Source organism: Caballeronia eucalypticola (assembly GCF_047608185.1).
Taxonomy (GTDB): Bacteria; Pseudomonadota; Gammaproteobacteria; order Burkholderiales; family Burkholderiaceae; genus Caballeronia.
This window is the reverse complement of sequence record NZ_JBLKRU010000011.1, coordinates 112,781-167,050: the sequence shown is the minus strand read 5'-3', so window position 1 is coordinate 167,050 and position 54,270 is coordinate 112,781. Positions and strand designations below refer to the sequence as shown.

General features: G+C 59.1%; 61 protein-coding genes (2 of these 61 only partly in view). 22 read left to right on the top strand and 39 right to left on the bottom strand.

The features are described from left to right. Window positions 1-713, top strand: the 3' portion of a protein-coding gene (locus ACMX25_RS15590) for an NAD-dependent epimerase/dehydratase family protein (protein ID WP_414950873.1). 190 nt of this gene lie to the left of the window's left edge; only the last 713 of its 903 coding nucleotides appear in the window; the start codon falls outside the window, past its left edge; the stop codon is at window positions 711-713. 55 nt (window positions 714-768) lie between these two features. Here ACMX25_RS15590 and ACMX25_RS15585 read toward each other — a convergent pair whose 3' ends face one another. After that, on the bottom strand, window positions 769-1,863 hold the full coding sequence (locus ACMX25_RS15585) for a malate/lactate/ureidoglycolate dehydrogenase (protein WP_414950872.1): 1,095 nt from the start codon (window positions 1,861-1,863) through the stop codon (window positions 769-771). Between the two features lie 135 nt (window positions 1,864-1,998). Continuing rightward, window positions 1,999-3,462: a M20 family metallopeptidase gene (locus ACMX25_RS15580; protein WP_414950870.1), complete on the bottom strand. Its 1,464-nt coding sequence runs from the start codon at window positions 3,460-3,462 to the stop codon at window positions 1,999-2,001. Between the two features lie 268 nt (window positions 3,463-3,730). On the opposite strand from ACMX25_RS15580, the gene ACMX25_RS15575 reads away from it, so the two are divergent. Next, the gene (locus ACMX25_RS15575; RefSeq protein ID WP_414950869.1) at window positions 3,731-4,246 is read left to right on the top strand and encodes a DUF1993 domain-containing protein; all 516 of its coding nucleotides are present in this window, start codon (window positions 3,731-3,733) and stop codon (window positions 4,244-4,246) included. 26 nt (window positions 4,247-4,272) lie between these two features. On the opposite strand, the gene ACMX25_RS15570 is transcribed toward ACMX25_RS15575, so the two are convergent. Next, window positions 4,273-5,538, bottom strand: coding sequence for a virulence factor family protein (locus ACMX25_RS15570; protein ID WP_414950868.1), 1,266 nt, complete (start codon window positions 5,536-5,538; stop codon window positions 4,273-4,275). Next, window positions 5,535-8,129, bottom strand: a complete 2,595-nt coding sequence (gene mprF, locus ACMX25_RS15565) for a bifunctional lysylphosphatidylglycerol flippase/synthetase MprF (RefSeq protein ID WP_414950867.1) — start codon at window positions 8,127-8,129, stop codon at window positions 5,535-5,537. Before mprF ends, ACMX25_RS15570 begins: the two co-directional genes overlap by 4 nt. Window positions 8,130-8,499: 370 nt before the next feature. On the opposite strand from mprF, the gene ACMX25_RS15560 reads away from it, so the two are divergent. Beyond that, complete coding sequence (locus tag ACMX25_RS15560) at window positions 8,500-8,856, top strand: hypothetical protein (RefSeq protein WP_414950866.1); 357 nt, start codon at window positions 8,500-8,502, stop codon at window positions 8,854-8,856. Between the two features lie 16 nt (window positions 8,857-8,872). On the opposite strand, the gene ACMX25_RS15555 is transcribed toward ACMX25_RS15560, so the two are convergent. The 6 genes from ACMX25_RS15555 to ACMX25_RS15530 form a co-directional block, all read right to left on the bottom strand. Further along, window positions 8,873-9,418: a hypothetical protein gene (locus tag ACMX25_RS15555; protein ID WP_414950865.1), complete on the bottom strand. Its 546-nt coding sequence runs from the start codon at window positions 9,416-9,418 to the stop codon at window positions 8,873-8,875. Between the two features lie 255 nt (window positions 9,419-9,673). After that, a complete protein-coding gene (locus ACMX25_RS15550; protein ID WP_414950864.1) occupies window positions 9,674-9,979 on the bottom strand; it encodes a BrnA antitoxin family protein in 306 nt (101 codons plus the stop codon). 433 nt (window positions 9,980-10,412) lie between these two features. Further along, a complete protein-coding gene (locus tag ACMX25_RS15545; protein ID WP_414950862.1) occupies window positions 10,413-11,480 on the bottom strand; it encodes an ABC transporter ATP-binding protein in 1,068 nt (355 codons plus the stop codon). A 14-nt stretch (window positions 11,481-11,494) separates the two neighbouring features. After that, a complete protein-coding gene (locus tag ACMX25_RS15540; RefSeq protein WP_414950860.1) occupies window positions 11,495-12,328 on the bottom strand; it encodes an ABC transporter permease in 834 nt (277 codons plus the stop codon). Next, a complete protein-coding gene (locus ACMX25_RS15535; protein ID WP_231937196.1) occupies window positions 12,325-13,188 on the bottom strand; it encodes an ABC transporter permease in 864 nt (287 codons plus the stop codon). Before ACMX25_RS15535 ends, ACMX25_RS15540 begins: the two co-directional genes overlap by 4 nt. 215 nt (window positions 13,189-13,403) lie before the next feature. Beyond that, complete coding sequence (locus tag ACMX25_RS15530) at window positions 13,404-14,543, bottom strand: ABC transporter substrate-binding protein (protein ID WP_414950859.1); 1,140 nt, start codon at window positions 14,541-14,543, stop codon at window positions 13,404-13,406. A 518-nt stretch (window positions 14,544-15,061) separates the two neighbouring features. Between ACMX25_RS15530 and ACMX25_RS15525 the strand changes: the two genes are divergently transcribed. Beyond that, entirely contained in the window at window positions 15,062-15,832 is a 771-nt protein-coding gene (locus ACMX25_RS15525) for a DeoR/GlpR family DNA-binding transcription regulator (protein WP_277038182.1), read from the top strand. A gap of 18 nt (window positions 15,833-15,850) precedes the next feature. Here the strand turns inward: ACMX25_RS15525 and ACMX25_RS15520 are convergent, their stop codons facing one another. After that, entirely contained in the window at window positions 15,851-17,524 is a 1,674-nt protein-coding gene (locus tag ACMX25_RS15520) for a Na/Pi cotransporter family protein (protein ID WP_414950857.1), read from the bottom strand. A gap of 218 nt (window positions 17,525-17,742) precedes the next feature. Here ACMX25_RS15520 and ACMX25_RS15515 point away from each other — a divergent pair, with 218 nt between their 5' ends. The 4 genes from ACMX25_RS15515 to ACMX25_RS15500 all read left to right on the top strand — a co-directional run bounded on the left by ACMX25_RS15515 (window position 17,743) and on the right by ACMX25_RS15500 (window position 21,208). Continuing rightward, complete coding sequence (locus tag ACMX25_RS15515) at window positions 17,743-18,426, top strand: HAD family hydrolase (protein ID WP_414950856.1); 684 nt, start codon at window positions 17,743-17,745, stop codon at window positions 18,424-18,426. Between the two features lie 142 nt (window positions 18,427-18,568). After that, on the top strand, window positions 18,569-19,846 hold the full coding sequence (locus tag ACMX25_RS15510) for a NupC/NupG family nucleoside CNT transporter (RefSeq protein WP_414950855.1): 1,278 nt from the start codon (window positions 18,569-18,571) through the stop codon (window positions 19,844-19,846). Between the two features lie 10 nt (window positions 19,847-19,856). Next, window positions 19,857-20,246, top strand: a complete 390-nt coding sequence (locus ACMX25_RS15505; RefSeq protein ID WP_414950854.1) for a cytidine deaminase — start codon at window positions 19,857-19,859, stop codon at window positions 20,244-20,246. Continuing rightward, window positions 20,243-21,208 carry a nucleoside hydrolase gene (locus ACMX25_RS15500; protein ID WP_414950853.1) on the top strand — a complete coding sequence of 322 codons (966 nt, stop codon included), beginning with the start codon at window positions 20,243-20,245 and terminating at the stop codon, window positions 21,206-21,208. Before ACMX25_RS15505 ends, ACMX25_RS15500 begins: the two co-directional genes overlap by 4 nt. 2 nt (window positions 21,209-21,210) lie before the next feature. Here the strand turns inward: ACMX25_RS15500 and ACMX25_RS15495 are convergent, their stop codons facing one another. Together ACMX25_RS15495 and ACMX25_RS15490 are read right to left on the bottom strand one after the other, a co-directional pair. After that, window positions 21,211-21,885, bottom strand: coding sequence for an alpha/beta hydrolase (locus ACMX25_RS15495; protein ID WP_414950852.1), 675 nt, complete (start codon window positions 21,883-21,885; stop codon window positions 21,211-21,213). Window positions 21,886-21,906: 21 nt separating this feature from the next. Continuing rightward, window positions 21,907-22,296 carry an MAPEG family protein gene (locus ACMX25_RS15490; RefSeq protein ID WP_414950851.1) on the bottom strand — a complete coding sequence of 130 codons (390 nt, stop codon included), beginning with the start codon at window positions 22,294-22,296 and terminating at the stop codon, window positions 21,907-21,909. A gap of 87 nt (window positions 22,297-22,383) precedes the next feature. Between ACMX25_RS15490 and ACMX25_RS15485 the strand changes: the two genes are divergently transcribed. After that, the gene (locus tag ACMX25_RS15485) at window positions 22,384-22,782 is read left to right on the top strand and encodes a PPC domain-containing DNA-binding protein (RefSeq protein ID WP_414950850.1); all 399 of its coding nucleotides are present in this window, start codon (window positions 22,384-22,386) and stop codon (window positions 22,780-22,782) included. Here ACMX25_RS15485 and ACMX25_RS15480 read toward each other — a convergent pair. From ACMX25_RS15480 to ACMX25_RS15465, 4 genes are all read right to left on the bottom strand, one after another. Then, the gene (locus ACMX25_RS15480) at window positions 22,773-23,624 is read right to left on the bottom strand and encodes a phosphatase PAP2 family protein (RefSeq protein WP_414950849.1); all 852 of its coding nucleotides are present in this window, start codon (window positions 23,622-23,624) and stop codon (window positions 22,773-22,775) included. The genes ACMX25_RS15485 and ACMX25_RS15480 overlap by 10 nt on opposite strands. After that, window positions 23,621-24,466, bottom strand: a complete 846-nt coding sequence (locus ACMX25_RS15475) for a metallophosphoesterase family protein (RefSeq protein ID WP_414950848.1) — start codon at window positions 24,464-24,466, stop codon at window positions 23,621-23,623. Before ACMX25_RS15475 ends, ACMX25_RS15480 begins: the two co-directional genes overlap by 4 nt. After that, window positions 24,463-25,485, bottom strand: a complete 1,023-nt coding sequence (locus ACMX25_RS15470) for a diacylglycerol/lipid kinase family protein (protein ID WP_414950847.1) — start codon at window positions 25,483-25,485, stop codon at window positions 24,463-24,465. Before ACMX25_RS15470 ends, ACMX25_RS15475 begins: the two co-directional genes overlap by 4 nt. 267 nt (window positions 25,486-25,752) lie before the next feature. Next, complete coding sequence (locus ACMX25_RS15465; protein ID WP_299707986.1) at window positions 25,753-26,193, bottom strand: CBS domain-containing protein; 441 nt, start codon at window positions 26,191-26,193, stop codon at window positions 25,753-25,755. Window positions 26,194-26,560: 367 nt separating this feature from the next. Between ACMX25_RS15465 and ACMX25_RS15460 the strand changes: the two genes are divergently transcribed. Continuing rightward, complete coding sequence (locus ACMX25_RS15460) at window positions 26,561-27,523, top strand: chemotaxis protein (RefSeq protein WP_414950845.1); 963 nt, start codon at window positions 26,561-26,563, stop codon at window positions 27,521-27,523. Between the two features lie 182 nt (window positions 27,524-27,705). Here ACMX25_RS15460 and ACMX25_RS15455 read toward each other — a convergent pair whose 3' ends face one another. The 3 genes from ACMX25_RS15455 to ACMX25_RS15445 all read right to left on the bottom strand — a co-directional run bounded on the left by ACMX25_RS15455 (window position 27,706) and on the right by ACMX25_RS15445 (window position 29,245). Then, window positions 27,706-27,972 (bottom strand): hypothetical protein, encoded by a 267-nt coding sequence (locus ACMX25_RS15455; protein WP_414950844.1) that lies wholly within the window; start codon window positions 27,970-27,972, stop codon window positions 27,706-27,708. Between the two features lie 324 nt (window positions 27,973-28,296). Continuing rightward, the gene (locus tag ACMX25_RS15450; RefSeq protein ID WP_414950843.1) at window positions 28,297-28,734 is read right to left on the bottom strand and encodes a response regulator; all 438 of its coding nucleotides are present in this window, start codon (window positions 28,732-28,734) and stop codon (window positions 28,297-28,299) included. A 178-nt stretch (window positions 28,735-28,912) separates the two neighbouring features. Then, window positions 28,913-29,245: a hypothetical protein gene (locus ACMX25_RS15445; protein ID WP_414950841.1), complete on the bottom strand. Its 333-nt coding sequence runs from the start codon at window positions 29,243-29,245 to the stop codon at window positions 28,913-28,915. A gap of 250 nt (window positions 29,246-29,495) precedes the next feature. Between ACMX25_RS15445 and ACMX25_RS15440 the strand changes: the two genes are divergently transcribed. Further along, window positions 29,496-30,527 (top strand): transporter, encoded by a 1,032-nt coding sequence (locus ACMX25_RS15440; RefSeq protein ID WP_414950840.1) that lies wholly within the window; start codon window positions 29,496-29,498, stop codon window positions 30,525-30,527. Between the two features lie 76 nt (window positions 30,528-30,603). Here the strand turns inward: ACMX25_RS15440 and ACMX25_RS15435 are convergent, their stop codons facing one another. Continuing rightward, on the bottom strand, window positions 30,604-31,071 hold the full coding sequence (locus ACMX25_RS15435) for a nuclear transport factor 2 family protein (RefSeq protein WP_414950839.1): 468 nt from the start codon (window positions 31,069-31,071) through the stop codon (window positions 30,604-30,606). Between the two features lie 139 nt (window positions 31,072-31,210). On the opposite strand from ACMX25_RS15435, the gene ACMX25_RS15430 reads away from it, so the two are divergent. Beyond that, on the top strand, window positions 31,211-31,783 hold the full coding sequence (locus tag ACMX25_RS15430) for a TetR/AcrR family transcriptional regulator (RefSeq protein ID WP_414950838.1): 573 nt from the start codon (window positions 31,211-31,213) through the stop codon (window positions 31,781-31,783). 146 nt (window positions 31,784-31,929) lie between these two features. On the opposite strand, the gene ACMX25_RS15425 is transcribed toward ACMX25_RS15430, so the two are convergent. Beyond that, on the bottom strand, window positions 31,930-32,421 hold the full coding sequence (locus ACMX25_RS15425) for an RcnB family protein (protein WP_414950837.1): 492 nt from the start codon (window positions 32,419-32,421) through the stop codon (window positions 31,930-31,932). Window positions 32,422-32,765: 344 nt separating this feature from the next. On the opposite strand from ACMX25_RS15425, the gene ACMX25_RS15420 reads away from it, so the two are divergent. Together ACMX25_RS15420 and ACMX25_RS15415 are read left to right on the top strand one after the other, a co-directional pair. Continuing rightward, the gene (locus ACMX25_RS15420; protein WP_414950836.1) at window positions 32,766-33,248 is read left to right on the top strand and encodes a DUF3331 domain-containing protein; all 483 of its coding nucleotides are present in this window, start codon (window positions 32,766-32,768) and stop codon (window positions 33,246-33,248) included. Between the two features lie 500 nt (window positions 33,249-33,748). Next, window positions 33,749-33,952, top strand: coding sequence for a hypothetical protein (locus ACMX25_RS15415; protein ID WP_414950835.1), 204 nt, complete (start codon window positions 33,749-33,751; stop codon window positions 33,950-33,952). A gap of 105 nt (window positions 33,953-34,057) precedes the next feature. On the opposite strand, the gene ACMX25_RS15410 is transcribed toward ACMX25_RS15415, so the two are convergent. Genes ACMX25_RS15410 through ACMX25_RS15400 form a run of 3 tightly spaced genes read right to left on the bottom strand, consistent with a single transcriptional unit; the run spans window position 34,058 to window position 36,261 of the window. Then, window positions 34,058-34,564 (bottom strand): cupin domain-containing protein, encoded by a 507-nt coding sequence (locus tag ACMX25_RS15410; protein WP_414950834.1) that lies wholly within the window; start codon window positions 34,562-34,564, stop codon window positions 34,058-34,060. 12 nt (window positions 34,565-34,576) lie between these two features. Next, complete coding sequence (locus tag ACMX25_RS15405) at window positions 34,577-35,338, bottom strand: ABC transporter permease (RefSeq protein WP_299708011.1); 762 nt, start codon at window positions 35,336-35,338, stop codon at window positions 34,577-34,579. Beyond that, window positions 35,335-36,261 carry an ABC transporter ATP-binding protein gene (locus tag ACMX25_RS15400; RefSeq protein ID WP_414950833.1) on the bottom strand — a complete coding sequence of 309 codons (927 nt, stop codon included), beginning with the start codon at window positions 36,259-36,261 and terminating at the stop codon, window positions 35,335-35,337. Before ACMX25_RS15400 ends, ACMX25_RS15405 begins: the two co-directional genes overlap by 4 nt. Window positions 36,262-36,440: 179 nt before the next feature. On the opposite strand from ACMX25_RS15400, the gene ACMX25_RS15395 reads away from it, so the two are divergent. The 3 genes from ACMX25_RS15395 to ACMX25_RS15385 all read left to right on the top strand — a co-directional run bounded on the left by ACMX25_RS15395 (window position 36,441) and on the right by ACMX25_RS15385 (window position 38,445). Beyond that, window positions 36,441-36,869 (top strand): DUF1810 domain-containing protein, encoded by a 429-nt coding sequence (locus ACMX25_RS15395; protein WP_414950832.1) that lies wholly within the window; start codon window positions 36,441-36,443, stop codon window positions 36,867-36,869. A 260-nt stretch (window positions 36,870-37,129) separates the two neighbouring features. Beyond that, window positions 37,130-38,098 (top strand): ketopantoate/pantoate/pantothenate transporter PanS, encoded by a 969-nt coding sequence (panS, locus tag ACMX25_RS15390; protein WP_414950831.1) that lies wholly within the window; start codon window positions 37,130-37,132, stop codon window positions 38,096-38,098. An 80-nt stretch (window positions 38,099-38,178) separates the two neighbouring features. Continuing rightward, a complete protein-coding gene (locus tag ACMX25_RS15385; protein WP_414950829.1) occupies window positions 38,179-38,445 on the top strand; it encodes a cupin domain-containing protein in 267 nt (88 codons plus the stop codon). 89 nt (window positions 38,446-38,534) lie between these two features. Here the strand turns inward: ACMX25_RS15385 and oxlT are convergent, their stop codons facing one another. Together oxlT and nhaR are read right to left on the bottom strand one after the other, a co-directional pair. Further along, window positions 38,535-39,839, bottom strand: a complete 1,305-nt coding sequence (gene oxlT, locus ACMX25_RS15380) for an oxalate/formate MFS antiporter (RefSeq protein ID WP_414950828.1) — start codon at window positions 39,837-39,839, stop codon at window positions 38,535-38,537. Between the two features lie 357 nt (window positions 39,840-40,196). After that, a complete protein-coding gene (gene nhaR, locus ACMX25_RS15375; RefSeq protein ID WP_414950827.1) occupies window positions 40,197-41,087 on the bottom strand; it encodes a transcriptional activator NhaR in 891 nt (296 codons plus the stop codon). 130 nt (window positions 41,088-41,217) lie between these two features. Here nhaR and ACMX25_RS15370 point away from each other — a divergent pair, with 130 nt between their 5' ends. From ACMX25_RS15370 to ACMX25_RS15360, 3 genes are all read left to right on the top strand, one after another. Continuing rightward, window positions 41,218-41,538, top strand: coding sequence for a TFIIB-type zinc ribbon-containing protein (locus tag ACMX25_RS15370; RefSeq protein WP_414950826.1), 321 nt, complete (start codon window positions 41,218-41,220; stop codon window positions 41,536-41,538). Between the two features lie 75 nt (window positions 41,539-41,613). Then, window positions 41,614-42,081, top strand: a complete 468-nt coding sequence (locus ACMX25_RS15365) for a CBS domain-containing protein (RefSeq protein WP_414950933.1) — start codon at window positions 41,614-41,616, stop codon at window positions 42,079-42,081. Between the two features lie 406 nt (window positions 42,082-42,487). After that, window positions 42,488-43,324 (top strand): EamA family transporter, encoded by an 837-nt coding sequence (locus tag ACMX25_RS15360; protein WP_414950825.1) that lies wholly within the window; start codon window positions 42,488-42,490, stop codon window positions 43,322-43,324. A 35-nt stretch (window positions 43,325-43,359) separates the two neighbouring features. On the opposite strand, the gene ACMX25_RS15355 is transcribed toward ACMX25_RS15360, so the two are convergent. The 4 genes from ACMX25_RS15355 to ACMX25_RS15340 form a co-directional block, all read right to left on the bottom strand. Beyond that, window positions 43,360-43,944 (bottom strand): hypothetical protein, encoded by a 585-nt coding sequence (locus tag ACMX25_RS15355; RefSeq protein WP_414950824.1) that lies wholly within the window; start codon window positions 43,942-43,944, stop codon window positions 43,360-43,362. A gap of 319 nt (window positions 43,945-44,263) precedes the next feature. Beyond that, window positions 44,264-45,436: a metallophosphoesterase gene (locus ACMX25_RS15350; protein ID WP_414950823.1), complete on the bottom strand. Its 1,173-nt coding sequence runs from the start codon at window positions 45,434-45,436 to the stop codon at window positions 44,264-44,266. A gap of 410 nt (window positions 45,437-45,846) precedes the next feature. Next, a complete protein-coding gene (locus tag ACMX25_RS15345) occupies window positions 45,847-46,155 on the bottom strand; it encodes a hypothetical protein (RefSeq protein ID WP_414950932.1) in 309 nt (102 codons plus the stop codon). Window positions 46,156-47,332: 1,177 nt separating this feature from the next. Continuing rightward, entirely contained in the window at window positions 47,333-47,740 is a 408-nt protein-coding gene (locus ACMX25_RS15340; RefSeq protein ID WP_414950821.1) for a hypothetical protein, read from the bottom strand. A 323-nt stretch (window positions 47,741-48,063) separates the two neighbouring features. Here ACMX25_RS15340 and ACMX25_RS15335 point away from each other — a divergent pair, with 323 nt between their 5' ends. Further along, on the top strand, window positions 48,064-48,600 hold the full coding sequence (locus ACMX25_RS15335) for a DUF6572 domain-containing protein (RefSeq protein ID WP_414950820.1): 537 nt from the start codon (window positions 48,064-48,066) through the stop codon (window positions 48,598-48,600). 279 nt (window positions 48,601-48,879) lie between these two features. On the opposite strand, the gene hfq is transcribed toward ACMX25_RS15335, so the two are convergent. Continuing rightward, on the bottom strand, window positions 48,880-49,209 hold the full coding sequence (gene hfq / locus ACMX25_RS15330) for an RNA chaperone Hfq (protein WP_414950819.1): 330 nt from the start codon (window positions 49,207-49,209) through the stop codon (window positions 48,880-48,882). Window positions 49,210-49,616: 407 nt separating this feature from the next. On the opposite strand from hfq, the gene ACMX25_RS15325 reads away from it, so the two are divergent. Next, window positions 49,617-49,790: a hypothetical protein gene (locus tag ACMX25_RS15325; protein ID WP_414950818.1), complete on the top strand. Its 174-nt coding sequence runs from the start codon at window positions 49,617-49,619 to the stop codon at window positions 49,788-49,790. Window positions 49,791-49,821: 31 nt separating this feature from the next. Here the strand turns inward: ACMX25_RS15325 and ACMX25_RS15320 are convergent, their stop codons facing one another. From ACMX25_RS15320 to ACMX25_RS15290, 7 genes are all read right to left on the bottom strand, one after another. Then, window positions 49,822-50,049 carry a hypothetical protein gene (locus ACMX25_RS15320; RefSeq protein WP_414950817.1) on the bottom strand — a complete coding sequence of 76 codons (228 nt, stop codon included), beginning with the start codon at window positions 50,047-50,049 and terminating at the stop codon, window positions 49,822-49,824. 185 nt (window positions 50,050-50,234) lie between these two features. Then, on the bottom strand, window positions 50,235-50,804 hold the full coding sequence (locus tag ACMX25_RS15315; RefSeq protein ID WP_414950815.1) for a TetR/AcrR family transcriptional regulator: 570 nt from the start codon (window positions 50,802-50,804) through the stop codon (window positions 50,235-50,237). 242 nt (window positions 50,805-51,046) lie between these two features. Then, window positions 51,047-52,375: an LLM class flavin-dependent oxidoreductase gene (locus tag ACMX25_RS15310; RefSeq protein ID WP_414950814.1), complete on the bottom strand. Its 1,329-nt coding sequence runs from the start codon at window positions 52,373-52,375 to the stop codon at window positions 51,047-51,049. 148 nt (window positions 52,376-52,523) lie between these two features. Further along, entirely contained in the window at window positions 52,524-52,907 is a 384-nt protein-coding gene (locus ACMX25_RS15305) for a DUF427 domain-containing protein (protein WP_414950813.1), read from the bottom strand. 232 nt (window positions 52,908-53,139) lie between these two features. After that, window positions 53,140-53,436: a YciI family protein gene (locus tag ACMX25_RS15300; protein ID WP_414950812.1), complete on the bottom strand. Its 297-nt coding sequence runs from the start codon at window positions 53,434-53,436 to the stop codon at window positions 53,140-53,142. A 19-nt stretch (window positions 53,437-53,455) separates the two neighbouring features. Next, the gene (gene catC / locus ACMX25_RS15295) at window positions 53,456-53,740 is read right to left on the bottom strand and encodes a muconolactone Delta-isomerase (protein ID WP_414950810.1); all 285 of its coding nucleotides are present in this window, start codon (window positions 53,738-53,740) and stop codon (window positions 53,456-53,458) included. Between the two features lie 30 nt (window positions 53,741-53,770). After that, window positions 53,771-54,270, bottom strand: the end of a protein-coding gene (locus ACMX25_RS15290) for a short-chain fatty acid transporter (RefSeq protein WP_414950809.1). It continues 835 nt past the right edge of the window; only the last 500 of its 1,335 coding nucleotides appear in the window; its start codon lies off the right edge, out of view — the gene reads right to left on this strand; its stop codon occupies window positions 53,771-53,773.

Sequence of the window (54,270 nt, the reverse complement as noted above, 5' to 3'; positions counted from 1 at the left end):
CAGCCGATGGTGTCATCAATGCCGCCAGCAGCGACCATCGCGGTGCGGTCGAGGCATTAATCGAAGGACTCGAAGGTTCGAACAAACCGCTGCTGCACACGAGCGGCTCAAGCATTGTCGGCGATGCGTCCGGTGGCGAAGGAACGGACAAGATCTATTACGAAGACGCGCTGCCCGAACCGACCGCCGATAAAGCCGCGCGCGTGGCCATCGATACCCTCGTGCTCGGCGCTGCCAAACGCGGCGTGCGCGCTTCCGTGCTGTGCAACACGCTGATCTACGGCCACGGCGCCATGGCCAACGCGAAGAGCGTGCAGTTGCCGCGTCTGCTTTCCCAGGCGCAAAAAAGCGGCATCGTGCGGCACGTGGGGCCGGGACGCAATATCTGGTCGAACGTGCATATTGACGATGTCGCCGATCTCTACGCGCGTGCGCTTGAAAAATCGCCGGCTGGCACGTTCTATTTCGTCGAAAGCGGCGAAGCGGCTTTCCGCGATATGACGGCGGCGATGGCTAAAGCGCTCGGCCTCGGCGCGCCTCAAGACTGGCCGCTCGAAGAAGCCAAGAAAGAATGGGGCTACGAAATGGCGTCGTACGGGCTGGGATCGAATAGCCGGGTGCGTGGCAAGCACGCGCGGGAACTGCTGGGCTGGGAACCGAAGCGGACGTCGGTGACTGACTGGATCAGCAATGAGATGTTGCAGACGAGCTAACCGGTACGTTCAAGCGGCGCGGGCTGGGTATAAGAATCCTCGCCCGCGCCCAAGCTCATTTCAACGCTTGCACAAACTCTTCGATCTCTCCCGCCGGCATGCCCGATTGCACAGCGGCGGCGCGGATTTGCTGCCACGTGGTGGGATCGATGGGAACGCCGTTCGCGTTGAGATCGGCCCGCCGCGCCTGTTCCGGCTCGCCCGGCACCATGATCCTCTCAGTACCCTCGGCCAGCGGCGACGCCTTCACCCATTCGACGAACGCATCGGCTTCAGCCTGCGCGTTGGGGGCATCGAAGGCATTCGGATCGACGATCACCGATGTCATGCAATTGATGATCGCGTTCGTCGTCCCCAGCGTGTCCGCGTGCGTGGTGAATCCGCCCGACAGCGCGCCGCCGAAAATCTCGCACATCGCGGCGAGGCCGTACCCTTTGTGCGCGCCCATCGCCGTGAGCGAACCAAACGGTGCTTCATGCATGACTTTCGGTTCGACGGTCGGCACGCCTGCATGGTCGATCAGGTAGCCGGGCGCGACCTTCACGCCCTTGTTAAAGGCCACGCGCGTCTTGCCGTAAGCGATCCCCGCGGTCGCAAAGTCGAGCAACAGCGGCGTGTTGCCTTCGCGCGGAAACGCGGCGCAAAACGGGTTCGTGCCAAAGCGCCGGTCGATCCCCCCAAACGGCGCAACCAGCGGATCACCTGCCACGTTGACGAAGTGAAACGACACAAGGCCGGCTGCCGCGCACTGCTCCGCCCAATGCCCAATACGCCCAATGTGATGCGCATTGCGCAAACCGACCGCGCACACGCCGAGCTTTTTCGCCCGCTCGATACCGAGTTCCATCGCTTCAAACGCCACGACCTGGCCGAAGCCCTTGCGGCCATCGATCGTCAGCACCGCGCCAACATCGCGGACAACTTCAGCGTGCGTATTGAGCTGCAATTCGTTGTCCGCGAGCGACGCCATATAGCGCGGAATCATGCCGACGCCGTGCGAATCGTGTCCCGACAAATTCGCCATCACCAAATGATCGGCGACCAGTTGCGCTTCGCGCGGCGTGCTGCCGGCGTGGGTCCATATCGCGCTGACAAACGCGTGCAAGGTTTCCGGGGCGATGCGCGATTCGCGCGTGGTTTCAGTGCTCATGCGACTGTGTCTCCAATATAAGAATGACTGCGGTTCAGGCTAACCGGCGCGCTGGTTCGTCACCATACCGCTCAAACTAAAACGGCGCGCAAAAGCTGCGCGCCGTCTAAAAAAGTCAGGATTGGGCTCCCGCCATCAAGGCGTCGCCGCGATCACCTCGGCCACCGTTGCCGTGAGTTTCTTCGCGAAAGGCACATGCAGGAATTCGTTCGGACCGTGCGCATTCGACCTCGGTCCCAGCACGCCGCATACCATGAACTGCGAACGCGGAAAGCCTTCCTGCAATGTGTTCATCAACGGAATGGTGCCGCCCTGACCAAGGAACGCAACATCCGCGCCGAAATGCCGGCGCGACGCGTCATTGAGCGCGTCACCCAGCCACGGCGACAGGTCGGGCGCGCTCCAGCCGGTTGCTTCGCCGCGCTCGGGCTTGAACGTAACCTTTGCGTTGTAGGGCGGATCGGCTTCGAGCATGGCCTTCAGTTCGGCAAGCGCTTTCGTGGCTTCGACGAGCGGCGGCAGGCGCAACGACAACTTGAACGCGGTACGCGGGCGCAGCACGTTGCCCGCATTGATCAGCGACGGCAGCCCTTCAGCCCCGGTCACCGCCAGCGACGGCCGCCACGTGGAATCAAGCAGCGCTTCACGCGGGTCCGTGGTGACGGGCAACACCGTGCCGCCATTCTGGCCGCAGGTCCACGGGAGTTTCTTCCATACGTCGTCGCCGAGAATGCGGGCCGTTGCTTCCGCTTCGCTCAAGCGGCGCGACGGGATATCGCAATGAAAACCCTTCGGCAGCAGGTTGCCGGTGCTGGAATCCTCAAGCCGTTCCAGCAGCTGGCGCATGATGCGAAACGTGGACGGCGCAATGCCGCCGTTCGTGCCGGAGTGAATGCCTTCATCGAGCACTTGCACTTCCAGGTCGCCCGCAACCAGGCCGCGCAGCGACGTTGTCAGCCAGAGCTGATCGTAGTTGCCTGCACCGGAATCGAGGCAAATCACGAGGCTCACATTGCCGAGCCGCTCACGCAATGCATCGATATACGGCAGCAAGTCGTAGCTGCCCGATTCTTCACACGTTTCGATAATGCCAACGCAACGCGGCCGTTCAATGCCTTGCGCATCGAGCGCGGCGATCGCGCTGATTGAAGAGTACGTGGCGTATCCGTCGTCCGCGCCGCCGCGTCCGTAGAGTTTGCCGTCTTCATACTTGGGCGACCACGGACCGAGATCACGACGCCAGCCGTCGAACTCAGGCTGTTTGTCGAGATGGCCGTAAAGGACGATGGTGTCGCTGCTGTTCGAACGCGTAGCCGGGGCTTCGAAAAAGATCACGGGCGTTCGATTGGGTAAGCGGATGATTTCCACTTTCAGGCCACGCACGGGTTGCCGTTCAGCCCATTGCGCAGCGTCCGTAATCACGCGTTCGATAAACCCGTTGCCAGCCCAATCGAGGTCGAACATCGGGCTCTTGGCGGGCACCGCGATGTAGTCGGTGAGCGCGGGGAGAATTTCTTCGTCCCACTTCCGGTCGATGAATTCGCGCAATGCCTCACGGTCGATGCGTTGTATTTCTTGAGTTATATCGTCTGAGCTCATGACGGGCGTCCCGGCCGTTTAAATGTCAATGATAGCCGTGTTTAGCGGCAATTCGAATGCACAGTTTCTCATGAGCGACGTATTGCGCGTGCGGCTTTTCACCTTTGGAAGCAAGTGTGGCGGCCGTTTCGAAAGCATGAAGCCCGCGTGGATCAACTGTGAAAATCGCACGTACATGCTGTGGAAACACGCTGCTCAAGCGGCGGAAAAAGCGCTATGGGCGACGTCCCGGTATGCTTGTGGCCCCATCAAAATCAGGAGCCTCCTTATGTCCGTTTCAATGTATCGCGCGACCGTTCCCGTTTTCATCCGCAGCCTCGATGTGCTCGCTTCCCTGCTCGACAAAGCCGCCGCCCACGCAAAAGAAAAAGGCTTGAGCGACAGCGACATCACGAGCGCACGGCTATTCGACGACATGCTGCCGTTCGCGGCGCAAGTCCAGCGCGCAAGCGATACATCGAAGGCATCGGCGGAACGTTTGTCAGGCGTCGCCGCGCCCCGCTTCGAAGACACCGAAACGACCTTCGCGGAACTGCGGGAGCGCATTCTGAAGACGACGGCGTACCTGAAAGGTATCGACGCCACAACGTTTGACGGCGCCGACACGCGTGTCGTGACCATCAAGCAAAAGGGTTTTGAGCTGAATTTCAGCGGCGCAGAGTATTTGTTCCAGTTCGGGCTGGCGAACTTCTATTTCCATATTGTCACGGCTTACGACATCCTCCGGCACCTCGGCGTACCGGTAGGAAAGCTCGATTTTCTCGGGCCGCTCCAGCCCGCGTAATCGAGCGTAGTCCGGCCTGGTCCGGGTCAGGTCCGCGCGGCGATCTGCTTCTGCCAGCTGGCCAGGATGCGTCGTGCGAGCACGTTGTAATCGCCGCCGAAGTGATGATCGCCTGTGGTCTTCACCACTTCGATGCCTGTCTGCGTCAGCGCGGGACAGAGCGTGTCTTCCTCGGCCGCGCCGTAGATACACTGCACAATCGATGGCGGCAGTTTCGCCAGTTCGGGCCGAACTTTAAACGCGTCCTTGCTGGCCGGCATGCCAAGCCAGCCGGTGACGCGGATCTGGAAATCGGCATCGGGTGAAAAACCCATCAACGATACAAACGACACTTTCGCGCGCACCGAATCCGGCAGCCGGTTGTAGGCGAAAGGCATCACGTCCGCGCCGAACGAATAGCCGATCAGCGCAACGTGCTCAGAATGCCAGCGCGCGCTGTAAGCCTGGATCACGCGTGCAAGGTCGTGGGCAGTCTGCTCAGGCGTCTTCGCGCTCCAGAAATAACGCAAGCTGTCGATGCCGATCACCGATACCCCATCCTTCTGCAACGACTCCGCGATGGTTTTATCGAGATCGCGCCAGCCGCCGTCGCCGGAAATCACAATGGCAAGCAGGTTCGTCGGATGCGCGGCGGGCAGTTCCACGAGCGGCAAATCCGATACGTCTTCGTCGCGGAGTTGCTCCACCTTCAGATGCGGCGTGGCGAGCGCGAGCAGCGCATCGGCCTGTGAGCTAGTGGCGGGCTGCGTGGTTTTATCGAAGAAACCGGGGAGACCCTTCGCGTGCGTGATGGTCGGATCGGGCGGGCACAGGTTGAAACGCGCGTCCAGTTGCGGATCGGCATTCAAAGCGAGTGCGCCCGCGACTGTATTGTCCGGCGCCTGGGCCAGGATCTTCGTGGCCAGCACACCGCCTTGGCCCGTGCCCATCAGGATTGGCGAGAAATATCGGCTCGATTGCACTTCGCGTTCAAGCTGATGGCTGACCGACTCGGCATCGCCCACCAGGATGTGGCAAGTCTCCTTCTCCGCTGGCAACTTCGCCGCGTAACGCGCCGTGTCGACGCCAACCACCATCGCGCCATTTTTGGCCAATGCCTCGGCGGTTTGCGTGTCGGCGGGGGTCCAGTTTTTGTCGGAGAACAGCACGACAAAACCGCGCATCGAACCGGTGGGTTTCGTGAACGTCACGTCGCCATAGCGACCGCCCGGCAAGGTGCCGGCATGGGCCATTTCGTGCGCCATTGAGACCGACAACAACAAAACAACCGCCAACTTCTTGAAGAAAATCATGAACGCCAGCCTCCCGCCAGCAACGAGAGATCTGCGAGTGTGAAAAACACGCCGACCGAGCCGGATGCCGCGAGATAACGCGGTTCCCAACGCGGCTGGAACTTGCTCTTGAAACCGCGCAAGCCCCTGAAATTATAGAAACGTCCGCCAAACCGCCAAACCAGGCCAGCCAGCCGATGCCACGGCGAAGCAAGCGGTGTCGGCTGCATGCCGGACAACGGCGCAATGCCCAGGCTCAAGGTCTGGAACCCGGCCTGCTTCAAATGCAGCGCGAGCTTCGTGAACAGGTATTCCATCGCGTACGGCGACGCGTCGGGCACATGCCGCATCACGCCGACCGTGGCTTCGGTATTCAGGTCGGTTGTCATGAACGTGACGAACGCGACCGGCTTGCCTTCCTGGCGCACCAGCAACACCGACTGCGCAGCGAGGTAATCGTCGGTGAAGGCCGCTACCGAAAAGCTCTTTTCCCGCGCTTCGCGGCTGCCGAGCCACGCGTTTGATATCTCGCGCAGGACCGGCATGGCGTCAGGCACGTGCTGGCTATCGATGACTTCGACGTCGAAACCATCACGTTCACCACGCTTCAGCGCGTATCGCAAATGAGCGCGATGCGAGCCCTTCAGGTCGAAATCTTCCAGCACCACATGCGCCTCCTCGCCGAGTTTCATCAGCGTGAGACCGGCATCGAGGTAAAGCGGAAGTGCGTCGGCGCGAACCTGATAGAACGCGGCGCGACCATTGTGCGCGTGCGCCATTTCCACGAAGCGGCGGATCAGCTCCGCCCATTCGCGGCGCGGCCCGACCGGATCGTGCAACGCGGCCCAGGTGCGGCCGTGTTTCGCGTACATCAGGAACGCCTCGCGCGAGGTCGAGAACAGGAAACTCTTGTCGCCCATCATCGCGAGGCCGGCGTCGCTGCGTTCCTGCGCGCGGAAAATGCACGCGGCATCGAGCAAGTCTTGCGGCGCGGGTTTCTCGAAGCGGCCGGCCGCCGGACGCAGTAACTGCCACACGGCGAACAGCGCCGCGAACAAACCCGCCGCGAGCGTCGCGCGCAACGCGCGCGGCGCGCGTTCGTCGAAGGCGAATTGCCACCAGAGGTCGCGGCTGTAATTGACATCGCGAAAAGCGAACAACATGATCCAGACCGCCAGCCCGATCACGATGCCCACCGACACCAGCCAGCTCGCCGTGAAGCGCTCAGCCAGCAGCGACGAGCGCCGGTTAAAGCGGTCGCGGGTAGCGAGCAACAACGTGATCAGCATCGCGAGCACGCCGGTTTCGACAAACGCCAGCCCCTTTGCCATCGACAACGCCAGGTTGGCCACGGCGAGCGTGATGGCGAGCCACCAGGCGGCATCGAGACGACGCAGCAAACCGCGCGCAACGAACAGCAGAACGACGCCCAGCACGCTTCCCAGCAGTTGCGAGCTTTCGAGCACCCACAACGGCAACACGGCTTGCAGCGCCTCGATCCGTTTGCCGAACGCGGGCGTGGCGCCGGAAATCACGAGCATGCCGCCGACCACGAAGGTCACCACGCTCAGGAACACAGGCGCGAGCTGCGACACATTCGATGGATTCAAAAACGCGAAACGTCCCTTGAGCGCGCGGCCTTCGAAAGCCGCCAGGACGAACGTGGCGGCGATCAAGGGCAGGCCGAAATAGATCGCGCGATAGGCGAGCAGCGCAGCCAGCATCTCGGGGGTATTCACGCTGCCGCCGAGCGCGAACACCATCGCAGCCTCGAACACGCCGACACCGCCGGGCGTGTGGCCGATCATGCCGAGCAGCATGGCCGCGGAAAACACCGTCAGGAATTCGCCGAAGCCCACTTGGGCGTGCGGCAGCACGGCCCACAGCGCGAGCGCTGCGGCGCATACATCAAGGGCGGCGAGCAAGAGCTGCGCAACCAGGTCGCGACGTGCCGGAATGGTGAAAGCAAGCCAGCCCCAGCGCGTTTGCAGGGTCCGGGGAGCGGCGCGGCACAGCACGATCATGACCGCGAAACCGATCAGGACCGCGCCGCCGCTGACTCGCAAGATATCCGCCGATGCATGCAGCATGGCGGCCAAGGTATTGGCGGCGCACACCATGCCGATCGCTGTCATCAACGCCAGCGCGAGCGCCAGCGTGACGCTCGTGAACACCGTCAGGCGGCCGACCTGCGCGGTCGTGACACCTGCGACGCCATACACGCGGCAGCGCACCGCGCCGCCGGTCAGCGCGCCGAAACCGGTCGCGTTGCCCAGTGCGGAAGCGACTGTCGAGCCGACCCACAGCACCGAACGGGGTACTTTGACGTCGAGGTAGCGCAGGCCGACGGCGTCGCGGCCAGCCAATGCCACATAACTCAGCACGGTGGCGGCAAGCGCCCCAGCCCACGCTTCGAAGCGAAGCGCGCGCAATTCGTGAACGACCGTTTTATAGTCGACGGCGTGCGACAGATGCTGGAACACCACCAGCAGCAACGCACACACGATCAGCGCCAAAACAGGCGCGGTGAACCGCTGCAATCGCCACGCTTTCGACCAACGAAGCAGCGATTCCAACAACGGGTTTGAACTGACACTATTTCTGCGAGACATGCTGATTACCGGACTTGCTTCAACGCCTTCTGGCCTTGCGGCTTGTAGGCGTTTTGTTGGTTCTTGGTTCTGATCGGCAGATGCCGGGACCGTTTTGCGTCTATCCGACGCTCACTCAGATTTCAGAATCCTGAATAGAACGTTACGGTTAGCAACGGCTGTATAACGGCGTAGGTTGACGGGACTTAAGAAAAGTGTGCGAGTCTATGCCGTTTGGACAAGTCCAGCAGCGGTTTTGCACCCGCTTTTCACAGATTTCGGCGGTTTTCTTCACACCTGATCGGGCGAGCGGTTAGCATCTTGGCTCCGATGCACGCCCCCGGGAACACCCTCAGGCGCGGCATTTATCATCGATAAAAGGTTCTACCGTATGAAAACGCAACGCCTCGCCGCCGCCGTGACCCTTTCTGTCGCCGTCTTCGCCCTGAGCGCCTGTGTGACCCAATACGATTCGCTGATCAAGACAGTGCCCGTCGGCTCGGGGACATCGAAGCTCAAGACGCTGACGTTCGTGGCCTGCGTGAAAGCGAAATGGGCCGCGCGGCCGTTGAAGACCGGCGAGTATTCGCCGAACCAGGACGGCGATGTAATCACCGTGCACGGCGCGAGCGGCCAGACCATGTTGCTGATCGACGCAGAACCATCGGCGAACGGGACGGGATATACAATTTACGGCGATATCGTGGGCGCGTCAGTCTACGTGGCCGACGCCCACAAATGCGACTAAACGACGCGGGACTGAATCAGCTCGCCGCGCCCTTGAGATCGGTGTAAGCCTTGTGCGTGCCCACGATGCGCCCGATCAGATAACCATCCGACGCGCACGCATTCACCCGCTTGTCGCCATTCCACACGATCTTGTACTGCTCGTCCTGCAAACGGATGGCTGACGGATCGAACTGGGGCGGCGGCGCACTGGCGGTCTTGCCGCCGTCGCGCACCTGCTCCATCACGAGGCGATTCCACGTGTAGGCGTAGCCATATTCGACACCGTCGGCAAACGCGTCCAGATCGCAGACCTGCTTGGGCGGCGTAATGGAGACTTCCGTATGGTAGCCAGCAGGCCCGCCGACTTCGATGCTTTGCGCGGCGGGCGCGCCGGAGGCATCGACCTGCGCTGAACGTCGTGCCGCGGGTTGCGGTTTGGCGGCGACCACCGGCGCGACGCTTGACGCGGGCTGCGCGCTGCTGGCGTTGTCGTTGGGAGGCAAGGGCGCACAGGCGCCAAGAAAGAGAATAGATGCGGCGATGCAAACGCCAGGAGCCTTCAAATAGGTGGTGAAAATCACGCTTTTGCTGTCCGTCTCAAAATAAACCGAGCACTACCTTAACATTTTGAGACGAGCGCGTAGATTGTGCCGATTTTAGGAAGGGTGATTGGACGGTAACGACACCCCGAAAAACAAGAGCCATTCCGGCGCTGAGATCCGGAACGGCCCTGATGCTTCTCTATCGATTTTTTTCAGAATGAAACGGCGCGCAGTTTCAGGACTCGCCAAGCGACCACGCTTGTTCGCGGTTCGCGCGCCGATTCTTGTTTATGCTCAAGCCGCTTTTAACGGATGCTCGCTGAGATAAGTGCGCAGCGCGTTGTTCATGCGCGTTTGCCAGCCTTCGCCCGTCGCGCGGAAGGCTGCAATCACATCCGCGTCATAACGCACGCTGACCTGCTCCTTCCGATGCTCTTTCGGAGGGCGTCCCATGCGACGTTCGGCCATCACTTCCGGCAACGGGCGCAACGCCTTCGTCTCTTGCGCCGACAGCGACTCCGCGTCGGGGTCAGCGGCAATACCGCGATTGATCGCGGCTTCTTCTTCCGGCGTGTTTCGCCTCAATTTAATTTTGCTCATAGTCGTGTATCTCCCGGTTATTTGCTTTTCGAAAGCTGATAACCCGCATGGTGTCGTCACGGGGTGTGAACGCCACGAAGTACAACCGGCCGCAATATCTCCAAAGCCTTGATACCGATCTTCACCGTAGTCACGGCGGGTATCGGTCGTAGTCAACAGGCTCGACCAGTCAAGATGAACTGCATCGACCAGCGAGACGCCGTGCTTTTGCAAGTTAGCGGCGTCTTTCACGCGAGCGAATGCAATTTCCATCCACTTATTGTAGATGCATAAAGCAGTGCTGCACAACTACTTTTTGTAGCTACTGAAATTAACCGTCCGGCCTGCAGTCCCGTCCGTGTCCAAACGAAAAGGCCGCCTGCGCAATGCAAAGCGGCCTCTTGAACCAGCGCCTGTCTTCAGAACGCTTCCGGCGCTTCAGCTAGCCAACTGCTCAAGCCCCCTCCTCCAGCACCAGCAAGTTTTCATGCGAGAACCCAAGTGCCACAGGTTGTCCGCGTTCCGGTAGACGCCGATTCGGGTCGTTGAAGACATCGAGGGAAATCACGGACTGGTCCACGCGTGTTCTGATCCGCACCACGGCGCCAAGGAAATTGACCTCCTCCACGGTAGCTGCAAGCGTATTGCGACCGTTCGCCGGGGCTTCGAGCACGATCGCCTCGGGTCGGACCGCGAGCATCCGCTGCTTGCCGGCATCGCCGGAATTGAGTGCGTGCGACGTTCGCAACTCCTGGCCGCCAACCACGATCTTCCCGCTTGCCGGATCCACCACCTGCCCCGATAGCAAGTTCAACGTTCCGACAAACGACGCCACGAACCGCGTACGCGGAAAGTTATAGATCTCTGACGGTGTGCCGATCTGCTCCACGCGCCCTTCGTTCATCACCACGATCCGGTCAGAAATCGACAGCGCCTCTTCCTGATCGTGCGTCACGAAAATCGAAGTAATGCCCAGTTCGCGCTGCAGGCTGCGAATGTCCTCACGCAACGAAACACGAATCTTTGCATCCAGAGCCGAGAGCGGTTCGTCGAGCAACAGCACCTGCGGTTTGTTGGCCAGTGCGCGCGCAAGGGCCACCCGTTGCTGCTGACCACCCGACATTTGCCACGGATACCGATCGGCCAAGTGAGGCAGCTTGATCAGCTCGAGCATTTCCTTCACGCGCCCTTTGATCTCTGCCTGCGGCCGCCCCAGCACCTTCAGCCCGAAGCCGATGTTGTCCGCCACCGTCATGTTCGGAAACAGCGCGTACGACTGGAACACCATGCCGACCTTGCGTTGCCGCGTGCGCACATGGGTGACGTCACGACCGGCGAGCTTGATCGTACCGCGCGTGGGCGTTTCAAAGCCGGCGATCATCCGTAGCACCGTCGTTTTGCCGCAACCCGACGGCCCGAGGAAGGTGATGAATTCGCCGCGTTCGATTTGCATATCGAACTGATGCAGCACTGTGTTCGTACCGAACGTCTTGGAAAGGTTTTCGATCTCGAGAAGTGCCATGACAAGCCTGCCCTTTAAATTTTTTGTCCGGCGAGAGCGCGCGCCGAGCCGAAGACCTGAATAAGCCCCATCGAGGCCCACGTAATAGCAAATGCGATGATCGCGAGCGCCGACGGTTCATACGCCCGGTTCGCGCCAATCAGCTGCAGATACGGCCCGAACGCCGGACGGTTGAGCAAGCTCGCCAGCGTGAATTCGCCGATGACCACCGCGAAGGTCAGGAACGCGCCCGACAGGATCCCGGAGCGCACATTCGGAAAGATGATCTTGAAGAGGATCGTCGGCCAGTTCGCCCCGAGGCATTCGGCGGCTTCGGTGAGCGAGCGGACATCGACGGCACGCAGGCCTGCATCGACGGAGCGGTACATGTAGGGCAAACACAGCGTGACGTACCCGCAGATCAGCAGGAAATCGGTCGCGCGTTCATTCCCGGTGAGCGGCAGGAACGAACTGCTGTTGTAGATATGCAGATAGCCGAACACGATCACGATAGCGGGAATCACCAGCGGCAGCAGCGTGATGAACTCGATCAGCGGACGCAGCTTCGGCAAGCGCAACTGCACCCAATAGGCGGTCGGGACAACCAGCAGCACGCCAAGCACGATGGCGAACACGCCCATCATGATCGAGTAGCCGAACGACGCCTGGAAATGAGGATCGGTCAGGACAACGCGGTAAGCGTCGAAGCTGTATTCACCGCGCCGCATCTTCAAGCTGAAATCCACGGTGGCCGCGAGCGGCAGCAGGAAGTACAGCGCGCCAACGATCATGGCGATCCAGGCGCCAGCCCGCGTTTGGGCCCGTACCTTGTTGTCCGGTGCCGGATTGGCTGTGGTAATGCTGCTCATCGACGGCCCCTTTCAGCGCGTGAGCGCAACCAGATATAACCACCGTTGGACAAGCCGGTCACCAGCACCATGCCGAGCGCGAGCGCATAACCGAGATTTTCGTTGTGCAGCACGTCGCCGCGAATCTGCGCATACAGCACGATCGGCACGATGTTGAGCGAGCTGCCCGTGAGCGCATATGCTGTTGCCACCGCGCCGAACGCATTCGCGAACAGCAGCAGCGTGGCGCCGAGTACGCTCGGCCAGAGAACGGGCAGCGCGACGAACATCCAGTAATGGTAAGCACTGCCGCCCAGACAATCGCAGGCCTCGCGCCATTCGCGCTTCAGGCCATCGAGCGCGGGCGTGATGATGAGAACCATCAGCGGAATCTGGAAGTACAGGTAGGTCAGCGTCAGCCCCGTGAAGCTCAGGATGCTGAAGCCTGTTGAATACAGGTTGATGCCAACGTACTTCTTCAGCAGCACCGTGACGAGCCCGACGCGCCCAAGCGTACAGATGAACGCAAACGCGAGCGGGACGCCCGCGAAGTTCGACGCCACGCCGGAAAACGTCATCAAAGTCGGGCGAATCCACACCGGCAGCTTGCCCTGCACAGCGGCCCACGCCAGCAGGAGTCCGAGTACGCCACCGCCTAACGCCGATGCCGCGCTGACCTTGAAACTGATCCAGTACGCGTCGAGCACGCTGGGTTGCAGCAACTGGCGGAAATTCTCAAGCGTGAAATGGCCTTGCGGGTCCTGGAATGCCCCGACCATCAGCCATGCAGTGGGCAGCAACAAGAACAAAACGGCAAACGCAAAAAACGGTAAGACGCCGAGATAATTCCATGCGGGCGACACGCGTCGCGCCGCCTTCATGCCGGGACCGAGCGACGGGTTCGACTGACCCTCGCGCTCCTCATGTCCGGACATGGGCGTGGCGATCTTCGATGAAGTGCTCATGATGTCGCTCTTGACTGACAGGCCGCGCTGGAGAAAAGCACAAAGCGCGAACCGGAAGGTTAGCCGGACGTGAAGTCCGGCTAACCGTGCACTACGTTACCTCGTGTACCAATCGTGTACGGCTCAGGCAGTTACTTCACGTTGGCGCCAACCACTTGATCCCACTGCTTCGTGATGAGCGCCTTCGAAGCGTTTTGCTCGTCGAGCGTCGGGAACACCACGTTCTTGTAGGCCGACGGCGGCGGCAGCTTGGCGAGCAGCGCTGCCGGGATCTTCTTGTTCGCTTCGAGATCCTTGAAGCGGATCGGATGACAGTAGCCGGTGAGCCAGCCAATCTGGCCTTCGTCCGAGTACAGGTATTCCATCCACAGCTTCGCAGCATTCGGGTGCGGTGCATAAGCGCTGATACCCTGCACGTAGACGCCGGCCACCACGCCCGTCTTCGGCACGACTACGGCCACCTTCGGATTGCCCTTCAGCGTATCGCGATCGGCCAGCGCGTTGTAGTCCCAGCGCACAATGATCGGCGTGGTGCCCTGCGCCAGCGACGCGGCCTTGCCGATCACCGGCACGAAGTTGCCGTTCTTGTTCAATGTGCTGAAGAAGCTCAAGCCCGCAGCGCCCGCCTTCGATGCATCGCCCTTGCTTTGCGACAGACCGGCTGCATACACAGCTTGAATGGCCTGGTTAGCGGAGCGCGGGTCGCCCGCGAGCGCAACTGCATTCTTGTAGTCGGACTTGAGCAGGTCGGCCCAATCAGCCGGGACCTTGTCGATCATGTCGGTGTTCACTTCAAACGCCAGCACGCCGTAGTAATCACCGTACCAATAGCCGTCCTTCTCCTTGGCCGAATCCGGAATGCTTGCCCACGTCGACACCTTGTAAGGCTGCAGCAAGCCGGCGGCCTGTGCCGTCGGTCCAAACGACAAACCGACGTCGATCACGTCCGGCGCCTGCGGTCCCGTGTTGCCCTTGTTCGCCTTGATGGCTTCTACTTCGTCGCCCGAACCAGCGTCCGGATTCAGCTCGTTCACCGTGATGCCGTACTTCGCCTTGAAGCCTTCGATCAACGCGCCATAACCGCACCAGTCGTGCGGCAATGCGATCGTGGTCAACTGGCCTTCCTTCTTCGCAGCAGCGATAAGGGACGCCGGCGGCGCCGCCACGGCCTGCCCCGCCACCGCGGTCAGGGCGGCGATAGCGGCCGTGATGGATGCCCGGCCGCTCAAGCGGCGAAATGTGGAGGTCACTCGCAACCCGTCTTGATTCATGATGTTTCCATCCTCTGCCTGCGTGCTTACGTTTTTGGAAAGTTGCGTGCTGCGTCCATGCTGCATAGTCCGAAACTTGTTTTTTAATGCGCACTCACATTTGACGCGCACGCGACTCTGGCGGCCAAATGTTTAAGAACGATGACGACGGTGAAAAAGACAGCAATTCAGGACTCGTTTCAGGCACTGCGGGAGGTCGAAGGGAACTATCCGCGAGCGTGACGGAGAGACTAAGATCAAATACCCAAATTCGCAAGTATCCAAAAAAATGCAACCTTGGCAGCGCCAGTTCTTGTTAATCTTTCACTGGATTTTCTAGTAACTGAACTAACGTACGGCGCTCAGCAGCCAATTAATATTGGCGACACACGGGCGACACATTGTCCGCTCACAAAGCCTTAGGCTGCCTAACTGGATCGGCGTGGATCGGCAGTTTGCAACTGCGCTTGCAACTTCATCAGCCAGCGTGTGCTCGTTTTCACTAATATCCATTCGACTTGAACGCTCGGGAATACAGCATGTGGCAGGAAGATCGTCATCAGAGAATTCGCGCGCTGCTCGCTACGCTTGAACGCGTGTCGACCGAGCGCATCATGGCCGAGCTCGGTGTGTCGCGCGAGACGGTCAGGCGCGATCTGGTGGATCTGGAAGCATTGGGTGAATTGCGGCGGGTACATGGCGGCGTGACGCGTCCGGCTGACGAAGCGCCGATCGCCGAGCGCAGCCATACACACGTCAAGTCGAAGAACGCCATCGCGCGGGCCGCCACGGCGCTGGTCAGCAGTGGACAAACCTTGTTCATCGATGCCGGCACGACCACCGCCATCCTGGCCGAAGAACTCGCGAAGCTGGCTAACCTGACCATCATCACGAACTCCATCGACGTCGCCCAGAAGATGCGGGCGACCGGCGAAAAGACCGAGTCAAGCAACGAGATCATCCTGCTAGGCGGCTCCATCAGCGACCGGGCGTTCGCCACGGTGGGCGGCACGACGGTCTCCGAAATCCTCAGGTATCGCGCTGACGTGGCGTTGCTCTCGCCGGTCGCCATCGATCACCGGCATGGTGCGACCAACTTCGATCACGCGGAAACCGAAGTAGCCCGTGCGATGGTTGCGCACGCCGACCGGGTCGTGATCCTGGCCGACTACAGCAAGATCGGACAGTGCAGCAGGATTGCGTTCTGCCCGATCAATCGCGTGGATATCCTGATCACCAACAAGAAAGGCGCCGAAGGTCCGGCGCTGCTGTCACTGCGCAAGAAGCTGCCGCAAGTGATTCTGGCTTAGCGTTTTAGACGCCGTCGTTTAAACGCCGTCATTCCCGTAGGTGGCGTCGAGCACCCGGCGGCGCAAGCGCGTGTCGCGCAACGCGCCGGCTGCGTCGAGCACCGGATAGGCCGTCGAGCAGAACAGCGAGTTGAGGCGCTTGAGGTCGCTGATGATGTCGAGATGCAACGCACTGGTTTCAATGCTGCGAGCGCTCTGCCCGGCCAGCCGATCCAGGTGCGCATACGAATAACTGCGCTCGAGATCGCGAAACCGTTCCTTCTCGGCCAGCAAGCGCTCGGCGCTGCGCAAGTCGCTATTAAGAAATACGCTCAGGCCGAGTTGCAAGGTCAGGATCACGCGCGAATGCAGGTCTTCCAGCTCGCTCAGACCCTCGGGCGAAAACGCGAGCCGGTGCGTAATCTTCTTCTCAAGAATATTGGTCACCACCCGCTCGATGATGTCCCCAGCATGCTCCAGGTTGATCGTCAGCGTAATGATGTCGGTCCAGCGCCGGCTATCCGCTTCGTCAAGCTGCTCACGCGAAATGCGCGCCAGATAGGTCTTTACCGCTGCATAGAGCTGATCGACGTCGTCGTCCATGCGGATGGTCGAGCGTGCCTTGACCGGGTCGTTGGCCCGCATCATGTCGAGCAGGTTGTCGAGCATGGTACGGATGATGTCGCCTATGCGAAGCGCTTCGCGCGCGGCGTTCGCCAGCGCAAGCGTGGGCGTGGAGAGCGCGACAGGATCCAGATACAGCGGCCGTAGTTCCGGGTTCGCTTCGGGCCGGTCCGGCAGCAGCCGGATACACAGGCGCGAGACCGGATCGATCAGCGGCATGCACGCTACGCAGCGCACCAGGTTGTATAGAAGATGGAATGTGATCACCGCCTCGCGCGGATACGGGATCAACGCGCCAATGCCTTGTGCGATCCACGGCGCGAACGGCAGCACGATCAATGCACCGGCCAGCTTGAACAGCACGTTACCGAGCGCGAGACGGCGGCCGGCCGGGTTTTGTCCCAGCGTGCCGATCACGGCCAGGAGGCCGCTACCCAGGTTAGCCCCAATCACGAGGCACACCGCCACCTTCAGCGAGATCACGCCCGAGGACGCCAGCGTCGCCGTCAGCAGGACCGCCGCAAGACTGGAGTAGGAGATCATGGCGAAGGCCGCCCCTACCAGCGTGTCGAGCATGGAGTCACCCGTCAGCGCGCCGAACATGACCTTCACGCCCTCGCCCTGCATCACGGGCTGCGCGGCCTCCACGATCAGGTGCAGCGCCAGCAGGATCAGCCCCAGCCCGATAACCGTGCGCCCCACCTGGCCCGTGCGAGTCTGTTTGAACGACAGGAATGCGATCACGCCGCCGAGCAGCAGGATGGGCGACAGCCACGAGAGATCGAGCGTGAGCACGCGCGACATCAGTGCGGTGCCGACATCTGCGCCGAGCATGATCGCAAGTCCCGGAGCGAGCGGCAACAGGCCTTGCGCCGCGAACGACGAAGCCAGCACCGCGGTCGCATTGCTGCTCTGGACCAGACTCGTCACGCACAAGCCTGCGCCGAACGCCCGGAAGCGGCTGTTCGCACTGCGTCCCAACACGCGCCGCAATTCAGCGCCGAAGACCCGCAGGATGCCGGTCCGGACAATATGCGTGCCCCACACGAGCAACGCGACGCCCGACAAAATATTCAAGAGGATCAACATGTGGCTACGTCCGTTGTTCGTTCCGACTGTACTGCCATCCGTGCCATGATGCCACGCAAATGAGTTGTACAATTTTGCATTGTTGTACTTTTGGGTATTTAAAGCTAGGATCGAACCGGCCTGGGTAGCCTGCGCCCGGCAGTATGGTCCGGCGACCTGATTACCCACCGCTTACCTGCTATTTACCTGCTTTTCACCCGCAATCAAGGGCTATACGGATGAGTCGTACTCTGGCGCTGTTCGATCTGGATCACACATTGCTACCGCTGGACAGCGATCAGTCGTGGGCTCGCTTCTACGCCACGCTGGGTTTCGAGGGCAGTGCCTACCACGCGCAGGAAATCGATGCGTACTATCAGCAGTACGTCGCCGGCACGCTCAACATGGATGAGTACCTGGACCTGACGCTTGCACCGCTCGCGCGTCATCCGCGAGCGCAGCTTGACGCGTGGCATGCGGCATTCATGAAGAGGGTGATCGAACCGGCTATCCGCCCTGAAGCGATTGCGCTGCTGCGCCGCCATCTTGAGGCGGGGCACCTGTGCTGCATCGTTACGGCGACCAATGTGTTCATCACCGCGCCCATTGCAAAGGCGCTCGGCGTTGAGCATCTGCTGGCAATCGACCTGGGCACTGAAGGCGATGATCCGCTCGGACGTTACACCGGGCGCTCGGTGGGTGTGGTGACATTCCGCGAAGGCAAGATTGTCCGCACCGAGCAATGGCTGGCTTCGCAGGGACTGAAACTCGCCGATTTCGAGGCAAGCTATTTCTATAGTGATTCCGTCAACGACGTCCCGCTAATGGAACGTGTCACGCATCCGGTTGCAACCAACCCCGATGCGAAATTGCGAGCGATTGCAGCCGAGCGAGACTGGCCGGTCATCGAGCTATTCGCGTAGGGTTTTTGTTTGCCTGAGGCGTCAGGGCGGGTTCCCGCAGACACCCCGCAAGCACGCGGTTTCGTCGAACCTCGCCCTATTCTCTAAACGCTTCACTTGGCGTAGCATCCGCGCATTCCTCTGATAATCATATAAACGAGACATGGCCCTGATCGCGCGCAATCTGCTTGGCATCGCCGTACTGCTGCTCATCGCTTTCATCTTCTCCACCAATCGCCGCGGTATTCGCCTGCGCACCATCGTGCCTGCACTGCTGGTGCAGGTGGGCATTGGCGCCTTCATCCTGTTCGTTCCTTTCGGCAAGAACGTACTCTCCGCGGCGGCGGCGGGGGTAAATCATGTACTCGGCTACGGCAACGCAGGCATTGAGTTCCTGTTCGGCGGCCTGGTCCAGTCAAAGATGTTCGACCTCTTCGGCAGCGGCGGTTTCGTCTTCGCCGTTCGCGTGCTGCCCGTCATCATCTTCGTGACCGCACTGATCTCAGTGCTCTATTACCTCGGCATCATGCGATGGATCGTGATCGTGCTCGGTACGATCTTCCAGAAGCTGCTCGGGGTATCGAAGATCGAATCGTTCTCGGCCGTCACCACCATCTTCCTCGGTCAAAGCGAAATGCCGGCGGTCGTGAAGCCGTTCGCACGCGACATGACCAGCGCGGAACTGTTCGCCGTCATGTCGAGCGGCATGGCTGCAGTCGCGGGCTCGGTGCTCGCAGGGTATGCCGGTCTCGGCGTGAAGGTCGAATACCTGCTTGCTGCGTCGTTCATGGCCGTACCGGGCGGATTGCTGTTCGCCAAGATCATCCACCCGACGAGCGAAGCCAGCCGCGTCACGCTTCAAAACATGAACTTCGATGAAAAACGCCCGGCCAATGTGATTGAAGCCGCCAGTTCGGGAGCAACCGTCGGCCTGAAGATCGCGGTCATGGTCGGCGCCATGATGATTGCGTTCGTTGGCCTGATCGCGATGTTGAACGGGATTGTGGGCGGCATTGGAGGCTGGTTCGGTGACCCCAATGTATCGATGCAATCCGTGCTCGGCGCCGTGTTCGCGCCCATCGCCTATTTGATCGGCGTGCCCTGGGATCAGGCCGCGCTCGCCGGCAATTTCCTTGGGCAGAAACTCATTCTCAACGAGTTCGTGGCGTACGCGTCGCTGTCTCCGTATTTGAAGGACTCCGCCAGCGTCGCCGCGGCTGGATTGCAGGTACTCGATCCGCGTACCATAGCGATCTTGTCTTTCGCGCTGTGCGGCTTCGCAAACTTTTCGTCGATCGCTGTATTAACCGGCGGCTTCAGCGCGGTTGCGCCGGAGCGGCGCGCGGAAGTGGCACGCTACGGCTTGCGGGTCGTGCTCGCCGCCACGCTCTCGAACCTGATGAGCGCGACGATCGCGGGCATGTTCCTGACACTGAACTGAGGAGAAAATCATGACGATGGACGAGTTGCTCGAACGCGCGAAGAACGCTCGCGAACGCGCTTATGCACCCTATTCCAGGTTCAAGGTGGGTGCAGCCTTGCTCACCAAAGACGGCAGTGTATTCGATGGCTGCAACGTCGAGAATGCATCGTACGGATTGTGCAATTGTGCGGAACGTACCGCGTTTTTCAGCGCAATTGCCGCAGGCTACACGCGCGACCAATTCGCAGCGCTCGCCGTGATCGGCGACACGGACGGACCCATTGCGCCCTGCGGCGCATGCCGTCAGGTGATCATTGAACTGGGCGGCCCCGAGTTGACCATCCGCCTTGGCAACCTCAATGGCGCGATCCGCGACACCACGGCCCGCGAACAACTCCCCGACGCGTTTTACCTATGACAAAGCATAAGGTCATCTACGACACCGACCCAGGTGTCGACGACGCCATGGCGCTGGTGTTCCAGGCGCTGCATCCCGAGATCGAACTCCTTGGCATCACGAGCGTGTTCGGCAACGCAACCATAGAAACGACCACGGCCAACGCGCTCTACCTGCGCTCGCGTTTTGCGCCCGGCGTGCCGGTCGCACGCGGGGCGGCGGCGCCGTTGCATCGCGCACCGCCTGCGCCGCTCGGCTGGATTCATGGCGACAACGGCCTCGGCAATATCGAGCTGAACCGGCCCGCCGATACAACGCTCGATCCGCGCCCCGCGCATCAATTCATGATCGATACGATTCGCGCCCTTCCCGGTGAAGTGACGCTGATCGCGGTCGGTCCATTGACGAATCTCGCACACGCACTGCAAGCCGACCCGGACATTGCCGCGCTGGTGAAGCAGGTCGTCATCATGGGCGGCGCGTTTGGTACGGCCGGCGTGCTCGGCAACGTATCGCCGGCGGCTGAAGCCAACATCCTGTGCGACCCGGATGCGGCAGATCTCGTCCTTGGCGCGGCGTGGCCGGTCACGCTCGTCGGCCTCGACGTCACGCAAAACACGATCATGCCGAACGACTGGCTGGCATCGATCCGTGATGGCGCCGGTGAGGCCGGCCGTTTCGTGTGGGACGTATCAAGGCATTACGCGCAGTTTCACCACGCCAGCGCCGGACTCGAAGGCATCTACGTGCATGATTCATCGGCGGTAGCGTACGTGCTGGCGCCGCATCTTTATACGGTGCGCCACGGCCCCGTGCGGGTGCTGACCAACGGTATCGCGACGGGTCAGACGATACAAAAACCGTCGACCATGCGCGTTCCCGCGCCGGACTGGGACACCCGTCCGACGCAGTCGGTTTGCATCGGCGTGGATGCGGCGGGCATGCTCGATCTATACAAAAACACCTTGCTCAAGACGCTTTAACTTTAACTGGAGAGCCTTGCCCCTAGCCACACGCGCAAGGCTTCGACTTCTTCAGCACAGACTGAATGCGGCATCGGGTAGGTATGCCATTCCAGCTTGCAACCGTGCGCGAGCGCGAAGTCGCGGCCTTGGGTCGCCAGTTCAATGGGTAGCACAGGGTCTTGCGTGCCATGTGCGGCGAATATCGGCGTATCGCGATTTGCTTCGCTAAACGACGCATCGATCAAACCCGGCGACGGCACGTAACCAGACAGCACGATCAGTCCCGCCAGTTTCTCGGGATGGGTGAGCCCTGCCGTGTACGTCATTGCCCCACCTTGCGAAAACCCGGCCAGGAATATCTTCGAAGTCGGAATGCCACGCTCGTTCTCCCGCGCGATCAGTTCGCGAATCCGTTCACACGATGCCTTCAACCCGGCTTCATCGACCCGGCGGTTCACGCCTTCGAACGACAAAATGTCGTACCACGCCCGCATCACATAACCGTTGTTGCCGGTCACCGGCATTTCAGTAGCGTTCGGGAAAACGAAACGCACGGCGGGCAAATCACCCAGGCGCAGCTCGGGCACAAGCGGGATGAAATCGTTGGCGTCGGCGCCCAGGCCGTGCATCAGGATCACGGCGTACTCGGGATTTGGCGCAGTTTCCACGTCGATGGTGGTAAGCAAAGCAGTCATTGACTGGACTCCAGTTTCAGATCAGATGATAGGGACGAGAACGAGAACGATGCCGAAAAGCGAGACCATCCATACGAGCGAGCGCAGGAACGGAATTCCCGCCGCATACAAGGGCACGTAGACCACGCGCGCGACGATGTACAACCACGCGCCGTAAAGCGTCAGCGTACCTTCACGGCCGGCCATGTGCGCGATCAGGATGGCGATGGCGAACACGGGCAAGGTCTCGAACAGGTTGCTCTGGGCACGCATCAGACGCCCGGTCACCTTGCCGACGGGCGGCCCCGGCTGGTCGCGCGGTCCGCCGTTATGTCCGATCCCCGTCTCGCGGGTGCGCACCACCGATGGCAGCAGCACCTGAATAAGGGCGAGCACTAGCGTCCAGGCGAGGATATGAAGTTCGGTTGTCATGGGAAGTATTGGTTTGAGAGTGGCGTTGTGCGAAACCGGAATCATCATGCCATCATTGAAACACTGCTTAGCCTTGGGGCGTAACTTATGCAAACACTTCCCGTGCGTCTGGTTCCCGGCGACGACCTGCGTGCCGCGCTCGAAGCAATTGCGCGAGACCAAGGCATAGGAGCCGCGTTCGTGATGCAGGGCATCGGCAGCCTGCGCGTGGCGAACCTGCGTTACGCGGGTCTCGACGAGCCAACGCGGCTTGACGGTGACCTCGAAATCCTGACGCTGGCCGGCTCGCTTTCCGCCGACGGCGCACATCTTCACATGGCCGTCTCGAATGCCGAAGGCCGCGTGGTCGGCGGCCATGTATCGCCCGGATGCATTGTGCGGACGACGGCGGAAATCCTGATTGTTTGCCTGGAGGGCGTGCGCTTCTCACGTGATCTGGATTCTGGCACCGGCTTCCCCGAGCTGTCGATACACCCTCAGGACTGATGCCGCGACCTCGCCGCCGCCCCCGGCCTCGACCAATATCTGCGTGCCATTTCGATGCTTAGGATACACGCCACCAGCCAGATCGTTCCCAGTGCAAAACCCGCGAGCACGTCGCTCGCGAAATGCACGCGCAGGAATACGCGGCTGCTCGCCGTGGTGACCACAATCAGTGTGGCTGCCACGATCACGGGCAAGCGCCAGCCGTCCGGCACGACCCGCACAAGCACATACGCGATGATGCCGTAGGTGACAAGCGACCCTGATGAATGGCCGCTCGGGAAACTCCATCCGGTGGCGGTGGCGATCGACTGGTCATGCACGGGCCGCACGCGTTCGAAAATGTGTTTGATGATGCTATTGAGCAGGCCGTTGCCGACTATCGCGAGCGTAAAGCCAATCGCGAGTGCGAACCGGCGCCGCGCGATCAGGATGGCTGCGCCGAGCACGCACCAGGCGGCGAGGACCCATGCATCGCCCAGATGCGTGACGAGTGCAAACGCACGGATCACGCCGATAGGAACCGCGCTCGCTATGCCGTCGGCGAAAGCCTGGTCCAGGCGGCCGAGTGTCTCGCCGGCGCCGATTTCATCGGCGATTGCAGCGAACAAGGCGGCCGCACCGACGATGATGGCAAAACTCACCGTCAAGTTCACGACCAGCAAGACCTTGGGCGGCAAGCCGCCGTTTTCCCGCGGTAATCCATAACGTTGAACGAGTTGCCACGCGCTCAGTACTACGACCATTGCGAGAGTCAGGGAGACCGCAAACACAATCAGTGCGTGCTCACCGGCTGCGTGCGCTACTTCAAACAGGCCGGTGTACGGCCCTTCAATCTGCTTCATGAAAGCGTCGCTAATGGAGTCTTGAGCGACTCGTTATCCAGGTCGATCTCGTGTTGTATGTTGGGTTCAAACGATGCGATCACCCGATTGAAATCCCAACGCGTGACAACCGCACGGCGCGTGCCATTAGTCGACGCATTGTAGTCAATCACGTTCACCGAATTAGGCACCCTTCCACGCACGCGTGAAGACAATGATGTCCCCGCCTGCACGGCCCACATCCGGCGCGGCAAGTCCTTATACGCCACATGCAGCGGCGATACATACGGGAGATGGATATGACCGCCCAGGATCAGGTCCACGCCCGCCTGCGACCATCGTTGAATGGCATATTCGCGGCCGTGCAACAGGTTCCTGATGTCATTGGCACGCGCCGCCACGACTGGCTGATGCGTGACGACAACCCGTAGCTGACGCGGCGTCGCCTGGTCGAGGCGAAGCACCACGCGCTCCACTTGTTGCGCCGATATTTCGCCATCCTTACGACGATACGCACGCGCCGTGTTCACACCGATCACCATGAGCTCGGCCGATTCGAACACGGGGTCGAGATCGTCTCCGAACACGCGCCGGTAATTCGCGTACGGATGAACAATACGCGCGAAAAGGTTATACAGCGGAATGTCATGATTGCCCGGCACGATAACCAGGGGCGTTGCACCCAACGTATCGACGAACGCGCGCGCTGCGCTAAATTGCGCGCGTCTGGCGCGCTGCGTGATGTCGCCGGACATGACAACGAGATCGGGCTGCAGCATATTGGCGAGACGCAGCAACGCTGCCACGACCAGCGGTTGTTCGGTGCCAAAGTGCGGATCGGAAATCTGGAGCAACAGGGTCATGAGCGATTGGCATTGGCAACGTCGGCTTCGGGCTTGAGCAGGAACAGCGGCTCCGGGGCAACGCGAAATTCGAGCGGCAGGGTGATCCAGTTTATCTCGCCATCGGTCGCAACCTTGACGGGTCGTTGACGCTTTGACGGATGCGTCACCGTGATGCGCTTGAACGCGAAACTGATGACGTTGTCTGCGTCGCTCATCCGGCCCGCCGCACCGCGCAGCGTGAGGCCAAGTTGCGCAAGGCGTCCGATTGCCCGCGGCGCAATCGCTGCGAGCAAACCGCGCTCCAGTTGCGGCGCCTCTGCCACGCCGATCTGCTCAAGTTGCAAGCGATTGTTGCCGACAAAAAGTGTCGATGTCCGGACCTCATGCATTGTGCCATCGTGCTCGATGTGAAGACGCAAATGACGATGCGGGCGCAGTAGCGTCACGGCTGCGGACCACAGGGCAATCAAGCGGCTGCGGCCAAACTGGCGCTTGTAGATCTCCCGGTCTTCCAGCAGCTTCGGGTACAAACCCAGACTCGCGTTGACGAGGAACATGCGCTCGTTGACGAAGCCGGCCTGGACCGGAAACGCTCGTGCGTTGAGCAGGAGAGCGATGGACTGCGTAGTGTCGGCGGGAATGCCGTGGTCGCGGCTGAAGTAATTGAATGTGCCGCGCGGCAGCACCGCGAACGCACAACCGCTGCCGAGGACTGCCTGGGCGACGGCACACAGTGTGCCGTCGCCACCCGCACCCACCACCACGGCGTTTTGCGCTTTTGCATCGCGTACCGCCTGGCGAGCGGTATCGGCGAGTTGAGAAGGATCGGCGACCACGCGAAGCTCGAACTTTCGCCCAGCCCGCCCGAGGATACTGTCGAGCGCAGCGCGCGTTTCATCGCTTTGCTTGCGCCCCGATCCCGCATTCATCACGATAATAAACGGGGTGTCGGCAGCGATGAGGCGCGGCGCGGAGTTGGAGTTGGTTTGAGGGAAATTGGCAACCGAAGGCGACGTTGAAAGTTCGGGGGGCGTCATGAACGGCGCTCCTCTAAGGTCAGGGCCGAGCGCAACTCGGCAAGGGGACAGGCGCGTGAATGTCAGCCCCTGCGATCAGGCCGATGCGCGGTACCCAGGAATTATAACAATTAGCTTACAACTTGATTTGCTGAACAAAACCGGAAGGAGGGTGGAAGAAGAGGATAAGCACAGAGTGCGTGAACACGATACATACGCAGCGGAACAACTAAAAACGATAAAACGCAGCGCGGCGTCAACACGCCGCGCTGCGTCCTCACGGGCAAACTACATATGCTCGCCTCGTATGTATCCCTCAAGCTGGTGAATGGTGAGCTCCTGCTCCGACATGATGTTTTTCACCAGGTCGCCGATCGAAATCATGCCCACCAGCTTCTCGCCATCGATAACCGGCAAATGCCGCATGCGACGCTCAGTCATCAGCGCCATGCAGTCGTCCGTGGTCTGATCGGGACGCACGAAGCGCACTTGCGAAGTCATGATTTCGCGTACCGGAGTCTGCCGTGAAACACGGTCCATCAGCACGACTTTGCGGGCATAGTCACGCTCGGTCATGATGCCGACAATTGCTTCGCCATGGGTCACGATCAACGCGCCAATGTGCTTCTCCGCCATCATCGCGATAGCCTCGTAGACCGATGCCGTATCGGCGATCGTGAAGATGGTGTGATCGGGTTTCGAATTAAGAACTTGTGCGACTGTTGCCATCGAACGCCTCCGTTGAACCGCGCGACGCCTGCCGGCTGGCGGGCGTTTCACATGGGTGGACAGCTGGCATCCGGATCGTACGACGCGTTTCACAACGGGTTTGCAGAAACCCTCGCATCCAGCGCCTTACATCCATATTACCCAGCCCATTCAAAAAGTATAGGCCAGAGACCTGCTCCGTGAACGCTGGAAAACACTGCTTTTCATGCGTTCAAGGGTCTATCCCGATGCAGCCGCACACGTGACCCGATTGGCGTGAAACAGTCCAGGCATAAAGCACCGAAAGTGCTTCAGTTTCCCCGCACCGCGCCGCTAATCAGGAACCGGCTATTTAGAAGCACGGCATAAATCGATCAGGAGAACCACCTTGAGCAGTTCACAACACGACATCGAACAGCGAGTTCGGCTCGCGGGCAACAACATGTTCGAACTGCTCCTGTTTCGCCTGGGCGAAGCACCGGACTCCGAACAACGTGAACTCTATGGCATCAACGTATTCAAGGTGCGCGAGATCCTAGCGATGCCGCCAATCACCGTGGTCGCCGGCGCCAACCCGGAGATTCTTGGCGTAGCCGATATCCGCGGCCAGATCATCCCCGTGATCGACCTTGCTCAGGTCACGGGCTGCCAGCCGAAGAACGGTCTCAAGATCCTGCTCGTCACCGAATTCGCGCGCACCACACAAGGCTTTGCCGTCGAGGAAGTCGATGACATCGTGCGGCTCGAGTGGAATCAGGTTTTGTCTGCGGAATCGCATTCGAGCGGACGGACGGTGACCAGTTTCGCGCGTCTCGACGGCAACGTGGATGGCTCCCGGCTTGCGCAAGTACTGGATGTCGAACAGATCCTGCGCGACGTGTTGCCATCGACGCAAGTGGAGATCAGTGAAGAGAGCACCGGCCGGATTGTCCTGAAACCGGGTACCAAAGTGCTCGCCGCCGACGATTCGGGCGTCGCGCGCAGCCTGATCGAACAAAGCCTGACCGCGATGGGCGTGCAGTTCATCATGACCAAGAGCGGCCAGGAAGCGTGGAACGTGCTGGAAGATTTACAGAGCAAGGCGGAAAAACACGGCCGGTGCGCCGCGGACGAAATCGCGCTGGTGCTGACCGATCTCGAAATGCCTGAAATGGACGGATTCACGCTGACGCGCCGGATCAAGGCGAACGCCGGCATGCAGGCGATTCCGGTAGTGATCCACTCGTCATTGTCCGGGTCGGCGAACGAGGAGCACGTGCGCAAGGTGGGCGCGAACGCTTATGTGGCCAAATTTGCCGCCGGAGAACTGGCATCCGTAATGCGCGACGCGCTCAAGATGACGGGCACCTGAAACAGTCTTTTCGTATAGGTACACAAACACAAACGCCCGCTGAACTCACGTTCAACGGGCGTTTGTGCATTCTGTACTTCTGTACTATCCGGCCGTCAAGCTTGGCGCGATCACGGCGGTACCCGTGGTACCGGCCGTGCGCGTAGGAGCCTGCAAACTACTCACACTGCCGAATTACTGGATTACTGACCGAAGAAAACAGATTGTGCCTTGGTCGAACTATCGCGGCTCGAACCCGACTGCGACACGGTGTTGCGTGCGCCGCCGTACGAGTTCGCTTCAGCGTTGTTTTGCGCAGCGATGGTTTGCGTGTTGATGCCTTGTTGCGAAACCGGAGCGCCAACCGACGGGCGATACGAAGGTGCCGGGCCGTAGCCGCTGGCAAATGCCGGAACAGCGATAGAAGCAGTGGCGGCGATCAGTAACGATGCGAGAAGATTCTTTTTCATGGTGAGCTCCGATATACGTTGGACGTTCGACTGGTTCAGAAAGGCGTCGCAGCGGTCAAACTTCTTTCGGTGGCTGCTTCGTCGATGAAATGCAGTGTATACCCCTACTATCGGATTTTTATCCCCATAAACTTCAATACACTTTTCGCGATAAGCCAATAATCAAAAAAGGTCGGGAGCAGGAAAAATGGACGCGAGTGAGCCTGGAAAAGGCTCACCGGGACGTTGAGGTCGAAATATTTGTAGGGTCGAAACCCATCGAAAATCGAAAATTTTTGAGCGTCGTACTGTTGAACACCTTGTTGGTGACTCAGCGAGCGGCGTTTAGTGAACCTGAACCAGACGGCTGATCAGGTCGACCAGAACACCCGGCGCATTACCCTTCTGACAATAACCATCGAACCCGGCGTGTAGCCCTTTCGAGCGCACATAATCCTCACCGAGCGCCGTAAACGCAATGATTCCCGCGTTTCGGGTGGGAGAAATCCTGCGTAGAACACGTGCAGTTGCAAAACCATCGTGTTCCGGCATGCTGATGTCCAGGATCACGATGTGCGGCACCCAGCCGTCAATCGCCTGCAGCGCGTCAACACCGCTCAGCACGAAACGCGCGTCGCAACCGTCCGCGCTCAGCGCTGCAGCAAGGCCTTCGGCGCTTGCCGCGTTATCGTCGACAACCAGGATTCGCCAGCGTTCGGCGTCGGCATCTACGTTCCGATCGGTCCATAACACGCAGCTTGAAGTAAAGGAGACTGAAACCATGACCGCTCAGATTTATGCATGTGCAGCAAACGGAGCATTTTCCGCGCCAACCTGCCGATTAACCGCGAGCGGTTTGTGTCGATGTCATGAAAAAACCGCCAAAACACTTGTCCGATAAAGCCAGACAGACTTAAAACCGGCGCCCTCCAGGCTTCGCAACGCGCCGGCGAGCCCGCCTTCAGGATTTGGTCTTGGCTTTTTTGCTGGAAGATTCATCCGTGGAGCGTAGTTTTGCGTTCGCCGATACCAGCAGATTTGCATCGACCTGACGCACCGCGTGTTCAAGTCCGTCCAGCGCGTCTCGCAAACTGCGCTTCTCAGCCTTGTTCAGCGGTTGCGGCCCCAACTCCTCGACCAGCTTCGCTTCTTTCTCCAGACGTTTGAGCAATTTAGCTCCCAGACGGCTATCGATGGCTTGCTCGCCCAGCAATTCGACGATGCTCGTCGCGAGCCGCGTCAGTCCATCTGCCGTGGTTTGCGTAGGTTCGTCCTGCTCGACGCGATCTTCCATTTGTGTTTCCCCGATGACGCGAAAAGAGTCGGGCTGCGCCCGACGGCCCTCTTGCACCGCGCGAGTCTACCCACAGGGCGTGACAACCATAAGTACTTTCTGTGTCACGCGGCATTTGACCAACAATAACGCAAATCCGGTGATCGTTGCTTGATTCGAAATGCCCGGCAGGGACAATCGAAAGCTGGATGACCTCGCAATTGCCGCCACCCCTGCCCCTGCCGCCGCCGCTAACGATGACCGAATCTCGATGACTGAATTACGAACCAACCCGCTTCCCTACGCCTCGGATTTCTCGGGCATCGTGTGCGGGTTTCGTTTCGCGCAGGACGCGCCCGGCGTGCCGATCGACTCCGCCGGGGCGCTCGACTGGCTGGCGCAATCCAGCGCCAAGCGCGCTTCCGGCGACTTCGTCTGGCTGCACTTCGACCTTGCGAACAGCGCAAGCGAACGCTGGATGCGCACGCACCTCGACCTGCCCGACGCCTTCTTCGAGAACTTGCGCGACGGCTCGCATTCCACGCGAATAGAACATCAGGAAGGCGCGCTGCTCGCGGTCATCAACGACGTGATGTTCAACTTCGACGTGAGCCCCTCCGAAATCGCAACCTTATGGGTCTACACGCGCGAAAAGCTGCTCATCACCGCGCGGCTGAAACCGCTGCGTTCCATCGATACGCTGCGAGAGTCGGTACGCAATGGCGAGGTCTTCCGGTCGACGGCCGAACTGCTCATCCATCTGTTGCGCGACCAGGCTGACCTGCTGGTACAAATCGTTCGAAAAACGAGCATCGATATCGACCGGATAGAAGATCGCTTCCTTTCGATGAGATCCCCCGCCACTCGGTCGGAACTCGGCGCGTCGCGACGCGTGCTGGTCAGGCTGCAGCGTTTGCTCGCGCCGGAACCGGGATCGATTTTCCGGCTGCTGGCGCGCCCTCCACGCTGGCTTGAGACGCTCGACCTTCAGGATCTGCGGGACGCCACCGAAGAATTTTCGCTGGTGCTAGGCGATCTGGCGGGACTGGTCGAACGCATCAAGCTGCTTCAGGAAGAGATCGCCGCACGCACGGACGAGCAAAGCAACCGCACGCTGTTCACGCTGACGCTGGTCACCGTGCTGGCGCTGCCGATCAATATTGTCGCGGGGATTTTCAGCATGAACGTTGGCGGCGTGCCGCTCGCCGAAAACAAGCACGGTTTCTGGGTGATGGTGGCGATCGTTGCAACCTTCACTGCGCTGGCGGGATGGTGGGCCTTCTACCGGCGGCGCGGCAAGTAAACAACCGGCAGTGGGTCGATGCATCGGTCTTCGCGACGGCTGAAGACCCGAGCAGGAAACCGCCAGCTCGCCTCGATCAGAAACCCAGGTCGCTCAGGCCGGGATGGTCGTCCGGACGGCGTCCCAGTGGCCAATGATATCTACGCTCGGATTCCTTGATCGGCAAGTCATTGATACATGCGTGCCGATGCGTCATCAGGCCAGCTTCGTTGAACTCCCAGTTTTCATTCCCGTAACTACGGAACCAGTTTTTCGAATCATCGTGCCATTCGTAAGCGAAGCGCACCGCGATTCGTGATCCGGTGAACGCCCACAGTTCCTTGATCAGCCGGTAATCCAGTTCACGCGCCCATTTGCGCGCCAGGAACGCCTCCACCTCAGCACGTCCCGATACAAATTCAGCGCGGTTGCGCCAGCGCGTGTCTTCGCTATAGGCGAGAGCAACCCGCTTTGGGTCGCGTGTATTCCAGCCGTCTTCCGCGAGACGGACCTTTTGCCGGGCGGTGTCGGCATCGAATGGCGGGAATGGCGGTTTGCTTTCCATGGCGCTTCCTTTGGATCTGGAGGGTGATTGCAATTGGCTGACGATACGCAGTCAATCGATAAGGTAATTCGTTGGAAGACAGGTCTGTCTACCTTCTTACTCTAGCGCAGGGAGACAGACCTGTCTACAATCCATCGATATGGACAATCAATCATTGAATGCGGACCTTCCTCCGGCCGAGCGCATTCTTATCACGGCTCACGCGCTGTTCTATCGGGACGGCATTCGTGCGACCGGAATCGATCGCGTGATCGCGGAATCGGGTGTCGCGAAGAAGACTTTTTATCGCTACTATCCGGCGAAAAATGACCTGATCATCGCGTTCCTGGAGTATAGGCACCGAAACTGGATGACGTGGTTCGAAGACGCCGTGCAGCGCCATGGCGCGAACGCGGACGCATTGGTCCCGGCATTGGCGGAATGGTTCGAGGGCGATGCGTATCGCGGTTGTGCGTTCATTAACGCGGTGGTGGAAGTAGGCGGGACCCAGCCCGAAGCGGTCGATATCTCACGACGCCACAAGCTGGATATGGCTGCGGTTATCAGGACGCTGCTGCCGGCATCGTCGAGAACCGCGAAGGCCGATGCACGGGCATTGGCCATGGCGGTTGATGGCGCCATCGTGGGCGCGCAATTTGAGGAATCGCCGGACGCGGCGTTGAAATCGCTGGCTCGCATAGTAAAAGCAATCGCCGATACCGCCAGGAGTTAGCGCAACGGGCTGCGGTGGAATTCAAGCCGCGTACATAAAATAAGGCCGGCCCAAACACGAGTTTGGACCGGCCTTGTTACGTATGCGTACCCGACGCCCGGTCAGGTACGCAACGCTACATCGGGCGAATCATCGACGAGAAGCGCTTAGTGCTCGTTGCTCAGCACGATCTGCGCAATCACGCCGGTCGCGATGGCGGCAAGCACGTAATCACCGTTCACACCCACCCAGTGATAACCGCGCGGGGGTTGCTGCAATCCATAGCCGCGATAATCGTCGACTACATATTGGCGATCGCGATAGTCGTTCGGCAAACGATCTCCTCGATGCCAGTCATGCGGTCCTTCCCCGCGCGCGCCGCCAGGGCCGCCGCGCCCCGGACCATTGTCCGCATGCATTGGCACTGGCGGACGGCCATTGTTGTGGTTTTGTGCGCCCGGGCCACCTTGCGGGCCGTGACCGTGGTCTTGATCTTGATGACCGCCGCCGTCATGGCCTTGCATGGCGGGGCCGCCTGGACGTTCTTGCGGTCCGCCTTGATGGCCTTCACCAGGCCCAGGGCCGTTTTGAGCAAACGCAGTGGCCGTCAGGCCCAAGCTTGTAAACAGGACTGCAGCAGCAATATGACTCTTCTTCACGAACACCTCGTTCAACGTTGTAAGTATGGTTCTAGTATGGCTCACGCAAGCGGCGTTCCACCGCGTGCGGCGAAACTTGACACCTTACGCATTCCATACAAACGTTGAATCTGGCATCACGCCGCGCGCGAGTCCTCGCTAAAACAGGACGCTATCGCCCTCATTAAAACGTTCAATGAAGCGTGAACAGCGGTTGCGCCGCACCGCAATATCGGGCAAAGCCTTATTGCATAACGCGTTGTTGTGATTATTCGCGCTAACAAGACAGTGTATTCACCTTAACGGTATTTATCCGAGCAGGCTGATTGCGTAAGTTCGACCATGAACCATGCCAGGAACGAACCATGACAGCGTTAGCCAGAAGCGCGGACCCGTGGCTGCAAACGGTCCGCTCATTGACAGCGACCCACAACCGCGCGGCAGAAGCTGCCCCACGGCAAAGGTCTGTGCACCCGTTTTTAGAGCGACTCACGCGAGCGTGGGAACGTGATCATCCGCGCGTCGCTTCGCAAACGCCATCGCCACAATCGTCGAGGCCCTTTCCCGAGGCTGTCGTGCGCGTGATTGAACGGCCGAGCAGCGCGACGGCGATTGTCTATTGGTCCGACGCGGGAACCTGCCACTACGGATATCAGGGATGGCGAGTGACCACGGCCACGTCGGGCGGTGCTTGCGCACTGACCGGCGCGCCCATTCACCGGGGCGACTCGGTGTATCGGCCGTCACAGCGCGATCCGAAACCACAGAACGCAGCGGCGATGATTCTTGCGGCTTCCATGCCACAGGACGAGACCAGCGACGCCGATTTGCAGGGCCAGCACGCCTGAAAGCGTCCTCGGGTCCGGTGAAATGGCCTGAAAGCACGACTGCATCATGCGGTCGTCCTTTCCGCCATGTGGAACGTTCACATCAAACACGCCGATTCTGAGAAACAGCTTTAACTGTTTCAATCGACGGCAATGCGTACGCGGATTAGTGCGGCTTGCTCTTGTTTCAAACTCCCTTCGCAAACTCTCGGCTGGCTGCAACAGCGTCTCTCCAAGTCCCCTCGCAAACGCTTGCGTTAATTGCAAGTTTCAAGCCCAAATCCGCGCTGCGTGACTGATAGTGCCGGCATCGTTTCATAAGCCAGAAGTACGAATCCCGTTTCGCAACGCCATTAAACTGTAGAGCCGCGCTTTCATTGCAGGGTGCGCAATACGGCCAAAGGCACGCGGTCCGCCACCGTTCCAGTTGTGCACCGAGAAGCATCAACCGTCGTCAATCTGTCATAGCAGTTCAGTAGGATCGCAGTCTCCCGCCGCTCCATCACTGCAAGGAGTTAATCGTGAAGAGTTATCAAGCGCAGCGCGTCGAAGCCAGAGACACTATTCGTTCAGGTGACACAGCTTACGAATCGCCGGTACGCCGCGAGTCGCAAGAAGTGCGTGCACAAGCGGATCAGGACGTCTATGGCGATTCACTCGACATCCCGCTGAACTACGGCGGCATGATGGACGCCGTCCGAGACGCAGTCAGGGCCAACCTATAAACAGCAGCATGAAAAAGCGGCGCCTCAGAAATGAGAGCGCCGCTTTTTTTTGTTCCGCTTTTGCGTTGTTGCTGCGGGCGTTGCATGCCGTGCCGCTGCATTCGCTTAGCGCTTCGCGCTCGCCGCTGGACCCAACCTCCTGATCACAGCCTCGTGCTGCGGATACGCTTTTGTCAAAGCAGCCACATCGGCGAGTTCGAACTCGCTGAACTCGAACCCGGGCGCGACCGTGCAGCCCACCAGTGCGAACGCCGCCGGATCGCATAATTCTGCCGCAAACCAGTGCCCCGCCGGTACAACCGCCTGGAATACGGCGTTGTGGTGCGTCAGCGCGTTACCCAGGCGATGCGTGTGCAATTGCCCGGTGACGTCGATAACATGAACATCGATTGGATCTCCTGCATAGAAGTGCCACACCTCGTCCGAGCGGATTCGATGCCATGCCGAATGCGCGCCATCGCAAAGCATGTAGTAGATCGCGGTCGATGCCGAGCGCGTCGCGCCCAATGAAGCTTCGCGTACTACCTTATCCTCACCACGAAATGTCTCGCGAAAATAGCCGCCTTCAGGGTGCGGCTGGAGTCCGAATCGTTCGATCAGCACGTCACACATCAGCCACGCTCCTTATGCTTTAAGCCTGTAGCCCGTCTTGAAGATCCAAGCAACCACGCCAATAAACACCGCGAGGAACACCAGCGTCATGATGAGGCTGATCTCGACGCTGACATCGGCGGTACCGTAAAAACTCCAGCGAAATCCGCTGATCAGATAAACCACCGGGTTGAACAACGCGACGGCTTTCCAGAACGGCGGCAGGATATCGATGGAATAAAAACTTCCGCCGAGGAAGGTCAGCGGCGTGATGATCAGCAGCGGGATCACCTGCAACTTTTCGAATCCATCTGCCCAGATGCCAATGATGAATCCCAGCAGGCTGAATGTCACCGCGGTCAGCAGCAGGAACACGATCATCCAGAACGGGTGATCGACGTGCAGGGGCACGAACAGCCGCGCGGTCGCAAGAATGATGAGGCCGAGGATGATCGACTTGGTGGCGGCTGCACCAACATAACTCAGCACGATCTCCATATACGAGACCGGCGCCGATAACAGTTCGTAGATGGTCCCCGTGAACCTCGGAAAATAGATACCGAACGACGCGTTCGACACGCTCTGCGTGAGCAGCGACAACATCACGAGCCCCGGCACGATGAACGCACCGTAGCTCACGCCGTTCACTTCGGGAATGCGCGAGCCGATCGCGGCGCCGAACACGACGAAATACAGCGAGGTGGAAATCACCGGCGAGATGATGCTTCCCATGATGGTGCGCCACGTGCGCGCCATTTCGAATACATAGATCGCGCGGACTGCATGAATATTCATTTTTTCTCTCCGACCAGGCTCACGAAAATGTCTTCCAGCGAGCTTTGTGTCGTTTGCAGGTCCTTGAACTTGACGCCGTTATCGGCGAGGTCTTTCAGCAGCGTAATGATGCGGCCCGGTTCATCCTGCGCGTCGTAGGTGTAGGTCAGCTCACTCCGGTCAGCGGACAGGTCGAGCCGGTAAGCACTCAGTCCGGCGGGAATGGTGTCGATCACATCTTCCAGTTGCAGCACGAGTTTCTTCTGGCCGAGCTTGCGCATCAGTTCAGCTTTTTCCTCGACCAGGATGATCTCGCCGCCGTTGATCACACCAATCCGGTCGGCCATTTCCTCGGCTTCATCGATGTAATGCGTCGTCAGGATGATCGTCACGCCGTTGGCCTTCAGGCCGCGCACGAGATTCCACATATCGCGGCGCAATTCGACGTCGACGCCAGCCGTCGGTTCGTCCAGGAACAGGATTTCCGGCTCGTGCGAGAGCGCCTTCGCAATCAGCACGCGGCGTTTCATGCCGCCGGACAGCGTGACCAGCTTGTTGTCCTTCTTGTCCCAGAGCGACAGCGACTTCAGCACCTTTTCTATGTGCGCCGGATTCGGCGGCTTACCGAAAAGGCCGCGGCTGAATGAAACGGTGGCCCAGACGGACTCGAAAGCGTCGGTGGTCAACTCTTGCGGCACGAGGCCGATCATCGCGCGGGAGGCGCGGTAGTCCGAGATAATGCCGTGACCGTTGACCTTGACCGTGCCTTCCGTGGCATTCACGATGCCGCATACAATGCTGATCAGGGTCGTTTTGCCGGCGCCGTTCGGCCCGAGCAGTGCGAAGATTTCGCCACGGCGGATATTCAGCGTGACATTTTTCAGCGCCTTGAAGCCGGACGCGTAGCTCTTCGACAGATTCGAAATTTCGATGATGTTTTGCATGGCCGTGAAGATATCAGAAAGCGGAATATCGTTCGCAAATGGCCGGGATTAGATTTGGGGGTTGCCTGGCTTCATGGCGGCGGAAGGGCCACGAAAACACCGCGAAAAAGCGCCGGGAATGGGGTTTGCGATCCGGTTTGCTAACGTATCGTTATTCCAGGAAGAACCCGGAGGCTCGCATGACTGATCCCGATCCTTTTGACTTGCAGCGTTTTATCAAGGCCCAGGATCCGGTCCTCCAGACCGTCACGGCCGAGCTCGAGGCCGGCAAGAAACGCACGCACTGGATGTGGTTCGTATTTCCGCAGATCCAGGGCTTAGGCCATAGCGAAATGGCGCGGCGCTACGCGATTTCATCGGTGAATGAGGCGCGAGCCTACTTCGATCATCCCGTGCTGGGCGAACGCCTGTTGATCCTTACGCAAATTGTGAACGCGCTAGAGGGACGCTCGGTGGAACAAATCTTCGGTTATCCGGACGACCTGAAATTCCATTCATCGATGACCCTTTTCGCCCACGCCGCAAGCGACAAGACGCCGTTCGAACTGGCGCTGAATACCTATTTCGGCGGTGAGCCGGATGCGGGAACGGTCGCGCGTCTCAGATAAGCGCAACAGCCGCTCCGGCGGATCTCGTCCGACGAAACGATACAATTCGCGTCGATGCACATTCGCCACCTGCCGGTCCCACAAGGACCCGTGGCGGATTGCGTCACTGGCCGCATCTATCGATGGCACGGTCAGCCGAGCCTGGAGCACCTGCTTCTATTCGCTTCGCTTTATCGTTATTCGCCCAGCGCGATGCGGTGCGGCTCTCGCACCCGGCGCTTCGGGCGGCGCCCTTATTAATCAGCCAGGATCGTCTCTCCATGCTTTCGCGCGTCACCCGCTTGTTTCCTCTCTGGGCCGTCCTTATTTCGGTTGTCGCGTATTTCTCGCCGGCTTCGTTCACCGTCATCGCGCCGCACGTCACCACGCTACTCACGATCATCATGTTCGCGATGGGCGTGACGCTTTCATTCGCCGATTTCCGGCGCGTTTTCACCCGGCCGGCGCCGGTCATAGCGGGAATCGGCTTGCATTACCTGGTGATGCCGCTCGCAGCCTGGGCGATAGCAAAATTGCTGCGCATGCCGCCCGACCTGACGGCGGGCATGGTGCTGGTCGGCAGCGTTGCCAGCGGCACGGCGTCGAACGTGATGATCTATCTCGCACGCGGCGACGTCGCGCTGTCCGTCACCATCAGTGCGCTGTCCACGCTCGTCGGCGTCTTCGCCACGCCGCTGCTGACGCGCCTTTACGTGGATGCGTCCATTGCCGTCGATGTCCACGGCATGCTCATGAGCATCCTCCAGATTGTTGCGTTGCCTATCGTGGCAGGGCTGATCATCAATCACTTGTTCAACAAGATCGTGCGCGCAGTCGAACCCGCGTTGCCGATTATTTCGATGATCGCGATCCTGCTGATCATCTCGGCCGTGGTGGCGGGGACGCAAAAAAGTATTGCGTCGGTCGGTTTGCTAGTGATGCTGGGCGTGATCCTGCATAACGGCATCGGTTTGCTTGGCGGATATTGGGGCGGCCGTCTGCTTGGTTTCGATGAAGCCGTGTGCCGCACACTGGCAATCGAGGTCGGCATGCAGAATTCGGGACTCGCCGCCACGCTAGGCAAGCTGTACTTCACGCCAATCGCCGCTCTCCCGGGCGCGCTGTTTTCGGTGTGGCACAACTTGTCGGGATCGTTGCTGGCGGGGTACTGGGCTGGACGGCCTGCAAAAGGGTCGACACGTGATCTCGAGGCGAGGGAGTTGGCTGAAGGCTCGCAGCTGGAAAGCTGACGCCCAGCCTTCTCGCCTGCGCCGAGTTGTTTCACCTTATATTAGTGGTTGAATCAAGACCGGCTAGAAGGGGAACGATCATGGAACGCGACGATTTCATCGAAATGCTGGCGCGCGAAGGGTTTCAGACCACCGTGCTGGTGGAGCGCGAAGCCGGCGCGTCGCTTGATGACCATGCGCATGCGTTCGAAGCCAAGGCGCTGATTCTCGAAGGTGAGCTGACGCTGCGCATCGCTGATCAAGACACGCGCTATCAGCCAGGCGACGTGTTCCACTTGAGAGCAAACGAAACGCATAGCGAGCGTTACGGTCCGGAAGGCGTCTGCTATCTGGTGGGCCGAAAGTAGTAACAGATAGCAAGACGGCCGGACGACCGCCGGCCATTGAAAGCCCCTGGCGAAGCCAACGAACACATCGGCTTCGCTGCATCGCATGGTCACTCCTTCAGGACCGAACCGAACGGCATGTCGCTGACCGTCGATGCGTGTTTCTGCTTGTGAGCCTGCCGCATCGGCTTGAGCACGAAGAGCGCAAGCAACGCCGACGCCGCAGCCATTCCCGAAGCCAGCATGAACACCGCGTGCCAACTGCCGGTCGCGGCCGTGATCACGCTGCTGAACGGCACGAGCAAGGCTGCGGTCCCCTTCGCCGTGTACAGCAGGCCCGCATTGGTGGCTGCAAACTTTGGCCCGAATGTATCGCCGCAAGTGGCGGGAAAGAGGCTGTAGATCTCACCCCACGCGAAGAAGACAATACCCGTCAGCACGACGAACGCCACCGGGCTATGCCCGTATTTCGATAGCAGCAAGATGCCCACCGCCTCAATCGCAAACGCCATGAACATGGTGTTCTCGCGGCCGATGCGATCCGAAATCCAGCCGAAGAAAGGCCGGGTCAATCCGTTGAGAACCCGGTCGATCGTCAGCGCGAACGTGAGCGCGGGCAACGTCAGGCCAAGCAACGAAACAGGCGAATCGTGCAGCCCGAAGTCCTTCGCGATAGGGCCCAACTGAGCGGTCGCCATCAAACCGCCCGCGGCCATCATCACGAACATCAGGTACATCACCCAAAAGATCGGTGAGCTAACGACCTGTCTAGGCGTCGCGTTATAAACGGCGCTCTTCAGCGCACTCTTCACCGATGCAAGCAGGCTCGCAGGCGGCGCATACAGCGCCATGCCGAGCAGGAACACGATCAATCCCTGGCCGAGGCCGAACCACAGAAAGGTGGCTTCGTAGCCGCTGCTCTTGATCATGTGCGCGATCGGCACAACGGTTGCAGCCGATCCCGCCCCGAAGCCGGCCGCGGTAATGCCCGCTGCCAGACCACGCCGGTTGGGGAACCACTTCAACGCGTTGCCAACGCACGTGCCGTACACGGCTCCCGCGCCCACGCCGCCCACGGCCGCCGCGAAATACAGCATGGGCAGCGACGAAGCCACCGAGTTGAGCGCCCACGCAATCGCACACAGCAGACCGCCGGCAACGACAACCGGCCGCGGGCCGTACTTGTCGACGAGATAACCTTCGATAGGGACCAGCCAGGTTTCCGTGACCACGAAGATCGTGAACGCCACTTGAATCGCCGCTCGACCCCAGTGATGCTTTTCATCGATCGGATTCACAAACAAGGTCCAGCCGTACTGCATATTCGCGATCATGGCCATGCAGATCACGCCAAACACGAGCTGCATCCATGGCGACGCTAGCCGCGACGTACTTTCCTGGCGATTCGATTCCATCACTGTCTCCTTGGCATTTGCTGCCTTGTATTCGGGACGCCGAATGGACGCCTCCGTCATCGCCTGAGCTGGGTTTCGATAGCGATGGAATACACAATATGTAATATATCAAGTAAGTACAATGAAAGAATTGACAGGGTTTTTACCAGATCGGGTTAATACTGAAAGAAATATGAAAGTATTTTTCCGATTATTTCGCAGGATAAAAAAAAGGCCCGCAGGCAAGCCTGACGGGCCGAGACATGGTGCGCGACATGGCAGTCCGCAACACGTACGACAGTTATAGTAGAAAGTTAAATGTAATATAAATGTTTTTATTCAAGAGTTCGATACGTCGGCCGGCGCGAGGACGGAATCCTACGCATTGAACAGCTCGCTGCGGGCTGTGCTCATGATCGACGATATCGCCGGATGGCTGATCCGCCGTTCAATGGAGATGGCGAAGAACTCCTCAACAATCGTTTCGATATGTCCAACCGCAATCAAACCGTGCTCTCGTTTGAGTTGTGCCGCGAGGACCGTCGGCGCAAACAGCACGCCTCTTCCCTCGCGGCCAAACGCGAGCGTCAGCGCGCTGTCGTCGAACTCCCCCACCACGCGCGGTGAGATCATGCGTGACTTGAGCCAGTGATCGAGTTTCCTTCGGACTGCCGATTCAATTCCGGGCAGCAGCACCGGCATGTCGCTTAGCGATGCAGGGAAGGCTTTTGCCGCGCGAGCGGCCAAGGCTTTGGATGCGAAGCAACTGAGTGTTGAACGGCCAAGCGAATGGTTGAACGCCTTCACGTTCACATCGGGCGGAATGGGTGCGTCGGCAATGATCAGGTCCAGCCTATGCACGGCCAATTGTGAAAGCAACGCATGCAGCTTGCCTTCATGACAGATCAGCCGCAAGTCCGACAGGTTCAATGCCGGCTCGAGCAGGCGATACGCCACCGTCTTCGGAACCGAATCCGCCACGCCCACGCGCAGTTGCGCCCGTGCGGCCTCCTTCTCCTGCCTGACCGCGCTTTCCAGCTCGGCGCCGAGCGAGAAGATTTCATCGGCGTAGTCGAGTGCAAGCCGTCCCGCATCCGTCAACTCAAGGTTGCGGCCGCTCTTTTTGAAGAGCTTCTTGTTCAGTGCGTCCTCTAGCAGCTTGATCTGGCCGCTCAGCGTTTGAGGCGTGATGTGCAATTGCGTGCCGGCACGCGCAATGCCGCCCGCATGCGCCGCGGCCCAAAAATAGTACAAATGCTTGAAGTTCATTCGTGCCTCCACAGCGATTTGAACACATCGGTTTTCTCGATGTATCGGCGTCAAAAATACGTATTTTACATTATGCTTTCATCGGCTACATTGGGGCTTCGCTAGGGTGTTTGACGAAGGAGGCAAGGTAATGAAATGTCCAGTGTGCAAGACCCCGGAACTGCTGATGGCGGACCGCCAGGGAATTGAAGTCGATTATTGCGTGACATGCCGCGGTGTGTGGCTGGATCGCGGTGAACTCGACAAGCTCATCGAACGCTCCGCTAGTGAAGCGGGTCCGCAAGGGCAAGCGCCAGCGGCAAGTGCGCCGGTCGCGCGCCGGTATGACGAAGGCCGTCATTACAACGACCACGAGCGACGCAACGGTTATCGCGACGACGACTATCGCGACCAGCGTTATCCGTACAAAAAGAAGAAGTCGCTACTCGGCGACCTCTTCGACTTCGGTTGACGAATTTGGAGAACAACGCAGATAACCGCGCAGCACGAGCAGCAACTCAACCCTATTTCTTGATTGAGGCACATGATGGCAACAGTCGCACAATTACTGAGTTCGAAAACCGATCAGTCGTTTCACACTATCGAAGCGTCCGCGAGTGTCTTCGACGCCATCAAGCTGATGGCGCACAAACAAATCGGCGCACTGGTGGTCACGTCCGGAGAGCACATCACGGGCATCGTGACAGAGCGTGACTATGCCCGGAAGATCGTGCTGCACGACAGGTTGTCAAAAGAGACGCCAGTAGGCGATGTCATGTCAAAAGCGATCCGATACGTTCGTCTCAATCAGACAACGGACGAATGCATGACGATCATGACCGAAAATCGGATACGCCATCTTCCGGTGATTGACGGTGGTCTGCTGATCGGCATGGTATCGATTGGCGATCTCGTCAGGAACCGGATCGCTGAGCAACAATTCACGATCCACCAGTTGGAACACTACATTCAAGGCAACAGTCATGCAGCAGAGCCGGCGGTCGACATGCGATAGAGATTGGCTGTGGATACTGTGGCTGATTGTCCTGGCGAGGTTGCGGTGCAGAAGGCGCGAGAACGCCTTCGCACCCCTCGCCTGAATTCTTAATTTCAGCGTTATTTTTCCTTTAGGTTTCCTACCTTCATGCGTTGGCACGGATGAAGCTTCGGGCGCTATTCCGTTATCACCCCGCTCGAATATCAGATTGGCGGTCTGCGCATCGCCGTTCATGGGACCGCTCTGATCACACCCGGTCCCTATCAGCCACGCCCCACACCGTCCCTGTGGAGGCACGACAAGCAACCCCCCGTCTCCCGATCTCTGTCATAATGGCGTTTCGCCGTTTGCCACTTTTTGCCATCAAACGCCTTACCTTGCCACGAACGATGCCACCATCGCCGTCACCCTCCCCGCGGTCCTGATGCAGCCTTTCATCGTCTTGCTTGTCCTGTTCTCCGCGTTGCTGCACGCTACGTGGAATGCCTTCCTGCATACCAGCGGCGACCGGGTCTGGCAGTTCGGCATGATGTCTTTCCCCTACCTCGTGTGTTCGGCAATCGTGTTGCTGTTCGTGCCCGCGCCGGCGCGCGAAAGCTGGCCGTACATCGCGGCATCGGCAGCTTTGCAGCTTGGTTATTGCGTGGCCTTGTCGAAGGCCTACAAGGCGGGTGACTTCGGGCAGATCTATCCGATCGCACGCGGCCTCTCGCCGCTGCTCGTGTTCGCGGGCGCCTTCGTCTTCGCGGGTGAACATCTTCGGCCACTTGCGCTGGCGGGCGTCACGCTGGTGTCGGTCGGCATCATTTCCCTGGCATTCCGCAAGCGCCGCTTTGCGACCGCGAGCGTACCGGCGGCGCTCGTGACGGGCGGGTTTATCGCCGCCTACACAATCGTGGATGGCATCGGCGTGCGGATAGCCGGCAGCGGCTTCGGCTATATCGCCTGGGCGTACATCCTCTTCAACGTGCCGCTCGCCGGGGTAGCCTTTTATCGATACGGCGGCCCACACGGCCTGTTCTTCGACGACCCCAAGCGCTCGCTGCAAGGCTTGGGCGGCGGCGCTATCGCGATGGTCGCGTACACCATTGTGATCATTGCGTTTCGTTACCTGCCCATTGCAATGGTCTCGGCGTTGCGCGAGCTTAGTTCCATCTTCGCGGTCCTGATCGGCTGGCTGTTCATGCGTGAAAGGCTGACCGCGCGGCGCGTGCTGGCGTGCGCACTCGTCACGGCCGGCGCAGTTTTGATCCGCATTTAAGAGGCAGTTATCTGATTTTCAATCGACTCCGCGCATTATTTCGTTGGAGTGACTTCCACTGCCGTGGCCGAAATCAATACCGCGCGCACGGTGTCACCCTTCTTTAATTTATATGCCGCTATTTCAGAACTTAAATCGAACGTCTCAGTATGCCACGGACCACGCAGGGTAATTGTTTTATTCCTGCTATTAATATTCTGCACCGTTGCGACAATCTCAGTTTCATGGACTGCACCAAAGCCTTGGGAACCGGATGCAGGCGCATAAACTTCAGTATCAACACGTTTTCGCAATTCGTCTCCCTTCGCTGACGCTTTCACTGCCCTGATCAGCATTGAGTCCCTGACTTGCACATCTACGCGATCGCCAATCTTCAATGCATCGAAATTCGTGACTTCCTTGCCGACCGCCACCGGCATGATGCGGCCCTTCGCACCCTTCAGCGTCAGCGTTCTGGCGCCCGTGTCGATACCGACGATCTGCGCATGAAGCAGCTTCGGCGGGGCGCTCAGCGCGGATTGAATCGCGGCACTTGAAAGTTGCTGATCGGTTTGCGCGCTGACGTGCGCCGCCACCGTTAATAAGGCAAACGATAAAGCCACAGTCCATTTTGCGTTCATGCAGTTTCTCCGGGCGAAGGGAATTGAATCGCGAATCGAATCGAATGGTTAATTCGATTGTAAAGCGCAAGCGCATTAATTTGCGAACGTCAGTTATACAGCGGGCGCCGGAGTTTTGTCCACGAACCTCGTTAATTACAGACTATCAAGCAATCAAGCGGAGTATTTAATCGATCGAATTTATTATTATTTTTATAATAATCGACTCGATTCAACAGGAATACGACGTATGGCCGGCATCCTTTCCAGGGCGCCGGCCAAAGCTTGAATCGTTGGTACTGGCTGATACCTTTGACTTAAGAGTCAAGGGATTCAAGACTCAAGCAGGACGTGCCCCGCTCACTTTCACCAAACGCAAACGCGTAATTTCGGATGGGGCGCCGATCCGTATCGGCGGTCCCCAGTAGCCCGTGCCGCGACTGGTGTACACCCACAGGTCGTTGAGCTTTTCCAGTCCGGCAACGAAAGGCTGCTGCAACCGGACGAAGAAATTCCACGGCACGAATTGACCACCGTGCGTATGACCCGACAACTGCAAGGTAAACCCAGCTTTCGATGCAGCCGGCGCGCTGCGAGGTTGGTGGGCCAGCAGCAGACGAAATGCGATGTCGGTTGGTGCACCAAGCATGGCTTTGGCCGGATCGCTTTTGTGGGCCGGGTCGAAACTGCCCGCACCGTAATCGGTCACGCCTGCCACGACTGCACGCGCTCCGTCGTGGTTAACAATCACGTGTTCGTTAAGCAGCACCTTCAGCCCAAGCCGGCGGAATTCGCTAATCCACTTGTCCGCGCCGGCGTAATACTCATGATTGCCGGTGACCAGGAATGCGCCGTGCCGCGCCTTCAGGTCAGAAAGCGGCCGCGTATGCGCTGCCAAATGAGCCACCGAACCATCGACCACGTCGCCTGTCACCGCGATCAGGTCTGGTGATAACGCATTGACCGCTGCCACGATCTTTTCGACGTAATGACGCTTGATGGTCGGCCCCACGTGGATATCGCTGATCTGCACGATGGTAAAACCGTTCAACTCGGGAGCCAGGTTCTCGATAGGCACGTCGACGTTCTTTACCCCGGCGCGCCGACGTGCGCTATAGATGCCGAGCAGCGTGACCAGCACGGCGAGCAGCGGCACTCCAAGCGCGCTCCACGCGATGAAACCAGGCCAGCCGCCGGAATCCTGTTGCACGCGGCTGATCAGGTGCAAGACGAGCAACACGATGTCGCGGAGAAACGTCAGCGCCAGCAGCGAGGAGAAGAACCCCATGGTAAGCAGGCCGATCCATGCGAGGCGATCGGATAGCGGTTGCTGGCTGACGTTGCGCGCCGCCATGCCGAGCGGAATCAGCAAGCACGACGCGACAAGGGCGAGCACCGCGAGCCACCGAAGCGGCGCACCGACTGGCGCAGCCGGAATCAGGCGCAGGCCTATATACACGTGAAACAAAATCCCGATGCCGATTACGCGGATAAAAAACGCGGAACGTCGCATAAACCGCCTGGTAGAAGGTGAAGCCGGTAGGTTGCAACCGAGATTGAGGCGGGCGACCGGGTACATTGATACGTCTGAGCTTTCTGATCTTCTGTTAACAAAGCGCCCCAAGCCCAGCCCGAAACGGCATCCGATTCTACCGGTTCAACAAGAAATCTGCCTGCTCGCAAGCCATTCCCAAATGGCTAACAACAGACTCGCAACGTGCATGCCATAAAGGACTCGTCAAGGCTCGCACCTTGCAAAAACAACGGCAAGCATGACAGGACACCGTTCGGAACCGCGACAGAATCCGTGGTCAACCGAAACGCCCGCGCGGACGAATTGCCTCATCACGAATTGATGCGTCAAAAAATAACCCGCCTTAAGCGGGTTATTTTCATGCAATCACACTCCGCCACACTCTGCGTTCAGGGTGCGGAAGCTGCCTTGGCTTTCTCTGCCGCCGACTTCTTCTCCGCATTCTGAATATTTTGCGGATAGTTGGTCTGGTCACCGCCTGGCTGATAACCGTTCTTTTCCAGATCCTTCAGTTCGGCGTTTTTCTTGGCGCGGGCTGCCTTGCGATCAGCCTTGCGTTGCGCCTTCTGCGCCGCCTTGGAAGTGGTCGAAGCGGCAGCGTCACTGGAGGCGGTTTGGGCCATCGCGACGGGGGCGGTCAGCCCGGCAATCGATACTGATACGACAAGTGCCATTGCAGCCATGCGGATTCGGAACATAACGAGATTCTCCACGAAAAGCGGTTTTTTTGGTGCGGCAGCGCCGTTGGCGTCCACCGCGTTTGTCGTGCTGAACTTGCATGCTTCGTTACGTGCCAGACAATCTCACCCTTACCACCCTGTTCGCGAGCCATCGGACACGCGTGGATATCTTAACCAACTCTTTGTAAAAACGTGTAGCACATCCGTAAGAAGTAAATCAGAAAAACGGGTTTTTTTGCGTGGTGGCCATGTTGTCACGTCAGTCATGTTAAGAAGCACATAAGGTTAGAACCCCCGCGTTGTCGGCTGACGAGTGCATTCCCGGATCTCCCGCGAGAGCGGATCGCGCGCTTCGCGGTAGGCGCGAAAGCCTTCCACGGTATGCAGTGCTGTCCCGGGGCGTGATCGAAGATCCGGTACAGGGTGGTTTCGACGAACGCGCCGAGCAGAAGCGCACGACGGGAACAGTTCGTGTGGTTCACGGTCACGGCTACGCCGTTCTTTATCGAATGCGCTTGTCTTGGGACTGCACGCTCCAGGCGCCAAGTGATGGTGCCCGTGCGTTGGCCGGATACTTCATCGCGTAGCGTCGAACGCGCTCAGCACTCTCATTTAAGTGCGCGTTCGCCCGTTCGACGAGATCTTCGGCACGACCGCTCAATAGCGCGAGGTATGGTAGCCCTGCATGGGTAGCGGGTCACTCCTTCCGACGAATTGCCACGATCGTAGATCAGTATCACGCGTTCGAATGCAATAACTATTTCGTTTTCCTGATTAATTTCCTACGATACCGAATGCGTCGTCTTGACGTTGTCCCATGTCACGCTTCACGCTTCAACAAGAGTCCAGCGAGGCGCATGCAAAAAAAAATCCATCCAGCTTACGCCGGATGGATTTTTTAGCGATAGCGCTTAGTCGCAGAGGTACCTTGATTTCCGCGTTATCGCGCTTCCGTGGAAGCTCGAAACCAACCGGTTTTACCCGGGCGATTCGCCGTTTGTTATCCAGCGGGGATCTGGATCATCAACGATGCACACATGATGAAGTTTCGACGAATTTTCGGCTATCGGAGGAATCCGACTACTTTACTTGATCGCTTTTCCTGAGCCCGACGAATCTGAGTTCGGGAGATTGACCAGCACACGCGTACCCGGCACAACCGCGGCGGCTGCCGCGGGTGAATTGGCTTGCACTGTCAGCACGGCGCCTTGGGTGTCTTGAGCGTCATCACGCCGCCATCGACGCGTGCCACGCTAGCCACGACCTGATTGCCGTCCGCTGAAGGCACGGGCGCCAGCGACGACGAGTCGAGCACCGTCAGTCTGACCGCGCGCTGGGACGTGCCGACCACATTCGTGCCGGCTTTCAGTTTGTCGAGATTCGGCACATCGCTGCCGACCTGGAACGCTTCGGCGCGGCCTTGCGCATTAATAACCGTAACCTGATGCGTATTCAAATCCACTGATTGCACACGCCCGCCAATTTGTACTGCCGTGGTGCCGTCGATAGTCGCGGCAAACGCGCCGGTCATGACCATGGACGATGCGGCCGCGATCAGTGCGGACTTGAATGCTCCAAGGGCCTTCTTTGATTTCGATTTCATGCTATTGCTCCTGCCGGACAAATAAGGTTCGGCTCATGCGATGTCCGATCTAATCGCACAAACTGTTCAAATAACGTGAACCCAGTTTGTTTTTCGAGATGAGCACTGTCAATCAACCCGGCTGGTTTTTAGGTATCCTCCTATTTCAAGACATCGATTTAGGATGCGCACCAAAACAATCAATTTCGATGCGTGTTAGAAGTGGTAAAGCTTAAAGGTCGTACACTGTTGCAATCGTGCTCTGCGCAGTTATTTAGGATGACGCAGTCCATTACAATAGGCGCTTGCAATCTTTGCCCGGCATCGGGCGCTGGGGAAATACCATGTCTCTTCTCGACGTGGACACTATCGATTACGTCGGCGTGAACATTTTGTTCAAGCGCGTGTACGTCGGCATTTTCGACGACCTCGACTGGGACGACGAAGCGAAGCATTTTGCGCTGCTGACCAAAAAAATCGATCGTTACACGCAGTACATCCGTTCGGGTCAATTACTCGCGGCTTATCCGGGCGTGCGCGGCTATCCGGTGGTTATCGAATATGTCGCCATGCGGCCGATGACCCGCTCCGCCGAGGTTTTCTGGAAGACGCGCGAGACGCTTATCCGCGCGAGCGGTTTTGACGTACGGTGCCGTACCGTCGACGTGCGGCATGCGCTTGCCGCGGATACCGCAAATACCGAAATAGAAGTGAAAGTGGACAACGCTGCAGTTGCCGCTGACACGCGGCTGGAGTCGGTCGTCAACGCGCTCGATCTTGCAACGCGGGCAGCGCCTGAAGAGAAGCAGCGTGAAGACGTCGTTCATGCCGGTCGGCGTGCCGTGCTGGTGATGCGCAAGAAAACGTCATCGGGACGATGAGCGCGTACGAACGACCGGTTAAGCCCTTCGGGCGAGCCGCCCATTTGTGACAAAACAGTGACGGTTAAACAAAAGGCGAGGCCCAATTGGGCTTCGCCTTTTTTGCGTCCTGCGTATCGTGATCTATGTAGATTCAGACCGGTGTAACAGCGGTCACTGGGTTCCCGCGCTTCCTTCCCAAGCCGCTCTAGTTCGTCGCTCAAGCAAACCTGAGCTAGCTGTTCACGCAACTACCGTGGTCCACACGCCGGTTTAGCTTTGGCGCATGAACCAAGCACTTCATTCGCCACCCGTATTCATCGGCAGGCGCCGTTTATGGGAAATAGCGACGGGACGCTTTGAGTCTCCGTCCCGCGATGCGCCCGCGACGGTGCGCGGAGCCCCGGCGGTGAATGCTTTGCCCGTGTCTTCCTGGATGGTCGAAATCGAGTGCTTGTAGACCGCCTGGATGCCGGCGGCGGAACTCAGCATGACCAGATACTGGTCGAACGATTCGATGTGACCAACCAGCCGTACCCCGTTCACGAGGAAAATTGCGACACGCTTACGCTCTTTGCGAGCGGCGTTAAGCACGTCGCTCTGACTTTGTTGCTGGGGTTCTGTAGCCATTCTCATTCGACCTGACGTTAGTATTTCGGACTGTTCCGGCAGACATCCACCGGAATCTTGATGCGCGGTACACGATTCGACATTTCGATAGTGCGAGGCGCCGGATTCACTATTCTGAGTCCAGGAAAAACGACTTGCGCTGACCGAATGCTACGCCTTCCTGCCGCTCGATAACGCCATGATGCCAGATGGCGGCGCCGCGCATCGTTTGCCCCCATTCGAGCAATGCCGCTCCCGGGAGTTCAAACTTCGCACGAGAAATCAGTTCAGAATATTCTCAAGCCCGGCAAAACTGCTTACGTTCGTTTCCCTGATACTAACCCGCTGGAATATCGCGTGGGCGCGAAGGTTGAAGTCGAACACGGTCAAACCGGACAAACTGCCGCCAACTGGTTCCACGCAATGTGATGGAAAACGGCGTTCCGAACTTTCCAGCGATTGCTGAAAAGTTCGGAACGCCGTGCTCCACCGAGCCCGCAGCGATCTCAGGCGTCGATCATTCAAACCGCGAAAAGGTCAAAAAAGGCCGTCACGCCCGGTTTCCCGAATCGCAACAGCCTCTTGTATTCGCCACCGGCTAACGCGGTGGCGTCTGGAGATTAACGCTCAGACTTATTGAGCGGGGGTTGCCGGCTTCTTCTGCTTATGCTTGAAGAGGTGCGGCTTGCCCCTCGAACTTCCCGGGGTGGAGCTATTGTCGCCGCCCGTCGTCGGACCGGCTGTCGCGGCACCGTGCGCGTTGCCGCCGCCCGAACCACCATTGCCGTTCCCTTGGGCCGCGGCTATGCCGGACGCGCCAAGGAGGATTGCAGATACGCAAATCAGGTGAAGTACTTTCATGGTCAAACTCCAAGGACACGCATAGAGCACGATTTAGCATTTAATTGCCGGCCGTCAGACTGAAACCTGATGACCGACTCGCAGACAACGGGACGAATGTAATGTATTGCACGCATCGCCTCAATAATTGTTTCCGTTAATGCGATGCACATCCGCTGTAGCACTGCTCGTGCCGCTACATGTTCTCAATCCGGCGGCCCCGGCAACAAGGGCGCCAATTGCCGGGCGACGCCATCCAGGATCTCCTTCGACAAAACCGGGTCCGAGACTGCTCTCGCCAAGCCGATCGCCCCGAGACAGGCGCTCAGTTGCAGTATGGCGCGGGCTCGGCGCTCAGCGGGGTCCGGGATATCGAGCAACCCCTCGGAGAACGCGAGATTGTGCTTGACCCGCTCCGTGTATACATCGCGCGTGGCGTCGTTACCGCGTCCGACATCACCCAGCAACGCGCCCAGCGCACACCCTTGACCAGGGGCGTCCCGATGCGCCTCGCTCAGGTAGTCGCGCACCGCCTGCGCGAGATTTTCTGCACGTGCTTCCCATATATCGAGACTCTTGAATGCAACCTCGAGCGCCTCGGTCACGAGTTCGTCGCGCGATTCAAAATGCTTGTAGAAGCCGCCGACGGTCATGCCGGCTTCCTTCATGACGTCGGCGACTCCAATACCGTCCAGCCCAAGTTCTCGAAAGCGTCGTGCCGCCACATCGACGATCCGCTGATGTGTTGCCGCCTTCTCTGCCTGTGAATGTCCCATGAGTTCGTTTGTCCTGTGATGGGGTGACTACGCGGTAGCCATAGGCACCCCCGAGACATCAATCTTAATGCAGAACTGAAATGGCACAGGTGCGGCTGGCTCGACGCAGCATTGGTCGACGCTTGCATGTTCGTGTCATTTTTTGCAATACAATTGGACGTTAATCAGGCATACGAAGTAATTAATGAAACGGCACTTATGCTTCCAGATGACGCTGTTGGCCAGACAGCGTCATCCCTGTTTCAGGCCTTGAAAAAGCGGTTCTCGGGCCTCGGTAATCCAAGATTCTCTCGCAAGGTCGCACCTTCGTATTCACGTCGAAAGATGTTTCTCGCCTGAAGTTCAGGCACGACCTTGTCGACGAAATCATCGAGTCCGCCCGGCAGATAGGGGAACATCACGTTGAAGCCATCGGAGCCCTCCTCCACGAGCCATTGCTCCATCTGGTCGGCAATCATCGTGGGCGTGCCGATCATTTCAAGCCCTGAATAACCGCCGACCCGCTGCGCCAATTGGCGGATCGTGAGATTGTCCCGGCTCGCCCATTCGATCACGCGTTCGCGGCTGCTTTTGCTTGCGTTGGTTTCAGGAATCTCGGGTAACGGTCCGTCGGGGTCAAAACCTGAAACGTCGTGACCAAGCATGATCGAGAGAGAGGCAATGCCGCTGTCGTAATGAACCATGCTATCGAGGCGCGCCCGCTTTTCCAGTGCCTCGTCCAGCGAATCACCGATCACGACGAACGCCGCCGGCAAGATCTTGAGATGCTCGGGATTGCGCCCGAGTTTCGCCATGCGTCCTTTGATATCCGCGTAAAACCGCTGACCGGCCGCCAGCGTGGGTTGCGCGGTAAACACGGCTTCCGCCGTTTCGGCGGCGATCTGCCGGCCCGCTTCCGATGACCCCGCCTGCACGATGACCGGCCAGCCCTGCACGGGTCGCGCAATGTTGAGCGGCCCGCGCACCGAGAGGTGCTCGCCCTTGTGGTTCAGCACATGCATCTTGTCGGGGTCGAAGAACGTGCCGCTTTCAACGTCGCGAATGAAGGCGTCGTCAGCCCAGCTATCCCAGAGGCCGGTCACGACATCGAAGAACTCCCGGCCCCGCCGATATCGCTCGCCGTGCTCCACATGCTCTTCCAGACCGAAGTTGAGCGCTGCATCCGGGTTGGCGGTGGTGACCAGGTTCCAGCCGGCGCGGCCGCCGCTCAGGTGGTCGAGCGAAGCGAAACGGCGCGCGACGTGATAAGGCTCGTCGAACGTAGTGGACGCCGTCGCGATCAGGCCGATGCGCTCGGTCACCGCCGCAAGCGCCGACAACAACGTCAGCGGCTCGAAGGACGTGGCTGTGTGACTTCGCCTCAACGCCCGGGCGGACATGTTGAGCACGGCGAGATGGTCTGCCATGAAGAAGGCGTCGAAACGGCCGCGCTCGAGTGTTTGCGCGAAACGCTTGAGATGCGCGAAATTAAAGTTGGCGTCCGGGAATGCACCGGGGTAACGCCAAGCTCCGGTATGGATGGTGGTCGGACGCATGAAAGCGCCGAGCCGCAAACGACGTTGCGTAGTCATTGGATTCCGTTCAAGCGTTGATAAGATTGCCTCGACGGCAAGGCAAACCGTGCGCGGCGTCATCGATAAAATACGTCGAATGAAGAAAGCGTGCACAAACGGCTATCAGCGCATGAGCGGATGGGTCGGTCGTTCGTCTTTGAACGCGTCAGCCCGCCGGCTGCACGTCGAACTTGTCTACGCGATCCGTATAGAAAGCCAGGTGACCCTTGATCTCGGCGACCGCCGGATAGGTGTCTTCATAGGTCCATACCGCGTTCACCGAACGCTCGCCGCCCAGCGGAATGCTGTAGTACGAGCAATCCCCTTTGTACGGGCAATAGGTCGAGTGATCCGTGCGCTGCAACAACGACATATCGACGTCCTTGCGCGGAATATACTGAACCCCCGGGTACGATGCCTCGCGCAATGTCAGTGCCTCGCGCGTGTCTGCAATCACCCTGCCGCCTATGGAAATAGTGATGCGCGCCGGGTTGGGCTCGATCGTGATGGGGTGATCGGGTCCGGGAATCTTGACTGTTTTGGTCTGCATGTCTTCGTGCTCCTTGAAGCAAGGGTGAACGGACTCAGCATAGTGAGATAGTTGTTACCTACGAATACAGCAGGGTATCGGAAAGTGCATTTTTCTGCCGCGCGCCCCCGTCCTGGCGCGCCGGCATTACGGTTTGGCGAATCGGACATGAGCGGGAAACAAGCAGCGCATATGCGCGAAGAAATGATATTGAAAGAATTGCGCTGCCTGGCCGAGCGCCGCGCAACACGGCCTATAAATAACCCTTGCCGTCCACATATGCCTTGCGCCAGCGTGTAATTGTCACTCGCTCGAATAAACCGGCAAGCGCGAACGGGTCCTTCGCGATAAATCGCTCTGCGTCTTCGCGCGTGTCGAGGTCGACCACGTATATGCCACCGCCTGCGTTACTGCCGTCGTCCTGCAGTTTCGCGCCGCAAGCAAGCAACAATGCCTTGTTTGCTTCGAGATATGCCAGATGCACGTCGCGCTCCTTGATCCGCAGTGGAGCGTGACCTGGCTTGTCCCACGTTTCGATAATGAACGGCATGACGCTTCCCTTTACGAACTCAGTTTTGCGCGATAGCCGAAGGATGCTGAGCAAGCGGCGTGACCTGGATCGCCATGTAAGGAAAGAGCGGCAGCGAGCTGAGCAAGGTATGCAGTTCGTCGTTGGACTCGACGTCGAGGACGCTGTAGTTCGCGTACTGCCCCGCTACGCGCCACAAGTGACGCCACTTCCCCTCTTGCTGCAGTTTTTGCGAGAACGCTTTCTCGTCGGCCTTCAGGCTACTGATGAGCTCAGTGTCGGCGTCGAGAGGAATCTGTACCACCATATGAACCAGGAACAACATGATCGAGCCTCCGCAAGATGATTGAACCGCTTAGCCCCATGCAAGAACCGCGACGGTATAAACAATACCGATCCAGAACATCATGATGACGGTATAGCCCATGATGTCCTTCAGCTTGAGCTTCGACAACGCGAGCGCAGGCAAGATCCAGAATGGCTGGATCAGGTCGTTCCAGGCATTGCCGAGCATGACCGCAGTGGCCGTATGCCCCACCGATGCGCCAATTGCCTTCGCCGCTTCGATCATGAACGGCCCCTGGATAACCCAGTGACCGCCGCCCGAAGGCGCGAAGAAATTAATGAAGAACGAACTGATGAGGCCCCAGAACGGCAACGTATGCGGCGTCGCGATCTTGACGAAGAACTCGGAAAACGTATTGACCAGTCCCGACGACGCCATGATTGCCATGATGCCCGCGTAAAACGGATATTGCAGGATGATGCCGCTGATCGTACGAATGCCTTCGTTGAGTTTTTCGACATAACGGATCGGCGTGCCCAGCAAGATGATGCCGAGGAACAGGATGATGA

Excerpts from the sequence above, each read along its gene's own strand:
- ACMX25_RS15535 (WP_231937196.1), bottom strand. The coding sequence starts at position 13,188 with ATGAAGGCGGCGCGACGCGTGTCGCCCGCATGGAATTATCTCGGCGTC.
- ACMX25_RS15575 (WP_414950869.1), top strand. The coding sequence starts at position 3,731 with ATGTCCGTTTCAATGTATCGCGCGACCGTTCCCGTTTTCATCCGCAGC.
- panS (WP_414950831.1), top strand. The coding sequence starts at position 37,130 with ATGCTTTCGCGCGTCACCCGCTTGTTTCCTCTCTGGGCCGTCCTTATT.
- ACMX25_RS15525 (WP_277038182.1), top strand. The coding sequence starts at position 15,062 with ATGTGGCAGGAAGATCGTCATCAGAGAATTCGCGCGCTGCTCGCTACG.
- ACMX25_RS15585 (WP_414950872.1), bottom strand. The coding sequence starts at position 1,863 with ATGAGCACTGAAACCACGCGCGAATCGCGCATCGCCCCGGAAACCTTG.
- ACMX25_RS15365 (WP_414950933.1), top strand. The coding sequence starts at position 41,614 with ATGGCAACAGTCGCACAATTACTGAGTTCGAAAACCGATCAGTCGTTT.
- hfq (WP_414950819.1), bottom strand. The coding sequence starts at position 49,209 with ATGGCTACAGAACCCCAGCAACAAAGTCAGAGCGACGTGCTTAACGCC.
- ACMX25_RS15465 (WP_299707986.1), bottom strand. The coding sequence starts at position 26,193 with ATGGCAACAGTCGCACAAGTTCTTAATTCGAAACCCGATCACACCATC.
- ACMX25_RS15345 (WP_414950932.1), bottom strand. The coding sequence starts at position 46,155 with ATGTTCCGAATCCGCATGGCTGCAATGGCACTTGTCGTATCAGTATCG.
- ACMX25_RS15305 (WP_414950813.1), bottom strand. The coding sequence starts at position 52,907 with ATGCAGACCAAAACAGTCAAGATTCCCGGACCCGATCACCCCATCACG.
- ACMX25_RS15430 (WP_414950838.1), top strand. The coding sequence starts at position 31,211 with ATGGACAATCAATCATTGAATGCGGACCTTCCTCCGGCCGAGCGCATT.
- ACMX25_RS15335 (WP_414950820.1), top strand. The coding sequence starts at position 48,064 with ATGTCTCTTCTCGACGTGGACACTATCGATTACGTCGGCGTGAACATT.
- ACMX25_RS15570 (WP_414950868.1), bottom strand. The coding sequence starts at position 5,538 with ATGATTTTCTTCAAGAAGTTGGCGGTTGTTTTGTTGTTGTCGGTCTCA.
- ACMX25_RS15350 (WP_414950823.1), bottom strand. The coding sequence starts at position 45,436 with ATGCGACGTTCCGCGTTTTTTATCCGCGTAATCGGCATCGGGATTTTG.
- ACMX25_RS15550 (WP_414950864.1), bottom strand. The coding sequence starts at position 9,979 with ATGAGCAAAATTAAATTGAGGCGAAACACGCCGGAAGAAGAAGCCGCG.
- ACMX25_RS15530 (WP_414950859.1), bottom strand. The coding sequence starts at position 14,543 with ATGAATCAAGACGGGTTGCGAGTGACCTCCACATTTCGCCGCTTGAGC.
- ACMX25_RS15300 (WP_414950812.1), bottom strand. The coding sequence starts at position 53,436 with ATGCCGTTCATTATCGAAACGTGGGACAAGCCAGGTCACGCTCCACTG.
- ACMX25_RS15395 (WP_414950832.1), top strand. The coding sequence starts at position 36,441 with ATGACTGATCCCGATCCTTTTGACTTGCAGCGTTTTATCAAGGCCCAG.
- ACMX25_RS15505 (WP_414950854.1), top strand. The coding sequence starts at position 19,857 with ATGACGATGGACGAGTTGCTCGAACGCGCGAAGAACGCTCGCGAACGC.
- ACMX25_RS15315 (WP_414950815.1), bottom strand. The coding sequence starts at position 50,804 with ATGGGACATTCACAGGCAGAGAAGGCGGCAACACATCAGCGGATCGTC.
- ACMX25_RS15515 (WP_414950856.1), top strand. The coding sequence starts at position 17,743 with ATGAGTCGTACTCTGGCGCTGTTCGATCTGGATCACACATTGCTACCG.
- ACMX25_RS15560 (WP_414950866.1), top strand. The coding sequence starts at position 8,500 with ATGAAAACGCAACGCCTCGCCGCCGCCGTGACCCTTTCTGTCGCCGTC.
- ACMX25_RS15385 (WP_414950829.1), top strand. The coding sequence starts at position 38,179 with ATGGAACGCGACGATTTCATCGAAATGCTGGCGCGCGAAGGGTTTCAG.
- ACMX25_RS15540 (WP_414950860.1), bottom strand. The coding sequence starts at position 12,328 with ATGAGCAGCATTACCACAGCCAATCCGGCACCGGACAACAAGGTACGG.
- ACMX25_RS15435 (WP_414950839.1), bottom strand. The coding sequence starts at position 31,071 with ATGGAAAGCAAACCGCCATTCCCGCCATTCGATGCCGACACCGCCCGG.
- ACMX25_RS15325 (WP_414950818.1), top strand. The coding sequence starts at position 49,617 with ATGGAAAACGGCGTTCCGAACTTTCCAGCGATTGCTGAAAAGTTCGGA.
- ACMX25_RS15480 (WP_414950849.1), bottom strand. The coding sequence starts at position 23,624 with ATGAAGCAGATTGAAGGGCCGTACACCGGCCTGTTTGAAGTAGCGCAC.
- ACMX25_RS15445 (WP_414950841.1), bottom strand. The coding sequence starts at position 29,245 with ATGGAAGATCGCGTCGAGCAGGACGAACCTACGCAAACCACGGCAGAT.
- ACMX25_RS15490 (WP_414950851.1), bottom strand. The coding sequence starts at position 22,296 with ATGACAACCGAACTTCATATCCTCGCCTGGACGCTAGTGCTCGCCCTT.
- ACMX25_RS15580 (WP_414950870.1), bottom strand. The coding sequence starts at position 3,462 with ATGAGCTCAGACGATATAACTCAAGAAATACAACGCATCGACCGTGAG.
- ACMX25_RS15510 (WP_414950855.1), top strand. The coding sequence starts at position 18,569 with ATGGCCCTGATCGCGCGCAATCTGCTTGGCATCGCCGTACTGCTGCTC.
- ACMX25_RS15500 (WP_414950853.1), top strand. The coding sequence starts at position 20,243 with ATGACAAAGCATAAGGTCATCTACGACACCGACCCAGGTGTCGACGAC.
- ACMX25_RS15420 (WP_414950836.1), top strand. The coding sequence starts at position 32,766 with ATGACAGCGTTAGCCAGAAGCGCGGACCCGTGGCTGCAAACGGTCCGC.
- ACMX25_RS15495 (WP_414950852.1), bottom strand. The coding sequence starts at position 21,885 with ATGACTGCTTTGCTTACCACCATCGACGTGGAAACTGCGCCAAATCCC.
- ACMX25_RS15320 (WP_414950817.1), bottom strand. The coding sequence starts at position 50,049 with ATGAAAGTACTTCACCTGATTTGCGTATCTGCAATCCTCCTTGGCGCG.
- ACMX25_RS15440 (WP_414950840.1), top strand. The coding sequence starts at position 29,496 with ATGACTGAATTACGAACCAACCCGCTTCCCTACGCCTCGGATTTCTCG.
- ACMX25_RS15450 (WP_414950843.1), bottom strand. The coding sequence starts at position 28,734 with ATGGTTTCAGTCTCCTTTACTTCAAGCTGCGTGTTATGGACCGATCGG.
- ACMX25_RS15410 (WP_414950834.1), bottom strand. The coding sequence starts at position 34,564 with ATGTGTGACGTGCTGATCGAACGATTCGGACTCCAGCCGCACCCTGAA.
- oxlT (WP_414950828.1), bottom strand. The coding sequence starts at position 39,839 with ATGGAATCGAATCGCCAGGAAAGTACGTCGCGGCTAGCGTCGCCATGG.
- ACMX25_RS15455 (WP_414950844.1), bottom strand. The coding sequence starts at position 27,972 with ATGAAAAAGAATCTTCTCGCATCGTTACTGATCGCCGCCACTGCTTCT.
- nhaR (WP_414950827.1), bottom strand. The coding sequence starts at position 41,087 with ATGAACTTCAAGCATTTGTACTATTTTTGGGCCGCGGCGCATGCGGGC.
- ACMX25_RS15485 (WP_414950850.1), top strand. The coding sequence starts at position 22,384 with ATGCAAACACTTCCCGTGCGTCTGGTTCCCGGCGACGACCTGCGTGCC.
- ACMX25_RS15470 (WP_414950847.1), bottom strand. The coding sequence starts at position 25,485 with ATGACGCCCCCCGAACTTTCAACGTCGCCTTCGGTTGCCAATTTCCCT.
- ACMX25_RS15545 (WP_414950862.1), bottom strand. The coding sequence starts at position 11,480 with ATGGCACTTCTCGAGATCGAAAACCTTTCCAAGACGTTCGGTACGAAC.
- ACMX25_RS15370 (WP_414950826.1), top strand. The coding sequence starts at position 41,218 with ATGAAATGTCCAGTGTGCAAGACCCCGGAACTGCTGATGGCGGACCGC.
- ACMX25_RS15405 (WP_299708011.1), bottom strand. The coding sequence starts at position 35,338 with ATGAATATTCATGCAGTCCGCGCGATCTATGTATTCGAAATGGCGCGC.
- mprF (WP_414950867.1), bottom strand. The coding sequence starts at position 8,129 with ATGTCTCGCAGAAATAGTGTCAGTTCAAACCCGTTGTTGGAATCGCTG.
- ACMX25_RS15355 (WP_414950824.1), bottom strand. The coding sequence starts at position 43,944 with ATGAACGCAAAATGGACTGTGGCTTTATCGTTTGCCTTATTAACGGTG.
- ACMX25_RS15310 (WP_414950814.1), bottom strand. The coding sequence starts at position 52,375 with ATGACTACGCAACGTCGTTTGCGGCTCGGCGCTTTCATGCGTCCGACC.
- ACMX25_RS15520 (WP_414950857.1), bottom strand. The coding sequence starts at position 17,524 with ATGTTGATCCTCTTGAATATTTTGTCGGGCGTCGCGTTGCTCGTGTGG.
- ACMX25_RS15400 (WP_414950833.1), bottom strand. The coding sequence starts at position 36,261 with ATGCAAAACATCATCGAAATTTCGAATCTGTCGAAGAGCTACGCGTCC.
- ACMX25_RS15475 (WP_414950848.1), bottom strand. The coding sequence starts at position 24,466 with ATGACCCTGTTGCTCCAGATTTCCGATCCGCACTTTGGCACCGAACAA.
- ACMX25_RS15360 (WP_414950825.1), top strand. The coding sequence starts at position 42,488 with ATGCAGCCTTTCATCGTCTTGCTTGTCCTGTTCTCCGCGTTGCTGCAC.
- ACMX25_RS15340 (WP_414950821.1), bottom strand. The coding sequence starts at position 47,740 with ATGAAATCGAAATCAAAGAAGGCCCTTGGAGCATTCAAGTCCGCACTG.
- catC (WP_414950810.1), bottom strand. The coding sequence starts at position 53,740 with ATGTTGTTCCTGGTTCATATGGTGGTACAGATTCCTCTCGACGCCGAC.